Raw genomic sequence first — 56,676 nt, forward strand, 5'->3', positions numbered from 1 at the left:
GCAGTAAGGAAGACGAGGTTACTAGTAAAAGATTACAGGAACTATGGCCACATTGTGACGGCAAGTGTAATTACTCGGCGTGCGCTTCCTTTTTCGAGCTGTTGTCCGATAGCACTTGATGTTTGCACCCAATTCACTTCATCAGGATAATTTGTAATCACTCCGTCACTTTTTGTTTTCCACAAAAATGAAGCGGGAAGCCGCTTGATTCCAGACCACGGTGATATTTTCATTCCGGCAGAATGGACTTGGTGGATAAGAGCAGGCGTTAGGATGTCATAAGACGGGTTAAAGTAAGTGGCAAAAGCGGCGAATTGCTGGATTGAATTTGGGCTTGCGTCTCGCTGTGAAGAAGTTAGTATCCCTATAGGAACGTTTGGGAGAAGCTCATGCATTTTTTTCATGGATGAAACGTTAAAAGACTGAATGATAACGTGATCGAGCTGTCGCTTGTTGATTTCAAAAGCTACTTTTTTTTCAATTCCAGGATAAAGTTCCGGCGCTTTTAACTCTATTAATATACCGATTTTTCCTTGAAATTCATCTAATACTTGCGAAAGAGTTGGAATTTTTTCATTCGTAAAAGAATCCCCTTTCCAGCTTCCTGCGTCCAAGCGCTGAAGCTCCGCGTACGTTAACTCTCGAATGTGTCCGCTTCCGTTTGTCGTTCGGTCTACGGTACGGTCATGCATAATAACGAGTACACCGTCTTTGCTTTGCTGCACGTCAAGTTCAATGTAATCCGCATTCATTTCTAACGCTTGGTGAAAAGCAGCCATTGTATTTTCAGGTGCGTAGGCAGAGGCTCCTCGGTGCGCGATATTTGTGAGTTTTTCTTCCGTGCGTGCAAAAGCAGAAGAGGCGATTGAACAGCATAATAAGGCGACGGCGCTTAAACCAGCTAAATATTTTTTCATCACATTTCTCTCCTATGCGTTGGTATAGAAATAGCGTAACGAAAAAATGTGATGCTGATATAGAGGAAGTGTGTAGAAAACGTTGACATTTCGTAAAGAAAAATAGGGATTTTTTCATGATGATGTTTACAAAAAATGCGTAAACGAATAGCGATTTTAATCAAACGTTAAGGAAACAGCGCTATAATAGAAGGTGTGAAAAAAAGAATAGGAATTTCTTAGAAAATAGTTGTATAATAGGTGAGTCAGTCAATGAAAGGAATGGAACATGGATATTCAGTACATACATGCGTTTACGATGCAAACGAAAGAGGAGTGCCGGACGCTTCAGCAAAAGCTAAAAGCACAAATTGATTTAACATCACGCGTCAAAATGACGCATATACATAACTGTGCTGGTGTTGATGTTGCGTACTGGGAAGAAAACGGCATATCTCACGGAGCGTGCAGCATTGTAGTGGTTGATTATCAGACGAAAAACGTTGTGGAAAAAGTGCACAGTGTAGGAGAAGTAACGGTTCCTTATCTTCCTGGGTTTCTAGCTTTTCGAGAGCTTCCTTTAATTCTTGAAGCGGTTAAAAAACTTCAGGTAGAGCCCGACGTGTTTTTATTTGATGGCAACGGATATTTGCACTATGAGCACATGGGAGTAGCCACACATGCTTCGTTTTTTCTCAATAAACCTACCGTTGGAATAGGGAAAAGCTATTTAAAGATCAAGGGACATGATTACATTATGCCTGAAGATACAGAGGGCGCTTATGAAGATATTGTGATTGATGGCGAAGTTTATGGTAGAGTAGTAAGGACAGCCAAAGGGGTAAAGCCTATTTTTCTGTCGTGCGGAAACTATATTGATTTGGACATGTCATATCAGCTTATGATGCATTTTATTTCAAAAGAAAGTAAGCTTCCGATTCCGGTCCGCCTAGCGGATCTGCATACGCATGAGCTGCGGAAAAGGTACCGGCAGTCAACGGGGAAGTAAGCTGTTCATAATGAGTTCATAGTTTCCTTTTATACTGATGGTTGGAATATAGTAGTAGTGTAAAATTATTAAAGAATGAGTAAGGTGATTAAAGGTGAGTTCATTTATTACGAGTATTTTGGATTTTTTAACGAGCCTTGGCTATTTAGGTATTGCGCTCGGCTTAATGATTGAAATCATTCCAAGTGAAATTGTACTAGCCTACGGGGGGTATATGATTTCTCAAGGCATGATTAGTTTTCCAGGAGCAGTCATTGCCGGAATTATTGGCGGAACGATTGCACAGTGGTTTTTATATTGGATTGGAGCCTACGGAGGACGTCCGTTTCTTCAAAAATACGGCAAGTACTTATTTATTCATGATAAGCATATCGACCTTGCGGAAAACTGGTTTAATAAATACGGCGCGGGCGTGGTTTTCTCCGCTCGTTTTGTCCCGGTTGTTCGACACGCGATTTCGATCCCTGCAGGTATTGCTAAAATGCCGTTTTGGAAGTTTACGTCTTTAACCGTGTTAGCGATGATTCCTTGGTCGATTTTATTTATTTACTTAGGCGGAAAGCTAGGCGAGAACTGGGCGAACATTGAAGACGTAGCAAGCAAATATACGCTTCCGTTTGTAGTTGCGGCATTTGTGATTATTGTTCTTTATTTCGTATTCAAACGCACGCGTACAAAGCGCGTATAAGATCGTTTTTGGACTACAAGCATGGCGAAAAGCCATGCTTTTTTTGCATGCGCAACCAGAAGCTCTTTTATTTGCTCATGACTTCTTCAAGTGCTATTATTTTTCATACGCACTAAAAAAGGAGACGATTTAACGTGGTACAAGAAATTGTATTAAATGATACGCCTATTCAAATTTACAGCTATGAACAAGAAATTGTAAAAGGCAAAACAAAAGTTTCAGTTGATTTTAAGGTAACAAGTGAGGAATATCATGATATTACTACACTTTTATATAAAGGTACTTTTCATGTAAATGTCCCAGAAGAAGATCTGGATTTCCAAGGAACGATTCATCAGTACTCTACGTCTTTTACAAATTTATATAAAAAAGGCCAGGTAGGGGATTTTTCATTAAGTTTAATTGAAGTGAACGAATAAGGAGCAGATGCGTGATGAAAGTAAGTATACTTGACCAATCGCCCGTTTCATCCCATCAGACCCCAGCGGAAGCGTTAGAAGCATCGATGCAGCTGGCCAAGGCTGGTGACAAGCTTGGCTATGAGCGCTACTGGATTGCAGAGCACCATGATTTGTCTGGACTTGCCTGTTCGGCTCCTGAAGTGATGCTTGGCTATATCGGCGCACAAACTAATAGAATTCGAATTGGATCCGGAGCGGTGCTGCTGCCTCACTACAAGCCGTATAAAGTAGCGGAAACGTATAACATGCTCGCAACGCTGTTTCCAGGGCGCGTTGATTTAGGGATTGGGCGCGCGCCGGGTGGATCGGCTGAAGCAACAAATGCGCTGTCGGATAACTTCTTGCAGCAAGTATTTAAAATGCCTGAACTTGTTGAAGAGCTTCTGCAGTTTTTAGACGATAAATTTCCGGCTGAACATGAATACGCCAAGCTTTCAGCTTCGCCGCTTCCGCCTGTCTCTCCAGAACCGTGGCTGCTTGGCACAAGTAAAAAAAGTGCCGAGCTCGCTGCTAGAAACGGAATGGCCTATACGTTTGGACAGTTTATGAGTGAACAAGACGGTTCAGCTATTATTGATCAGTACAAGCAGGCTTTTCAGCCAAGACAGAGCGGGAATCAGCCCTATGCGATTGTCACTGTATCGGTCATTTGCGCTGAAACAACCGAGCAAGCGCATCGCATCGCAACGAGCTCACTCGTATGGAAAATTCAACAGGATAAAATGGAAGCAAAAGGTGTGCCTTCTATTAAAGAAGCGGCCAGCTATCCGCTGACAGAAGAAGAAGAGAAAAAAATGAAGAAGATGAAAGAAGCTATGATTATCGGAAACCCGGAAGAAGTACACGTCCGTCTTCAAGAAGTTCAAGCACGCTACGGAGCGGATGAACTCATGCTTGTCACCATTACGCACGATCCGGCTGACCGATTAAAATCATATGAGCTTGTCGCAGAGAAATGCAAAAAATAAGAGCCAAATGTCGGCTCTTATTTTTTATGCCCGTAATAGTACTCAAAAAAGTGCTGAAATGCTTCTATAGCACGTAAAAAAGAAGCGGCGTCTTGGCGGTCTTCTATTAACCAGCACGTGGCTAATACAGAATGAGCGTATCCCCACAGTAAAATGCGTTTTTTATTTACGTTCAGTTCTTTTACAAATATATTGATTCGATGGTCAATTGTCTCTGCTACGTTTGTCTTAGGCAGATGATTTAAAAGAAAAGGGATAATTTCGTACTCTTTTTCTCCAATCAACCCTTTTGGATCAATTATTTTCCACGCTTCACCAGACTGTAAGATGTTATCATGATGCAAGTCTCCGTGAAGCAAAAAAAGCTGCTGAGAAGTCCGGTTTAATTCAGAGAAAACGGCTAGCGCGTGTTGAAGCGTTTCGGAAGAAAGAAAATCAATGCCGCTTGGATACATTTGTGTATACTCTCGAAGCTGCTTCTCTCTTTTAACGGCTGTTTCTTCGATAGTGGAGTCTGATTGAGGCATGCGCCACAGAGATTTCATGAGCCGAGCAGCGATTAACGCAGCCTCTTCTTTAGTTGATAAAGAGGAAAGCGGGCATCCGGGAGACAGCTTTTCAAGCAGTAGAATGCCTTTTTCAGCATCGCTGTCCACTATTTTTACCGTGTTCTCACCAGCTATTGCTGTCAGTGCTTCTTGCTCATGAAGCAGCTCTGAAGGCTCTACAAAGAGTTTTACAACTAGTTCGCTTCCATCTGCTTTGCGCGCAGGAGCAACAAAGTGGTAAGAAAGAGGGAAGTGACTGTGAATGGTGATATGCCATCGCTGTTCGCAGTAGCGAATCAGCTGAGGAAAGTCAGTTAGCCACTTTTGGCCTTTATGAGAGTGAAGGTAAGTAATTGTATCACAAAATGTTTGAGGCAACGTATGCATGCGTTTATCTCCTTTGTCGTTTCCAATTTTTTCTGATAAACTCATCATATACAGCCTACATAGAATCTGTAAAGAAGGAGGAGATCCTATATATGAAGACAAAGAAGGTGAAATCCCCTTGGGCTCTCGTTGGGTTTCCGGTTTATATCATTGGATTTTCACTTTTACTTGCTGAAGGTGCACCGGAATGGGTAGAAACAGTGAGTAAAATCATGATTGCTCTTGGAATCATTTTGCTTATTATTGCAGGAATTGATCTTAAAAAACGAAAAAAATCAGCACAAGCCTAAAAAACTGCCGTTTGGCAGTTTTTTTATTTGGAGAAAGGGTAACAAGATAACTAGATAAAAATGTTGAATTATTATTCTTTTTGATGTATAAATATAATATAGAAAGCAACGGTATTGAGAGGAGAATGAACGTGTCTTACGTAATAAAAAAAGAGGTTCCGTTATTTGAGCAGTTTGCTGCTTTGCATGAAGCGAGCGGATTACATAAAAGTAAAAAAGGCAATTATACAAAAGAACAGCTGTTTGAAGCGGCAGCCAACAGCTGGTTTAGAGTCGGTATTTATGATAATGAACAATTGATTGCATTCGGTCGTATGATTTCAGACGGAATTTACCAAGCGCTTATTTGCGACGTGATGGTTGATCCCTCGTACCAAAACAAAGGACTTGGAAAGCAAATTATTCAAGAGCTGTTGACGAAATGCCAAGAAAGCGGAATTGAATCGATTCAGCTGTTTGCAGCAAAAGGAAAGCATCATTTTTATAAAAAATTAGGATTTCAAGAAAGAGAAGAAGACGCGCCAGGCATGTCGCTTGTTATGTAAAAAAGCTCAGTGATCAATCATACTCACTGAGCTTTTTGTATTATGCCGTTTTTAAAACCGTACTTTTTTGGACTAAATTCCAAGCAACTTTTACTAAATAAACAACAAGCAAGACGTTTAGCATCGACGTAGCAAACATAGAAAACGGGTATGACGTGCTGTTTTGCATATTACTGTCGCCGTATAAAACAAAAAAAGTGTTCATAAAAATACTGATGCTAAATCCAAGGGATAAGTAAAGCAAGTTTTTGTCTTTTAAATAAATATAAGCCACTAAAGCAAGCGCTGCTGCTGGAAATAAGTAGCGTTCATGCATGCTTGAAGAAAACGTAAATACCCCTGAAATTTGAATAAGCGCTGCAAGAGCGGCGTATTTAAAGCTCCGTCCTTTTATATAAATAAGCCAAGAAAAAATAGTTGTCGCGACGATAAAAATAAGTCCCCACGTATGATAGCTGAAAAACAGCAGCGTTGCAGAGCTGTCTTTATAGTTTGCGCCTATTAAACTATAAAAGTTGTAGGCGTTAACAGAAGCATACGGGTACTCTCCAATGGTGGATGAAAATAAATCAATAATCCACGTTGGACTTTTTCCGACTGAAAAAGGCAATAAAATCACCCCAGCAGTGAAAGCCGCCGTTAAAGCAATGCCGAAGAAATGCTTCACTTGCTTCAGGCGAATGAGCTCGAAAAACAAAATAGGCAGGATAATAATCGCCTGCGGCTTCATTAAGACCGCTGCTGTAAAAATAACGGCCGACGCGTAAATTCGTTTTTCCGTAATCATTACAATGGCTAGGACAATAAGTAAAGTGAAAAATGAATCCACTTGTCCCCAAAACGTTGAATTAACTAAAATGGCCGGATTAAATAAATACCCAATTGCTAACAGGTATGCAAAAGAAGGTGCCAAGTATTTACGAGCTAAACGATAGAGTAAATAAGATGTGACAACATCTGCTAAAATAGGCGGAATTTTAATCAACAGCGAAAAATACTGCTGAAAATCCGGTAAACTGCCAACTTTCCCAACGATAAACAAGATATAAATATAAAACGGCGGATAATCGCTTCCGCTTTTAGCGTAGAAATTTGAAAAATGATTAGCCGCAACCGATGCCCAGTTTTTGAAAAGCGACGCATCCATATGAGAGCCTACCCACGGAATCAGTGCAATCCGAATAAATAAACCAGTGCCAAGTAATGACCATAAAATAACGCGAGAATGCCCTATCGAATGATGCCATTTCTTTTTCTTTACTAATCCGTAAACGAAAGCTGCTGCTATAAAAAAGCCCACCGTATAAAGAGCTAGCGGCGTTTCATAGTCTTTATTAGCTCCTTGACTTCCGGCACCGTTATCCATAGATAGATTATGAAAAGGCGTTACGTGTTCTCCGGAATTGCTGGGTGAAGCAGGACCGTTTCCTGAAGGAAGACGATGATCTCTTGAGTTATTATCAAGAGCAGATATACCATTCGTAATCTTTTTTAACTGATGACTTTCTTGAATTGAAAATAAATGTTCTTCTCCTTTATAGTGTGATAGTGAAACGATACTGAAAACAAATGCTAAAAGAAAAGCTGCCGTTACGATAAAAGCCGTTCTTTTTTGTAGTATGTTCATATAAAATCCTCCGATGACAATGTATCGAATAAGTAGTAGTGTGTCTCCATACTATAAGGGGAGTTGGTGAAAATAAAGTGAAACTTCTTTAATAAAGAGCGGAAGAGAGAGCATAAAAAAACAAGGCCTTAGAAGACCTTGTTTTTTATATTGCTTATAGTACAGCATCAAACTTATTTACTTTCCACTGTGAACCAGATTTATAAAATGTAACGGTGCGTTTTACACTTCCTCCGTCAACTGTTGGAACCGTAAATTGATAAGAGCGAACATCGGCGCGCTGATAAGTTAGTTTTGCTTTTGCTTTGTTCCACTCTAGCATGCTGAATCCGTCACCGACAGGACGAGCAAGCTTTCCGTTATATGTGATGTAGCGATAATTTGTTAATCCTTTTTGAATAGCACTGTTTGTAAACGTTTCAGATAAGTAGCTTACTAGTTTGCTTTTTGTATTAAAATCTTGACAAAGATATGAGTACTGAGTGCCTTTATAATTAAATGTTTTTTGAGTACATAAATTACCTTTAGATCCATGAAGTGCATTCCAGAAATGGTTGCTTGCGTTTGCTGCAATTTTTACCGCATTAGTCGTTGATAGATTTTGTGATGTTGCTTGAGCTGTAACTCCTGTGCTTAGTGAAAAGAAAAGAGCAAGTGATGCTAAGATTATTCCAAATTTTTTCATTTCCATTTCCCTCCTACTCATTCATTGAAATATATGTAACATTCATGCTGTTAATATTACAATTGTTACATTTATATTACAATACTTCTTTAAAGAAATAAAGAGTATTTCTTATATATGTTTGAATTATTCCCGTATTTTCTTAAATAAAACGTAGAATTAAAAGAAAACATATAAACAGTATGTCAATTATGTGTCACATATTTCGTCGCTTTACAAGTTCGTATATAATAGGAATAAATCGATCAATATGCTGATTTAGATAAATAAGTCAGGCACAAAAGGAGAACGTAAACTAATGGGTGTTTCAGAAGTGACATCAGGAATTATTATTACCACTGCCGTAATTGCTATTGTGATTATTACAGTTGGTGTTTTGGCTACAATGATTGCGATTGCGAAGAAAGCAAATAAAAAGTAAGTGTGTAGAGGAGAGTTAGTATAATAACTAATTCTCTTTTTTTTGAAAAAAACCTATCGCTATTTTTATAATAAAAATGCATAAATAACGCGTGCATTATTCATAGAAAAAAGCAGGAAATTTACGTTTTGAAGCTAATAGATACATAAGGCAAGCTGCGCACTTTCATTACAAAAACAATGGAAGGGGTTCTAACAGACTTCAAGTGATATCGCCTATTTTATGTCATAATGAATGATATTCATTAACACAGCATCTTAGACGCACTTTATAACCAAATAATGAGGAGAGTGGTTGAGTTGCAACGACAAAAAGTAGCAGTGAATGGAGAAAGGTTAAAAAATACGCTTGAACGATTTGCCGATTATGGACGAACACCTAATAACGGTGTAACCCGCTTAGCGCTGTCAGAAGAAGACCGCTTAGCACGAGACTATTTTTGTTCATGTTGCCGTGACCTTGGAATGGATATTAAAATCGACGATCTTGGATGTATTTACGCTACGCTTGAAGGACTAGAAGATAAGCCGCCTGTTGTGATTGGCTCACACATGGACAGCGTAAAAAAAGGCGGAAGGTTTGATGGAATCCTCGGTGTAGTTGCAGGATTAGAGTTAGTAAGAACGCTGGTTGAACATAATATTAAGCCGAAGGTGCCGATTACCATTGTTAACTTTACGAATGAAGAAGGAGCGCGTTTTGAGCCTTCTATGATGGCTTCAGGTATTTTATCGGGCAAATTTCAAAAAGACGTTATGATGAAGAAGACAGATGTTGACGGCGTGACGTTTAAGCAAGCCCTTCAATCATGCGGATATGAAGGCGATACGAGTAGCCGTCTTACTGAAGCGTCGGCATTTGTAGAATTACATATTGAGCAAGGGCCTATTCTAGAACGAGAAGCCAAATCAATCGGTGTAGTCGAGTGCGTGCTAGGAATGGTATGCTATGAAATTGAAGTTACCGGGGAGTCAGATCACGCCGGGACGACGCCGATGGATATGCGGAAAGATGCGCTATTTGCAACTAATAACCTGATTGCTGAAGCTCGTCATGAGCTCGGCAGATTGGATTCAAATTTAGTCTATACAATGGGTCGTATGAACGTACTGCCTAATATTCATACCGTTATTCCAAATAAAGTTATTTTTTCACTTGAAGCGAGACATACCGATGAAGACGTCATTGCATCCGTGGAAAAGATCATTCAGTCACTGCCTGATCAAGCGGAGCTGTTAGAAGGCTGCGAAGTGCGGGTGACCAAGCTTTGGGGACGCGATACCGTGTGGTTTGATAAAACCGTTTGCGATGAAGTGGAAGAATCTGTTCGTTCGCTTGGGTATTCCTACAAGCGAATGGTCAGCGGAGCTGGACATGACGCACAGTTTTTAGCTAGCTATATTCCGACGGCTATGATTTTTATTCCGAGCGTAAACGGAAAAAGTCACTGTGAAGAAGAGTTCACTCCTTGGGAAGAATGCGAAAAAGGTGTAAATGTACTGTTAGAGACGGTGATGAAGTTAGCTCAGAAGTAACAGGACCAAAGAGTAAACCTTAGAGGTTTGCTCTTTTTTAGTGCTTAGAAAGACTGCGAACTATCACATTGAACTTTTGGTTTATTATGGATACAATAAATGAGAAGCATCCGGATGGGTGTGAAAAAAGGATGTGAAAAAAAGTGAGATGTTCTCACTTAAAGAAATGAAAATTACTATTATTATTGCAGATGATAATTCGTTTATTCGAGAAGGAATGAAAATTATATTAAATACATACGAGGAATTCGACGTTGTCGCTACTTTAAAAGATGGTCAGGAAGCTGTTCAATATTGCAAGAATCATTCCGTCGATATTGCGTTGTTAGATGTAAGGATGCCTGTTATGGACGGTGTAGAGGCTACAAAGCTTATTTCAGAGTCAACGAAAGCAAAGCCGCTTATTTTAACTACGTTTGATGACGATGAATATATTATTGATGCCGTAAAAAACGGAGCTAAAGGCTACTTGTTAAAAAATACAGAACCAGAGCGCATTCGAGACGCAATCAAAAGTGTGTTCAACGGACATACGGTGCTGCAAGATGTTGTGCTTGATAAAATTAAATCAAGTTTAAACGCTGCAACTGAGCGCGAGTCAAAAGCGGATATGACACAGTTTACAGAGCGTGAAACAAGCATTATGAAGCTGATTGCCAAGGGGCTTTCAAATAAAGAAATTTCTAAAACACTTTTTATTTCAGAAGGTACCGTAGCAAACTATATTAGTTCGATTTTAAGTAAAACGGGACTTGAGCATCGTACTCAAATTGCTATTTACTATTTAACCGGTAAAGGAAAGTAGAGCTATGGAAGTTGGATTAATGATGACTAAGCTCATCCTCATGCTATTTTTGGCTATTACGTACATTCAGTTTAATTATGTACACTCGATTTCAGCTATTGTGTTGGCACTGCTTCTTTACAGCTGTGTTAATATTGCAGCGTCCATTGTGAAAAAGAGCGCGTTCAAGCGCATGCTTATTACTTTTTCAATAGTCCTTATTCTATATTGTGCGTATAAACTTCATCCTTTGTTTTTTCTTCTTTTGCCGCTAAATCTTTGTGAACTTATTGGAGAATCAGTCGCAAAAAAATGGGTGGTGCTGCTGCTTGTGTTGCTTCCAGTGCTGCTTGTTCCCTCTGACATTAGCGCACTGTATGCGTTAGTCGCTGCGTTTACTTTCTTTATTTATACAGGAGCAGCTCTCTATCAAAAACGAACGATTAATTATGAGCAAAAGCTCGATGAAATGAGAGTAAGTATGCAAAAACTGCAAAAGCATGTCAATGAAAATAAAGAGTATGTAAGACAGTCTCAATATGCTTCAAAATTAGAAGAGCGAAATCGATTATCACAGGAAATTCACGATAAGATTGGTCATTCAATGACAGGAGCGCTTATTCAAATGGAGGCAGCAAAGCGCGTAATGAAGCAAGACGAGGAAAAAGCGCTGTCTCTTCTTCAAAATGCGATTACGATTTCCAAAGAAGGTATTGAAGAAATTAGGCTAACGTTAAAAAGTATAAAGCCTCCTGCTGAGCAAATAGGAATCAGCCGACTTAAATTATTTATTGGTGAGTTTGAGGCTAAGCATAGTATCGCAATGCCTCTTGTATACAAAGGTAATTTAGATCTTATCACGCCTCTTCAGTGGAAAATTATCCATGAAAATATAACAGAAGCTATTACAAACGCTTTAAAATATGCAGAAGCAACGATGATTTCTATTGAGCTTCACGTACTAAATAAAATGGTGAAAGTAGAAGTCAAAGACAATGGAAAAGGCGCTCACTTGTTTCAAAAAGGCCTTGGCATAGCAGGAATGGAAGAACGAGCTGCTTCCATTAACGGAACGGTGATTGTTGACGGAGCAAACGGATTTTCTGTTACCACACTCCTGCCGATAGGTGAGAAACTTCATACATAAATAATGAGATTTCTCATGTGAAAAAGGTGAACTTATGCACTGACGTAAGTTTGCCTTTTTTTCATAAAATAAGGATATACCAACACACTAGAGGTGAAATGATGAACGTATTATCAATTCAAAAACTAACAAAAAAATTTGGAGATTTTATTGCAGTAGATAATTTATCTTTGCAAGTAGAAGAAGGAGATATATTTGGCTTTTTAGGAACAAACGGAGCAGGAAAAAGCACAACGATTCATATGGTTGCTAGCCTGCTTCAAAGCAACAGCGGCGATATTGAAGTGCTGGGGAAAAATATAAAGAAGCACCGAAATTTTGCAAAGATGAACATCGGAATTGTTCCGCAAGACTTAGCGATTTATGAAGATTTGACAGCCTATGAAAATGTGAAGTTTTTTGCAGGACTTTACGGATTAAGAGGCTCACTGCTTAACGAACGAGTCGAAGAAGCTTTAGCATTTGTAGGGCTTTTGGATAAACAAAAGGCGTATCCGAAAAGTTTTTCAGGAGGAATGAAAAGAAGGCTAAATATCGCATGCGCAATTGCTCATCGCCCAAAGCTTATTATAATGGATGAACCGACGGTGGGCATTGATCCTCAGTCACGAAATTATATTTTAACATCTGTAAAAAAGCTAAATGAAATGGGAAGTACAATTATTTATACAAGTCACTACATGGAAGAAGTAGAAGAGGTATGTACAAAAATTGCGATTATTGATCACGGCAAAATTATTGCTGAAGGAACAAAAGAGCAGCTAAAAGCGATTATCACCGATACAAAAGATATTTGGATTGAAGTAAAAGCAGCGGATGATATAGATTGCAGCGGTCTAAAAGACATTCCGGGAGTAACAGCCGTTACGTATGAAGATGGAATCATTAAAATTAATTCAAGCGCCGAAGTGAATAACTTAAACAAGGTCATTCATTATTTAATGACGCATCATATCGAAATTAAAGCAGTTAAAGAACAAGCACCAAATTTAGAGACGGTCTTTCTGACGCTCACAGGACGCAGTCTAAGAGATTTATAAAAGAAAGGAGGAATAACGAATGAATATTATTGCAATTGCTTTGAAAGAAATGAAAAGTGATCTGCGAGATAAGCGTGCATTTATCTTTATGATTCTTTTTCCGCTAGCTCTTGTCCTTATTTTAGGAACAGCTTTGTCCCAAGCCTTTAATAACGACATGACGATAGACGATAGCTATGTTCTCTATAAAATCGATACGAGTAATGAACAATCTGCCGCATTTAAGCAGTTTGCTGCACATGCAGAAAAATCGGGCATTTACTTTAAAGCGTTGAAAAAAGATCAAGATGGAAAAAAAGAAGTAAAAGAGCAGCATTATACAGCTTATGTAGAAGTGAAAGACGGAGGCATTAATCTCTACGGAAATGAAGAAAACAGCATTGAATTTAACGTGGTGCAAGGTATGTTAAGTACATTTGTTGATAAGTATAACGTGGCTATGGAAGTGGCCAAAGTAAATCCTCAGCAAGTCGAGAACCTGCTGCGTGCGTCTAAGCATGACTATATTCAAGAAACATCCCTTCATTCTCAAAAACAGCCAAATTCAATAGACTACTACGCTATTTCAATGACAACCATGATTGTTTTGTACGGATCTATCTCAGCGAGTTATTTAATTAGAGGAGAGCGTATGCGAAATACGGCCAATCGATTAGTAGCCGCACCGATTAAAACCGCTGAAATTTTTGTCGGGAAAATTTTAGGCACTGTTTTGGTTCACGCTATTTGTGTATTAGTGGTCATTATGTCGACTAAATATTTTTTTGATGCGAATTGGGGAGATCATTTACTCTTAGTACTCGTAATGTTAGTATCTCAGATTCTTTTTGCCATTAGCTTTGGATTAGGAGTTAGCTACCTTACGAAGACGGAAGCGGCGTCAAGAGCAATTATTATGGTTGTGATTCAAGTGTCGTGTATTGTGGGAGGAACCTATTTTCAAAATGGATCTGGAGAAGGCTTCGTCAATGTATCACCTTTAACCTGGATGAATAATGGACTTATTAAATTGATTTATACAAATGATATCGGCGCTTCTCTTTCAGTTATCGGGTTGAATGTAGGCTTCTCTATTTTATTCTTGGGCACAGCCATTGTGCTTTTGAGAAAAAGAGAGGGGTTATAACATGAAAAATATCATGTGGCTTGTCACAAATATGCTGAGAAATATGCTGCTTAGAAACAAAAGGACGCTTGTACTTGTTATTGGTTTGCCTATTGCAGGTATTTTGATGTCCGTTCTTATTTATGGAAATACAGCAGGGACTTCGGTGAATATCGGAGTTGTCAATCACGACTCAACGGATATCTCAAAAGACACCGTTCAGTTTTTAAAAGGGCTGCATAAAACAAATGTTAAAATGCTCACTGACAAAGAAGTGGATCATGAGATTACGTCAAAGAAAGTTGATGCTGTTATTACTTTTGAAAAAGGGTTTTTTGAAAGCGTCAAAGCGAACAAACCAGATCATATTACGATTACTTCGATAAAAGGAGCAGAAGTAACGAGCTTTATTAAGTCTTATTTGTATCAATATATTGATAATATTTCTGCACTGAATCAAGCTGCTGAAGGCGACGATGCTGCGTTTAAACAAATGTATGAGAATTATCAAAAAGCGCCATTCCACGTCTCTACGCACGCCCTTGAAGACAAAGGAACCGATCAAAATATTGTCAAGCAGACAATTGGGTATTTAATTATGTTTATGCTTTTTTCTGCCGTAAATCTATCGGCTCTTATCACAAAAGAAAAAGAGCAGCGCACGTATTTTAGACTGCTAGCTTCGCCAGTTAGCGCAAGGCAATACGTGATATCTAATGTTATTACAAATATGATTTTATTAACTTTGCAAGTAATGATTACACTTGTTTGTATTACAACTCTTTTTCACGTAGATATGAACATTCCCGTGTGGCAGCTGTTTTTCATTTTAGTTTTGTTTGGTCTAGTAGCCATCGGCTTGTCTCTTGTAATTATCGCTTTTACAGAAAGTTCAAAAGCAGCGAATGGTCTTCAGACGCTTATCATCACGCCAACTTGTTTACTGTCCGGCTGCTTTTTCCCGCCTGAATTTATGCCGGATGTGATGCAGAAAATAGCCGACTTTCTTCCTCAAACGTGGGTATTAAGTACGTTAAAAAGTGTTCAACAAGGAGCTGATTTAAGCAGCCTATGGTTAAATATTAGCATTTTACTAGCTTTTGCACTTGTTTTTTTCCTGCTATCGATTTATAAATTAAATCGAAATAATACTGTTCAAAAGTTTATTTAAATGGTAAAGTCAGAGAATACCTCTGGCTTTTTTTGTAATTTTTAAAAAGTTACAAAAAAAGATTGAAAAATATAAGATGAAATTTTAGAATGAAAGAGGAAAGGGGTATACAAAAAGAGAATAAATAGGGGAGAAAAACGAAGTTCATGTTGGTTTTTTGCACAAATAAATGAAATCGCTTACATAAGTCAGCATGAAAAGACGGAAGGAGAGATTGTCAGCGAGATAACAAAGGGGGAAAAAACAGTGGCAATTTATGAATTACTTGTACCACGCACGGTTTTATATGGAGAAGGATCATTTTCTAAAATTGGAGAACAGGCTGCACTGCTTGGGACAAAGGCATTGCTTATAAGTGATGACGTTATGGCGAAAGCAGGCAATGTAGAAGCTTGCCGTCGTTACTTAGCAGAAGCTGGCATGGACTGTGCCGTGTATACAGGCGTAAATTCAGAGCCAACGGATATTCATCTAGATGAAGCGCTTGCCGTATGCAAAATGGAGCAGTGCGATGTGGTTATTGCTTTAGGGGGAGGCAGCTGTATCGATACTGGGAAAGCGGTTGCCGTGATGATGACTAATGAAGGGCATTTACGAACGTATTTTCAAAATCAACAAGATTTTCAAGGTAGCCCTCTTCCTTTGGTTGCCGTGCCTACGACTGCCGGAACGGGCTCAGAAGTGACGAAAGCGACGGTTATTACAGACACGGCGTACGATGTAAAAATGATGCTCGCAAGGCCTCAATTATTGCCTGATACAGCCATTGTTGATCCGTTATTAACTCTATCATGTCCAAAACACGTAACGGCAGCTACAGGAATTGATGCACTCAGTCATGCGGTCGAAGCGTATTTATCTAAAAAAGCGCATCCTTTTACGGATTCACTTGCGCTTCAAGCAATTGAGTTAATCATGAAAAATATTCGTCTAGTGTACAGAAATGGAGAAAACGTTCAAGCAAGAAACGAAATGGCCTATGCTTCTATGCTTGCGGGGATGGCGTTTTCAAATTCATCCGTTGCGCTAGTGCACGGTATGTCAAGACCTATTGGCGCGTTATTCCATGTGCCGCACGGTATTTCTAACGCGATGCTCCTGCCTGCGGTTTTGGACTATACAAAAGAGGCTTCAATCGATCGTTTAGGTGAAATAGGACAAGCTCTTTTTCCGAACGTATCATATACAAAAAAAGAAGGAGCAGATGTGTTAATTGAAGCCATCAAGCAGCTTTGTATCGACTTAGAGATTCCTAATCTTCAATCGTGGGGCATTGATCGCCAGCTATTTTACGCGGCGGTTGAGAAAATGGCAGCGGATGCGATTCAAAGCGGAAGTCCTGCTAATCATCCGATCGTACCGACGGCAGAAGAAGTTATTCAGCTTTATTACACGTGCTATGAATATGAGTTTGAGTCTGCACTTTATAAAAAATAAGACAAATTGAATAAGGGATGAAAGGGGAAACGTTATGGATTTGCTGATTATTTTGCTGTCTCTGGGGCTTTTGATGCTGGTTGCTTACCGCGGATTTTCAGTTATTTTGTTTGCTCCACTTTGTGCGCTGCTAGCCGTTATTTTAACGGAACCAAGCTATGCACTCCCATTTTTCTCAAACGTTTTTATGGAGAAAATGGTTGGATTTATTAAAAACTACTTCCCTGTCTTTCTATTAGGAGCAGTCTTCGGGAAGATGGTTGAAATGTCTGGAGTCGCTGAATCGATTGCGAAAACAATTGTTAAAGTCGTGGGGGCTAAACGTGCGATCTTGGCGATTGTTTTAATGGGAGCAATCTTAACCTACAGCGGCGTAAGTTTATTCGTTGTTGCGTTTGCAGTTTATCCGTTTGCGGCTAACTTATTCCGCGAAGCGAATATTCCAAAACGATTAGTACCGGGAACGATTGCATTAGGAGCTATTTCGTTTACCATGGATGCACTTCCGGGTACACCGCAAATTCAAAATGTTATTCCAACGACTTTTTTTAAAACAGACATCTATGCTGCTCCGACACTGGGGATTATCGGATCAGTTATTGTTTTTAGCTTAGGTCTTTGGTATTTAGAAAGCCGAAGTAAAAAAGCAAGAAAAGCTGGAGAAGGCTACTACGGATTTAATAATGAACTAGCAGCTGCTGCAGAGCTAGAAAAAGAGTCTGTACCTTCTACAGAACCTAAATATGAACCTAGCGTAGCAAGACAGATTTTAGCGTTTGTTCCGCTCGTGCTTGTAGGGGTTGCAAACAAATTTTTTACTGTTTCTATTCCAAAGTGGTACCCAGACGGTTTTGATTTTGCCAAAATTGGCCTTGAAGCGTTCGGAAAAGTAGATTTAACCGCAGTTGTTGGTATTTGGTCAGTGGAGTTAGCACTTGTTATTGGAATTATTACGACGATTGCGTATGACTGGAAGAGAGTGACCACCGGTTTCCAAGCGGGTCTTAACGCAAGTATTGGCGGAGCGCTTCTCGCTGCGATGAACACGGGAGCTGAGTATGGCTTTGGAGGCGTTATTTCATCTCTTCCTGGCTTTGCAACCGTTCGCGATGGTATTTCACATACCTTTACAAATCCGCTTGTCAATGGAGCCGTTACGACAAACATTTTAGCCGGTATTACAGGATCCGCTTCTGGAGGTATGGGAATTGCGCTTAGTGCGATGGGAGATAAGTATGTAGAAGCTATTAATCAATACAATATTCCTCCTGAAGTTATGCACAGAGTTGTAGCGATGGCATCAGGCGGTATGGATACGCTTCCTCATAACGGAGCCGTTATTACCCTGCTTGCTATTACCGGGTTAACCCACAAGCAGTCTTACCGAGATATTTTTGCCATCACTGTTATAAAAACGCTTGCATGTTTCTTAATCATTGGAATCTACAGCTTAACTGGACTCGTATAACAAATAAAGAGGCTGAGTGTAGTTGAAGAAAGATCCGAACGATAAATCGTTCGGATTTTTTTATTGTTGCAGTGATTTTGTATATCGAGCCTTTTGCTCTAAAACAGATTCTTTGACTTTCTAAACTGTAAGTATTATGATTACACTACTTTCTAGAATACTATATGCCGTTACATTAATTCTTAGCATGTTTATGAAGAAAGGAGAATGACTGTGAAGCTATTTGAAGGAAATTTAAAAGTAGGCGACTGGGTCAAAGGAAAGTCTCGCGACGGTGAACTTATATACGGATATATAAAAACGATTAATCCATCTAAAAAAGCCGCACTAATCAATGTAGTGAAAAGTGATGATGAAAAAATGGTCGGCACAACCATTGGCATGATGGATGAAAAAATAGAGAAGCTGCCCCTTCAAAAAACGGCGCACGAAGAGCAGATTCTTTCATTGATTGATCTTGCGCTGCTAACAAAAGACGAAGCTTGGTTTATTGAATTAACAGCTGAATTAAAAAGAGTACAAGATAAAAAGCAAGGCTGACATTCCTAGTAAAGGAATGAAGGCCCTGCTTTTTTTATTATTCCTAGGGGAAAAGCAGGAATGGAAAGCAGCTTGCGAGAAGAAGTAAATGACGACATTAAAAGAAAAGGTGATAAAAGATGAGTAAACGTGTCTTGATTTTAACAGGAGATGCCGTGGAGGCTTTAGAAGTTTTTTATCCGTATTATCGCTGTTTAGAAGAAGATATTCAGTGTACCATTGCCTCTCCCGTGAAAAAGAAGCTCCAAACGGTTGTTCATGATTTTCTTCCAGAAATGGAAACATTCACAGAAAAAACGGGATATAAAATTGATTCTCATGCTTCTGTAGATGAAGTGGATCCCGCTGATTTTTACGGACTTATTATTCCTGGAGGACGAGCGCCTGAATATATTCGAATGAACACAAAAGTTCAGGAAATTGCCGCTCATTTTTTAAAAGAAAACAAACCTTTAGGCGTTATTTGTCATGGTCAGCTCGTGTTAACGACGGTTAGAGAGTATTTGCAAGACAGAGAAGTGACAGCGTATCCTGCTTGCCGTCCGGAAGTAGAAGCGGCGGGTGCTGTATTTGTTGAACAGACGCTCCACGTAGACAGAAACTTAGTAACCGGACAAGCTTGGCCGGATTTACCTAAATTTATGAAAGAGTTTTTTAACGTGCTAAAAAAAGCTGAAAAAGTGAACGCATAATAAAAAAAGCGGGCTGAGAGAAAACCATTCTTTCAGCTCTTTTAATTGATGATAGGTGAGGTGTAAACAACGTGCAGCTAGTGTCTGAACTGTCGAAGAAAATTATAAAAGAAGTACAGCTGGTGATGAAAGAACATGTAATTGTAACGGATACACGCGGAATTATTATTGCGTCTACAGAAGAAAAGCGGGTTGGTTTTTTTCATGAAGGCGCGTGGAACGTGATGCAAAAAAAGCAAAAACTATATATTTCCAAAAAAGAAGCAGCAGATTTAAAAGGAGTTAAGCCAGGAATTAATTTGCCTATCAGTTATCAAGGAGACATTATTGGCGTTATTGGCATTACAGGTACCCCAGAAGCTGTTGAGCCTTTTGCAGATATTATTCGAAGATTAACAGAGTTAATTATTCGCGAAGCATACTACATAGAAACAAAGGAATGGGAAAATAAAGGAGTAGAAGCTTTTTTTCGTGAATGGATTTATAGCCAGCAGGTAGATGCAGAATTTATTGAACGAGGTCATATTTTAGGAGTACAAGTAGACAGTCCTTATTGCTGCACGCTGTTTCAAATTGACTCATCTCTTTCGAAAAAGAAGCAGCAGCAGGTACAAGAAACAATTCGCTACTGGTTTGAAAGTCATAAAGGTGAAGGAGATTATATCGCAAATTGGGGATACGATCGCTTGCTTTTACTGAAAGAAGCTGTAGATGAAAAGGCAAGACAAGGATTTAAAGAAGAACTAAAAAAATGTCAGCAGTACATTCAAGCAAATAATCAAGTTATGATTACTATTGGCGTAGGGAAGCCAGCGGAGCAATTTGATTTGCATGCTTCATATGAAGAAGCAAAAAAAGCGCTTAAAGTAGCTTCAAAACGTCAAGCCGTTGTTTTTTATGAGGAACTGCTGATGGACATGATTTTAGAAGACGTTTCTGAACCTGTAAAAAAGGAATTCTTAAGTCGAGTGCTTTCCGCTCTTTTAAAAGAAAAAGAGCTTCTCGAAACGCTGAAATGCTATTTAGCCAATGATCAATCGTTAAAAAAAACGGCGTTTGATTTACATATTCATATCAATACGCTTCATTACCGCTTGAAGCAAATGAAAGAACTAACAGACATTGATCCTAAAAGTGTAAAGGGTCTCACGCTTTTTTACCTTGCGCTGTCTCTACTAGAATAAAGTGCGCTATTCATTAGATAAACATACAAAAAATGAGTTTTTAAAGCGCTTTTTTTTAGTTTTTTATCTATAGTCCCTCGTTGCTTCTGCAACTATAATAAGATTAAGAGATATATAAGGAGGAACGTTATGCTTAATGAACGAACAAAAGCAAAGCTCATTGAAGTTGTAGGATCGGCCAACTTTCAAGATAGCAGTGAAGCAAGACTCGTATATTCTTATGACGCAACCCCTAACTTTCAGTCGCTTCCTGATGCAGTTATTATGCCTGAAAATAAAGAACAAGTGAAAAGAATTTTAACGATATGCAATGAAGATCACGTTCCTATTGTGCCAAGAGGTTCTGGCACAAATTTAAGCGCAGGAACGTGTCCCACGCAAGGCGGAATTGTTCTTACCTTTAACCGGATGAATAAAATTTTGGAAATTGATGAAGAAAATTTAACCGCTACCGTGCAGCCAGGTGTTATCACGTTAGACTTAATTAATGCCGTAGAGGCAAAAGGTTTATTTTATCCTCCTGATCCAAGCTCTATGAAAATATCAACTATTGGAGGAAACATCAATGAATGCTCAGGAGGATTACGAGGCTTAAAATACGGAGTAACAAAAGATTACGTTCTTGGTCTTGAAGTAATTCTTGCAAACGGCGATTGTATTAAGACAGGAGGCAAGTTAGCTAAAGATGTAGCTGGCTACGATTTAACGAACTTGTTTGTCGGTTCTGAAGGAACGCTGGGCGTCGTGACAGAAGCGATTTTAAAGCTCATTCCAATACCTGAAACAAAACAAACTCTGCTTGCGCTGTTTGAAGACATGGACGCAGCTGCTAAGACGGTTTCAGCAATTATCGCCAATAAGATTATTCCGGCTACGCTTGAATTTTTAGATCAGCCGACGTGTGAAGTAGTAGAAGATTTTGCCCAAGTTGGGCTTCCAACTGATGTAAACGCTGTCTTATTGATTGAACAAGATGGCCCGCCAGAAGTGGTGAAACGCGATATTGAAATGATTTCACGCATCTGCAGTGAAGGAAAGGCTGTATCGGTGAAAGTAGCGGCTTCGCAAGCAGAAGCAGAAGCGTTAAGTACAGCAAGAAGATCAGCTCTTTCTGCTTTAGCACGAATGAAGCCAACGACGATTTTAGAAGACGCAACCGTCCCGCGGTCTAAAATTAGTGAAATGGTCAAAGCGATTAATGAAATTGCTGTAAAATACAACGTTAAAATCTGTACGTTTGGTCATGCGGGAGACGGAAATCTGCATCCGACTTGTTTAACAGATGCGCGTGACGAAGAGGAGCTTCACCGAGTCGAACAAGCTTTTGAAGCGATTTTTCATAAAGCCATTGAGCTTGGAGGGACGATTACAGGTGAACACGGAGTCGGAGAAATGAAAGCACCGTATTTAGCATTGAAGATGGGCGGAGAAGGAGTAGCTGCGATGAAAGCAATTAAGTATGCTTTGGACCCGCAAGGAATTATGAATCCAGGGAAAATTTTTGCTAAAGACACGAGAAAAAGAGTGGTGGTTCGTTCATGACGGCAACAAAAGACATTCAGCAAGCGTTTAAAGAACGGTTAGATTATGACGAGTTAATGAATTGTATGAGATGCGGTTTTTGTTTGCCGAGCTGTCCGACGTATGGCCAAACCAATCAATATGAAGCAGCGTCACCGCGCGGAAGAATTGCTTTGATGAAAGGAGTTGTAGATGGGCTTATTGAACCGGATGAATCCGTTGAAAAACAATTGAACCTTTGCCTTGGCTGCCGAGCGTGTGAGCCTGTTTGTCCTTCGGGTGTGAAGTACGGACACTTATTAGAAGAAGCGCGTGATATTATTCAGCAGAAAAAACGACATAAATGGCCGGTAAAAGCGCTCAGGCATATGGTGTTTGAACAGCTTTTTCCGCATAAAGAACGATTAAAAAATGTACATTCTCTGCTTGCTTTCTATCAAAGAAGCGGCTTGCAAAAAGCTGTTCAAAAAACAAATATATTAAACGTCCTGCCCGGTAATTTAGCACAAATGGAAAAAACGCTTCCGCCTGTGCCAACAAAAAAAGAAATGAAGAAACGTCCTTTTTTATTTGAAGCAGAAGGAACAAGAGAGCGTACGGTTGCTTTTTTTACAGGGTGTTTAATGGACACGATGTTTATGGAAACAAACAACGCGACGATTGCACTTTTACAAAAAGCGGGGTGTAAGGTCGTTATACCAGAAGTGCAGACGTGCTGTGGCGCCCTGCATGCGCACGGCGGAGAAAAAGATCAGGCAAAAAAGTTAGCAAAACAAAATATTATGGCGTTTGAATCCATTCAAGCGGATGATATTGTTCTTAATGCAGGCGGCTGCGGTGCGCTGTTGGTGGAATACGATCATCTATTAAAAGATGAGCCGGAATGGAAAGAAAGAGCAGCGGTCTTTTCTGCAAAAGTCAAAGATTTTTCAGAGATTTTATTGCAGCAGCAGTTTGTGGAAAAACAAAAGTTATCGCTTCCAAGTCAAATTATTACGTATCAAGACTCGTGTCATTTAAGAAACGTGATGAAAACGTCCAGCGCACCGAGAAAACTGATCCAAGCAATTAACGGCACGGTGTTTAATGAAATGGAAAATGCGGATCATTGCTGCGGCTCAGCTGGTATTTATAACTTAACGGAACAAGAGATGTCTATGCAAATTTTAGATTATAAAATGGAAAAAGTGAAAGAAGCCCATGCCCATACAATTGTAACAGCAAACCCGGGCTGTCTCATTCAAATGAAGCTAGGCGTAGTCAGAGAAGGAGTAGAAGAAAGTGTAAGGGCCGTTCATCTTGCAGATTTACTTCTTGAAGCAGTAGAAAGCAAATAAAAAGGCCGGACGTGTCCGGCCTTTTTATTATTTGAACAGCTGAGAAACAATTTCGTACGAACGAAGGCGAGCTTTGTGATCGTAAATTTGAGCGTTAATCATCAGTTCATCTGCTTCTGTTTCTTCAATAAACTGTTCAAGCTTGACTTTAATCGTCTCAGGACTTCCGACAATAGAAGAGCCCAGCTGCTGTTGAAGAGAAGCTTTTTCAAAGTCAGTCCATAGTTCATCCATATTATCCACGGGAGCTTTTAGTTTACCCGGTGTGTTTCGAATTAAATTTAGAAACTGCTGTTGCATAGAAGTAGCCAAGCGTTCAGCTTCTCTATCTGTATCAGCAGCGATTACGTTTACACCTAACATTGCATATGGTTTCTCTAACACGTCGGACGGCTTAAAATAACGACGGTACATGTTAAGAGCTGTCATTGTATTATTAGGCGAAAAGTGACTTGCAAATGAAAATGGCAAGCCTAGCTGTGCAGAAAGCTGTGCGCTAAAACCGCTTGAGCCAAGGAGCCAAATCGGAATATTTAAACCTTGACCGGGAACAGCTTTAACACGCATCTGACTTTCTGAAGCAGGTTTAAAGTATTCTTGCAGTTCGGCCAGCTGTTCTGGGAAGTCACTGCCGTCGCTTCTGCGGTCGCGTCGCAGCGCCTGCGCTGTCAGCTGATCTGTCCCTGGCGCTCTTCCTAAGCCTAAATCAATACGTCCTGGAAATAGTGATTCAAGCGTACCAAAATGCTCAGCAATAACAAGCGGAGAATGGTTAGGAAGCATAATGCCGCCAGAGCCTACGCGAATGCGTGACGTGCCTCCGGCGACATGACCAATTACAACAGATGTAGCGGAGCTTGCGATACCTGTCATATTATGATGTTCAGCTAGCCAATAGCGGTTATACCCCCATTTTTCAGCGTGCTGAGCTAAATCTAATGTATTTCTAAGTGAGTCAGATACAGTTCCTCCTTCAACTACAGGAGAAAGATCTAACACGGAAATCGGAATATCTTTTAATGCTTTACTCATCAATTTCATCTTCTTTCTTTAAAGACTTCATAGGCCTTGTTATTTCAATGGAATACAAGTATTTTAACAAGAATCTTTCGAGTTCCAAAATATTTTGCTTCGGTTGTTTTTTTAATTCCTTACTCTTTTATTACACAAGCTCCTAAAACGCAAAAAGCTTGTACGGTATAAGGCAGAAGCCGCCTCTTTCTATAAAAGACTGTCATATTTTATAGAAGAAGGGAGGATGAATATGGTTACTTTAAATGAACTAAAAAGCAAGCAGTACGATATGATATACAGTTTAGGCTATAACTGTTTTCCAGGGATATATATAAAAAAATATTCTTTGCGAAAACAAGCCGGGGTGATTGATTGGTGTATTAGCATTTCTCTTTCTCATGTCAATCAGCTGTTGAAAAATCGCTGTAAAGACTTATTTGTATATGAACACTTAACCTATATCAGTTCTTTCGGAGATGGTTCCACGCTTAGACTGCGTGATAAGGTGTATCAAATTGATTCTGCTCATGATTTTCCGTCGTCTATTAATACGGAGACTAACTGGCTTTCATATAATGAAGTCAAAGAAAAATATGAACGGAGAACGGAGCGATTTTTAACGTCAATGGAGACCAGTTCTTGTATATTGTTTATTCGTATGGGCGGAACGTATGAAGAAGCGAAAGAATTAGAGCATGTTTTAAAGGGAATGGTCAAAAACGATTTCTATATACTGCTGCTGACAAACAGTGAAAAAGAACTTTTATCCGAAGCTAACTGGGACTTGCCTTATACATGTGTTTTACATGCACCTATTTTTTCAATGGACGTGCTGCGCGATGATAAAGTATGGGAAGAGCTCTTAAGCGGGCTTGTTATAAAATAAAAAAACACTTTTTGTATAATACGGGAATGAAAAAGCTCGTTTTTTTCATAGACTTTGTTATATCTGTGTATCAAAGGAGATGAAAAGATGGAGTCCAATGTGCGGAAGGCGATAAAAGAAATTGTATGGCTGCTGCTAGAACAAGATCAGCGCTGGAATGAGTATCTAGTACAGCTGGAGGATTTGAAAATACAAGTGGATTTGAATAGTTCCGCATATGAAGTCCTGAGAAAGATGACGGGTAATTACGAAGTGCTGCTTGAACATATGGATCTCATTCAGCAGTTTGAAAATCATTCTAAAAGTGAAACGGCGCTGAATGACTTAGTTACTATCGTTATGAAGCATTACTCATTAAAAAATTCATAAGCCTGCTTTGTGCAGGTTTATGGAGTTTAAGCTCTCAATGGAATTCGGTAGAGATAATCGTTTATAATAAGTACATATGGTGATGAAAGGGTGATCGATATGGAAGAGAAACAAGAAATTGTACCCGTTCGTACAGAGGAAACAGCCAAATATTATTCGGAAGAAAAATTTTGGGACAAGCTTAAAAAGTTTGGTAAAAAAGCGGGAGCAAACGTTGTTTATGCCGTACTGCTTTTATACTACACGCTGCAAAAGCCTGATATTCCTCCAAAAGCAAAAGCAGTGATTATAGGAGCGTTAGGTTATTTTATTCTTCCTTTAGATTTAATTCCGGACTTTGCAGCAGGAGTTGGATTTACAGATGATTTAGGAGCTCTGGGGCTTGCATTGATTCAAGTTGCCATGTACATTGATGAAGATGTTAAACTGAAAGCAAAAGAAAAAATCAAAACGTGGTTTTCAGAAGAACACAATTTTTCCATTATTGATGCTAAAATAAAGTAACATTATGATCTACATGTAATTATTAAATAAAGTAAGCAAAAGAAGGTGATAGATGAATCATCTTCTTTTTAACCGATAATATATAGGTCTTTATGACTATTTTAATCCGTTTTATGTAAAAAAAACAGGATTAAAATATTTTTTTCATTAAAATTTTAAGCAATGTAATTGAATAATTCCCCTACAAATGTTAAGTTAAAACATGTTCATAAATTCGTCACAGAAAGCAATATACAAATAAGTAAGATAGTTTGTAAAAACTTTGTGAAATTATGGAACTTTTTAACTGAGAGTTTCAAACTCTTAGAGATTCTTCCTCATCAATCAGAAGTCGCTTTCTTTCGTCACAAGATTAAGCATCTTTCATTTGAAGGTGTTTTTTTTCAGCTTAAGTAAGCCAACAACATGATTGTATGACAAGTTTTTGCTAAGGTTGTAGAGTTACTGTATTGTATGACAAGTTTTGTGTGATTTGATTTAACTAAATGAACAGCTTCGAAGTAAATAAATGATTGTAGAAAAACAAAGTCCATGCGTTTTCATGAACCATTATACGTTACTTCATATTTGTAGAGATGTTTAGCAAAAAGGGAGATGAATGGCCTGACGTAAACAATATCCATAGACAAGCCTTAGAAGATAATTATCTTTCTAAGAAAGCAAATTTATATGATTGATTCTAATCTAAACAATGGAGTGTTCAAAAATGGAAATTAGTCAAATCTTTATTATTTTAACCCCAATCTTTTTCGTTATTTTGCTAGGTTATTTAGCAGGGTATTTTAAAAAGTTTGATGCAACAACATCTAAAGGGTTAAATACGCTTGTAACAAAATTTGCGTTACCTGCACATTTATTCGTTGGTATTACAACAACATCAAAACAAACGCTTATTGAAAAATGGCCGTTTTTATTAGCATTAGTTCTTGGTATTATTGGATTTTATGTTCTTTTCTTACTCGTTGCAAAATATGTATTCAAATACTCACTAACAGGCGCGTCTATGTTCTCTTTAAACTCTACGCAGCCAACGTTTGCGTTTATGGGTATTCCCGTTTTAGGTAGCTTGTTTGGCGCGGATGTAGTAGCAATTCCAATCGCTATTACGGGTATCGTAGTAAATGCGATGCTTGATCCTTTAGCAACTATTATTGGTACGGTTGGACAGCGCGAAAGAAGTGAAGGAGATTCTGAAGAAAGCTTATTTAAAGTAACGATTAAATCAATCTTACACGGTCTTTCTGAACCGTTAGCGTGTGTTCCCTTAATCGCAGTAGTATTAGTACTATGTGGGTTCCAATCTCCAGATTTATTGTCAAGCAGTTTAAATCAAATTGGCTCAATTACGTCAGGTGCAGCGCTATTCGCAGTTGGGGTAACAATTGGTATTCGTAAAATTCAATTTAGCCCATCAGCATTTGGTATTGCGATTTTAAAAGTGGCTATTCAGCCGCTTGTAATGTTAGGAATTGCAACAGCAATGGGTCTATCATCAGCTGACATCGTAAAATTAGTGTTATTAGTAGCGTTCCCAGGTTCAGCTGTAGCAGCGATGATTTCAGTGCGCTTTGATAGCCTAGCTGGTGAAACAGCTTCAGCATTCGTACTTAGTGCCATTATGTCACTTGTTACATTACCGCTATTAATTTCTTGGTTAATGTAGTCACATATATCAATATAAAATAAAAAAGGCTTTGCTATTTTAGCAAAGCCTTCTTTGTGCATCTATACTTAAAAAAGCTTTAAAAATTCTTGAGCGATTTTGGGGAGATAACTATCGGTACGCCACGTAACTAAAGGCTCAATTACAAATGGATTATCTTCTATGCTTAAAATTTTAATATGTTCTAGTGAAAAAGAAGATAGCATCGAATAAGGAACAATAGCAGCACCAAGGCCACGACATACTAAATTAAGAAGCATCGCTGAGTCATGGCATTCGCATAAAATGTTAGGTGTTATATCCATCTTTTTAAATTCCTTTATAATGCGATTGTATATGCTTATTTCCCGATTTGAACGAAGAAGAATAAGAGGGAGAGAAGCGATTTCAGCGACTGAAATCTTTTTTGTTGCATAACTACTTTCTTTGGGAACTGCTACAACAAAGACATCTGGTGCAAGTGTTTTTGTTTTTACCTGTTGATAAGGTAAGTCTGTAGTGGTGACTGCTACATCAATCTTTCCATCCGTCAACAACTCGTTTAAATGAGCTGGTTCGTTTTCATAGATATTAAAAGTACTGTTTGGATACTGCTTTTGAATAAGAGCTAGCTTATCGAGAACCGTTGATGCACAGTAGATTGTACATCCGACTTCAAGCTTTTCATTTGTTACGCTTTTACATTCCTGTACTTCCAATACTGATTTTTCGACCCTTTGCACAATTTCTTTCGCTCGTTTTAAAAAAAGCTCTCCTTCTGCCGTTAACAATAAGCGCTTGTTATTGTTTCGTTCAAAAAGCAAAAGGCCCAGCTCATTTTCGAGCTGCTTTAGCTGTCTGCTTAAAGGAGGCTGAGCCATGTGCAGACGCTTGGCTGCTTTAGTTACATTTAATTCTTCAGCTATGACAATAAAATAATGCAGCTGTCTTAATTCCACTATATTCAACTCCATACTTTAAAGGTATTATTATATACTTTATCAATATTTTAATTGTATGGAAAATAAGTGTAAAGTTAAATGTGTAACCAAAGCAGAGAGGAGGAAAAGAAATGAAAATAGCTGTAGGAATAACAGGAGCCACAGGAGCTATTCTAGGTATTCGAATTTTAGAGCTTTTGAAGAAGGCTTCTGTTGAAACGCATTTAGTCATGTCGTCTTGGGCTCATGCCACAATTAAGCTGGAAACACCGTATAGCGTTAGGCAAGTAGAAGAGCTAGCAGATTATTGTTATTCATATCAAGACCAAGCAGCAAAAATTTCGAGCGGTTCATTTCGTATAGACGGAATGATTGTAAGTCCTTGCAGCATGAAAACATTAGCATCTATTCGAATGGGACTAGCAGATAACTTAATAGCAAGAACGGCAGATGTGATGTTAAAAGAAAGAAAGCCACTGGTGCTACTTCCTCGAGAAACACCTTTGAATACGATTCATTTAGAAAACATGCTGGATCTCTCAAAAATGGGAGCTATCCTCGTGCCTCCTATGCCAGCTTTTTATAACAAACCTGAGACAATTGATGATATTGTCACACATATTGCTGTTCGAACGTTAGATCAATTAGGAATTGAGCTTCCTGAGGCAAAAAGATGGAATGGAATTAAACATTTATCATAAGGAGGAAAATAAACATGGCTTATAAAGACTTTAGAGATTTCCTTGATACGCTACATAAAGAAGGGCAGCTGCTGACGATTACAGATGAAGTGCAGCCAGATCCGGATTTAGGTTCAGCAGGTCAAGCCATCAGTAATTTAGGAGATCAAACGCCGGGATTATTATTTACAAATATTTATGGATATAACAACGCAAAGGTAGCCCTAAACGTAATGGGTTCCTGGTCAAATCACGCGTTAATGATGGGACTGCCTAAATCAACTCCTGTAAAAGAACAGTTCTTTGAGTTTGCTCGGAGATATGAAAAATTTCCTGTTAAAGTGAAAAGAGAAGAAACAGCGCCATTTCATGAGTGTGAAATTAAAGATGATATTAACTTATTCGACCTTTTGCCATTGTTTCGCTTGAATCAAGGAGACGGAGGCTACTATCTAGATAAAGCGTGCGTTATTTCTCGTGATCAGCATGATAAGGCGCATTTCGGCAAACAAAACGTAGGTATATATCGTATGCAGGTCAAAGGGAAAGACCGTCTAGGCATTCAGCCCGTGCCACAGCATGATATTGCCATTCACTTAAAACAAGCCGAAGAAAAAGGTGAAAACCTCCCTGTATCAATTGCTTTAGGATGTGAACCCGCGATTGTCACAGCAGCTGCTACGCCGCTTCATTACGATCAATCAGAGTATGAAATGGCAGGAGCTATTCAAGGTGAGCCGTACAGAATTGTGAAGTCTCAGCTTTCTGATTTAGATGTACCTTGGGGAGCAGAAGTGATTTTAGAGGGAGAAATCTTAGCTGGTGAACGTGAGTATGAGGGTCCTTTTGGTGAATTTACAGGTCATTACTCCGGTGGCAGAAGCATGCCTGTTATCAAAATCAATCGCGTATACCATCGCAAAGATCCTATTTTTGAAAGTCTATATATCGGTATGCCTTGGACAGAAACAGATTATTTAATTGGAATCAATACAAGCGTTCCTTTATATCAGCAGCTAAAAGAAGCATATCCTGAAGAGATTGAAGCGGTGAACGCGATGTATACTCATGGTCTCGTTGCTATCATTTCAACGAAAAGCCGATACGGAGGATTTGCTAAGGCGGTTGGTATGAGGGCATTGACTACGCCGCATGGATTAGGATATTGCAAGCTAGTTATTTTAGTAGACGAAGATGTGGATCCGTTTAATTTACCGCAAGTCATGTGGGCGCTATCGACAAAAATGCACCCAAAACATGATGTTATAACAGTGCCTAATCTCTCAGTTCTGCCACTTGATCCAGGATCTGATCCGGCTGGTATTACAGATAAAATGATTTTGGATGCTACAACACCGGTTGCACCAGAAACAAGAGGCCACTACTCGCAGCCTTTAGATACACCACTTGAAACTGAAAAATGGGAAAAAATCTTAACGAATATGATGCAAAAATAAACAAGGAGGAATCGACATGCATACTTGTCCAAGATGTGAAGCCAAACAAGCGAACTTAGTATCTAAATCACCAGTTGAAGGAGCCTGGGAGATTTACTTATGCAACGTGTGTTTGTTTACCTGGCGTTCTTCTGAACCTGAGACGATCACCAATCCTGAAAAATACCCTCGACCATTTAAAATCAATCCAAAAGACGTACCGCTGGCAACGCATGTGCCTCCTGTGCCACCCCGATCTTAATCAGCAAAGGTGGTAAGTAAAATGAATAAAGCAGAGCTGCCAAAAGCCGTGCGCGTATTTTTAAATGGAAAAGATCTAGAAAGGAAACAGCATGCTGCGATGCTGCTATCTACAGTGACATCCGAGGGGTTTCCTCATGTAGCAATGATTAGCGCAGGAGAGCTGGTAGCTATTAGCTCTTCGCGCGTCAAGCTGTTAGTATGGAAAGATACCACGTCTTCAAAAAACATGATACAGAATCATAAGGCAACCGTTACATTAGTTGTTGAAGGCAAAGCTTATTACATTAAATTTTGGCTAAAAAAAGAAGCTCCTGTGTTATCAGGCTATGAGCTATTTACGGGAGAAGTAGCCGCTGTTAAAGAAGATTACGCAAAATATGCAGTTTTAACATCGGGCATTCAATTTCAGCTTCATGATTCCAAAGAGGTACGGAGCCGCTGGGAGCAATCAATTAAGGCTGTTCTTTCTACTGAAAAAACCGATTCTTAAAAATAAGAATCGGTTTTTTAGCTGTAGTGAAATTTTTTCAAATAGCACGCTAGCTGCACTTTTAATAGATGTTCACTATTTGTAAATGATATGTTCATTTTATCTTCGATTTTCTTCAACCGCTGATAGAGTGTATTAACGTGAATATGAAGCTGCTTAGCTGTAAGTGAAGCAGAACGGTTGTTATCAAAATACGCTTCTAGCGTTTGCTCTAAAGGTTCATCATTCAAATGATTGTTTTTAAGAGGGACAAATACTTCATCAATAAAGGTTTTTACTTCTTCTTTCGATTGATTAATAAATAAGCGGTTAATTCCTATTTCCTCATACAACATGCATCCATCTTGCTGCTGAGACAGAAGGTAAGAGACAGCTTTTTCAGCTTCACTATAACTTTTTTCTATTTGGGTAAAGTGAGAATAACGACTTCCAATCCCTATTTTTACATGACATTCATTGTAGTAACGCCATTTTGAGAGTGAATCTTCTAATTGTTTGATAATAGCATGATGGTCTTCATAAGAATCAAGCGTGAATACAATGGTTACTTTCGTGTCGAATCCGTATACGACCGGCGCTTTTGAACTAAAAACCGATTTGATGTCAGATACAAGGCGATGAAGATGTAAGTTTAAGAGCTGCAGGTCCGCCTGTGAACGAATGGTAATAAGAGCGACTAGAATATGCTTTTTTGTATCAATGTTTAGCTCATTTGCTTTTTGATACAGTAAAGTGGTGTCATAACATGATAAGTATTCACTAAATAGTTCATGCGTTCGCTTGTAAAATAAATCGACTAACGTTTGTTTTTTCAGCATTTCTAGTGCAATAACAGAGCTGCTTTGTTCGAGTGCCACTTGATCTAGAGAGGAAAGATCTTCTTGATTTGTCTGCAGAATAACTAACCCTAAGAGCGTATCAATGCCGTGTATCGGTTGAATGTAGACGCTGTGCTTCTGGTTGTGTGACTCAATAGTATAGAAGCAAGCTTTTGTATGTAAAACAAAATGCGTGTGAAATTCAGCTGTTTTTGTGTCTATATCAAAGGATTTCAAGAAGCCATAGGTCTTATTATCAACAAAATCTACAATGGTGACAGGAGATGTAACCATTCGGCGTAATTCGTTAAGTATCGGTTCAATTCCTTTACTTTGAAGGGAAACATTCATGAAGGTGCGATGAATTTGATCGCGGCGTATTAAAAGTTCATTTTGTTTTTTTACATCTTCAAAAAGCGCTGAGTTTAAGAGAGCAATCGATACTTGATCGGAAAAGCTTTCTAACAATTCTTTATCCTCTTCATTTAAAAGAGGGGTTGTACCATTTTGATAAATAATGAGTACGCATACCGTCTGTTCTTCCATACAAATGGGGACAGAAATAATAGATTGAATGTTTGTAAATGTATAGGACTGATTAAGATAGTGAATATTATCGTCAGTCATAGTAGAAGAATCGTGTATTATATCCTCTAAGTTCGTATACGTATAGCTTTTATTATGCTGAAATGTCTTTCCGATAATTCCTTCGCCAACTTTCATTTTCATGTTTTGAATTTCATTGTTTGGCCCCCCGGACCAGGCGCGAGGCAAAAGAAATTCAGTGGAAGAATCAAACATCCACAGCACGCCCATATCCGCAACAGAAATAACTGAAAGAGCATTTTCTAGAATTCTTGTTAATAGATAGTCAGAGTCTTGTAAAAGCGAGATTTCCTTAATGCTTTTCATAAGTACGTTCAAAATGTGCTCATGCCGCTCTAGCTTTTTTTGCAGCACATAAGGAGAAAAGTTAGCGGATAGCTTCTTTATTTGTTGTGGTGTCCATTCGTGCTTAGCAAATATGCGAACAACAAACGCATACCGGTTTGGAAAGGATAAGTAAATTTCTTCGAACTCTTCATATGCGATATGCTTTTGAAAGGAATCACTGCCGTTATGTAGGCTAGTGGGAGGCGTGTAAGTCAGGGATGAGCATGAAGAACTGGAAAAAATCATGTTAAAATTTGCAGAATCAATACTTGTCCAAATTTGATAAGAACTGTTTTTAATAATAGATGTAAGATAACCTTTCATATTAGCTAATAAATCACTCATATTAACAACCCCTTATAGACTACTTAATGTAAAAAAATACATAGTTATAGTTCTTATTATATAGAAATGCACATTGAAAAAATAGTCAGAATTTTTTAATATTTATGTAACGAATCGATTTGTTACAAAACATTACATTAAATGGAATAAAAAGGAGTTGAGTGCATTTATGCTAGCAAGGTCGAACTGGAAATACATCATTTTATTTTTATTATTTTTAGGCTGGTCGCTTGGAAACTTAGATCGTTTTATTATTAATTACGCTATTTTAGATATCTCGAAAGATCTACACCTTAATGCTTCTTCTACAGGTATCATCTTAAGCAGTTTTTTTGCAGGATACGCACTGATGCAAATACCTGGTGGGTGGCTGGCAGACCGCTTTGGGTTTAAAAAAGTCATTACAATTGCCGTGCTTTTATGGTCTTTGTTTACAGTTTTTACCGGAATGGCCTGGTCTTTTGCTTCTATTATTATCATTCGCTTTTTATTTGGATTAGGGGAAGGGAGCTATTTTCCATCTGCGTCAAAAGGAATCGCAGGGTGGTTTCCTCAGCAAGAACGCAGTAGAGCCATGTCCTTTTTGTTATCGTCAGGTACGATCATGGGCGTGGTGACACCGATTCTAGCGACGCAGCTGATGCAAACGATAAGCTGGAGAAGTATCTTTTATATCATAGGAGCCATCGGGCTTGTTATTACAGTTCTGTTTGTTTTTTTACTAAAAGAAAAGCAGCAGGGGGAAAAAAGAGAGGCTTCTGCTATTCCTGCTAAGCAGATGACATTAAAAGAAATTATCAAAACCCCGATGATTTGGAATTTATTTATTGCCTATTTCAGTATTTACGCTATTAACTGGGGGCTCATGTCGTGGATGCCTACATATTTAGCCGAAGTAAGACATTTGAATTTAACAGACATCGGTTTTCTTTCCGCTATCCCAGCATTTGTAGGCATTATAGGAATGTTTGTTAGCGGCTTTATTTTAGATAAGCTTCCAGATGGAAAAGACAAGATGATAGCGGCGGTTTTTGGTTTACTGATGGGCGTTTTTCTTTGCTTAATGGCTATTTCACCTAGCGTAGGCATGTTTATCGTTTTTCAAAGCGCAGTAACTTTACTGTTTTCATTTAATGTGATTTTAATCGCTTCAGCTCCTTTAAAAATGTTGCCTGAATCAGTGGTCGGTTCAGCAAATGGTTTTATTAATACAGGGGCTCAAGCAGCCGGCGTATTAACACCAATGCTTATTGGTTTTTTAGTACAATCGTTTGGCGGGTCGTATAATGCAGCGTTTGCTTTATTAATTATCTGCGCTCTTGTCTGTGCTATTTCGTTGTTTTCGATTCGACCTGCAAAAGTGGTAGTGAACGCACAAAATGCTGTTAAATAATGAGGGAAAAAGGAGAGTGTCTCATGGGTATTGTCAAAAAAGTCGAACAACTTATTGAACAAAAGCGACACGAGCTAACTCAAATCAGTGATCAAATATGGGAATATGCAGAAACGAGGTTTGAAGAGTATAAGTCGGCACAGCTAATTTGCGACATGTTAGAAAAAGAAGAGTTTACGCTTCGTACACATATTGCTAACCTTGAAACAGGTTTTATTGGAAGTTACGGGCACGGTTATCCGATTATCGCTATTCTTGGTGAATATGATGCGCTTACCGGGCTGAGTCAAAAAGATAAGTGTGCAGTAGCAGATCCAGTCAAAAAAAATGGAAATGGCCATGGGTGTGGACATAACCTACTTGGCGTAGGCTCACTAGCAGCTGCGCTTGCAGTCAAAGAATACTTAAAAGAAAAAAATGTTCCGGGAACCGTTCAATACTATGGATGTCCAGCTGAAGAAAGTGGCTACGGAAAGACGTATATGGTACGAGAAGGATTTTTCCAAGATGTAGACATCGCGTTTTCGTGGCATCCGGCTACCGTTAATGGTGTCATGCATACGTCATCGAATGCGGTTATGCAAGCAACTTTTAAATTTAAAGGAAGAAGCAGTCATGCAGCTGCTAGTCCTCACCTTGGCAGAAGCGCTTTAGACGCTGTAGAGTTGATGAATATTGGTGTGAATTATATGCGTGAACATATGATAGATGAAGCGCGCGTACACTATGCCATTACAAACAGCGGAGGCATTTCTCCTAATGTTGTTCAAGCAGAAGCGGAAGTCATGTACTTAATTCGTGCTCCGAAGCCATCTCAAGTAAAAGAACTTTATGAACGGGTTGTGAAAATTGCAAAGGGAGCGGCTTTAATGACTGAAACACAAGTGGAACAGGAAATTCAAGGAGCCTGCGCTAATCTAATTCCAAATCAAACAATGGAGCAGCTGATGCATAAGCAAATGATGCAGATAAATTTGGCTGAAGTGAAACAAGAAGACATGGCTTTCGCCAAAGCTATTTACGAGTCTACATCCGCTGAAGACAAAGAAGCAGCAAAAAAACAAGTCGGTTCACTGCTAGACAGAGCTTTAGCAAATCATCCAGTCTTCAACCAAATTGCTCCTATGTCTAAAAATGTTTCCTTCATGACGGGATCAACCGATGTCGCAGACGTTAGCTGGAATGTTCCAACTGCACAGTGCGTGACCGCAACGTGGGCTTATGCTACGCCGTTTCATACATGGCAAGCTGTTGCTCAAGGGAAAACAGAGTATGCTCACGATGCGATGTTGTTAGCTGGAAAAGCCATTGCGGCTACGGCGATTGAAATGATAGAAAATCAAGAGCTGATTAGTCAAGCGAAACAAGAGCTAGAGGATAGGCTAGAAGGGGAAAGCTATGAATGTCTTGTGCCTTCCCATATACAGCCGCCTAATTACTCAGAAAGTGAGCACGAAGACTATAGCATGGTGTAAAAAACGTATTTTCGTGTAAGGAAGATCCGAACGATGAATCGTTCGGATTTTTTTATTGTTAGGTTGAACGTAGATTTCATTTATACCGTTTGGTCGTCTTTAGATTGGATTGATGTAGTTATGGCTCAATCTCTTTTTTGTTTTCATTAAAAATAAATGGTTAAAAATATATCTCTTTGCTGAACCTAACCCTATCTAATTGTTCAAGAAAAGAGGTAAAAACATGAGAGCGTATAAAGTAGAAAGAGATGGGTCAATTTCAACTTCACTAAAAGGAAAATCAGTTTTATCCACTTCTTATTTAAATAAAGGTTCTGCTTTTACTGAAGAAGAAAGAAAAGAGCTTCATCTGCAGGGACTTCTTCCTCCAACGGTCTTAACGTTAGAAGAGCAGGCAAAAAGAGCATATGAGCAGTTCAAAAAAGCACCGAATGATCTTCAAAAAAATAATTCGTTAAATGATCTGCATAACCGGAACGTTGTGTTGTTTTATCGTTTATTAACCGATCATTTAAGTGAAATGCTTCCCATTATTTACACGCCTACTGTAGGTCAATCTATTCAAGAATACAGCCATGAATACCATCGTCCTGACGGCTTATATTTATCCGTAAATGAAGCGGACAGATTAAGTGAGGCGATTGAAAACTTAGGGCTCGACAGCGAAGATATTGATTTGCTTGTAGTCACGGATTCAGAAAGTATTTTAGGAATTGGGGACTGGGGAGTAGGAGGGATCAATATCGCAGTTGGAAAGTTAGCGGTCTACACAGCTGCAGCAGGAATTGACCCAAGCCGCGTACTGCCTGTTGTTCTTGACATGGGGACCAATAATAAAAAGCTTCTTGAAGATCCTTTGTATTTAGGAAATCGTCATGAACGAGTAAAAGGAGAAGACTATAATCGTTTTATCGCTCAATTTGTAAAAGAAATAACGGCCAAGTTTCCTAAAGCGCTTCTTCATTGGGAGGATCTTGGGAATATTAATGCGCGTCACATTATGAAAGAATACGGAGATAAAATTTTAACATTTAATGATGATATTCAAGGAACGGGAGTAATTACTCTTGCAGCCGTTTTAACAGCCGTCCGTATTACAGGTACGCCTTTAAAAGATCAGCGGGTTGTTGTATTTGGACCGGGATCTGCTGGAATTGGGAATGCTGATCGTATTCATAGTGCGATGATGCTTGAAGGGTTATCTGAAGAAGAAGCATATGATCGTTTTTGGGCATATGATTACAGAGGTCTGTTAACGGAAGATATGGAAGATTTAGCTCCTTTTCAACAGCCGTATGTTCGCCAAAATGAAGAGATTAAAGAATGGGAAAAGGGCGATGAAAATAAAATTTCACTGTTGGAGCTTGTCAAGCAAGTGAAGCCAACGATTTTAATTGGAACATCAGGCGTCACGGATGCTTTTACCGAAGAAATTATTAAAGAAATGGCAAAGCATGTAGAGCGCCCGGTGATTATGCCGCTTTCAAACCCAACTAAACTTGCTGAAGCTGTTCCGGAAAATATTATAAAATGGACGGAAGGAAAAGCCCTTATTGCAACGGGAAGTCCATTTGAACCCGTTGAATATAACGGGCACACTTACGAAATCGGACAGGCTAATAATGCATTTGTGTTTCCAGGTCTTGGTTTAGGTGCAATTGTGGTTCGCGCTCAAAAGTTTACTGAATCTATGTTTGCAGAAGCAGCCAATGCAGTAGCGCGTATAGCAGAAACAGATACAAAAGGAGATACGCTTCTTCCAAATATTAAAGATCTTCAAAAAGTATCAAAGGCGGTTGCTGTGGCAGTTGCCGATGCTGCTGTAAAAGATAACGTAGCAACTGTTACCGAAAAAAATGTAGCTGAACTTGTAGAAGAAGCGGTATGGCAGCCTGTTTATAAACCTGTTAAGGCAAGAAATGAATGAGGTGAATGATAAATGAGCATAGGTCAAATTTTTCTCATTCTCGCGCCTATCTTTTTTGTCATTTTGCTTGGTTATTTAGCAGGGCATTTTAAAAAATTTGACAAGCAAACGTCTAAGGGGCTTAACACATTAGTAACGAAGTTTGCGCTTCCTGCACACTTATTTGTAGGTGTGACGACAACGCCAAGAAAAACACTCATAGATGAATGGCCGTTTTTAGTTGCGCTGATTTTAGGCATCGTCGGGTTTTATCTCATTATATTGCTCATCGTGAAGTATGCAGGGAAGCATACGCTAACTTCTTCTTCTATGTTTGCTCTAAACTCAGCTCAGCCAACGTTTGCTTTTATGGGCATTCCGGTACTTGGAGGCTTGTTTGGTGCAGGTGCAGTAGCGATTCCAATTGCCATCACAGGAATCGTGGTGAACGCGATTTTAGATCCGTTGGCAACGATTTTGGGAACCGTTGGCCAAAGGGGACGAAAAGAAGGGGAAGAGAAAACAAGTTTATTCAAAGTAACGGTTCATTCTATTTTGCATGGTCTATCTGAGCCTTTGGCATGCGTCCCGTTAATTGGAGTGATTTTAACGCTTTGCGGCTTTCAGTCACCTAAACTGTTACAGGATATGCTTGATCAAATTGGAAGTATCACATCCGGAGCAGCTTTGTTTGCGGTAGGAGTAACGATTGGAATTGGAAAAATTAACTTCAGTAAAGGCGCGCTCGGGATCGCTGTCTTAAAAGTAGCAGTTCAACCGATCGTTATGCTTGGAATTGCAGTATGGATAGGGTTGTCTTCAGATGAAGTGACAAAAGCTATTTTACTGGTAGCTTTTCCTGGATCTGCTGTAGCTGCGATGATTGCTTTGCGGTTTGAAAGCATGGAAAACGAAACGGCCTCTGCTTTTGTTATTAGTGCTATTTTATCGCTGGTTACGCTGCCGCTTCTTATTTCTTGGCTTATGTAAATAAAAAAAAACGAAAGAGGAATTTCCCTCTTTCGTTTTAAGACGGATTAATAAGCTAATGCGAATAATCCTTTGATATGAGATAAGTAACGAACGTTACTTGCTTCTTTCATAAGTGATGCTGGTAAACCTTTTAATTGCGTTTTGTTTCCGCCGATTGTACCAATTGCATCTTTGCGTCCAAGACTTCCTAGTGTACCAGAGAAGACAGGAACGAATGATTCCATTGCTCCGCCGCGAATAGCTACTGCTAAGTTCACGCCTACAACTTCACCCATTTGCCAAGCTAATTGAGCAGTAGGTGGGTAAGGGCGACCTTCTGGACCCATTACAACCGCTGAGTCACCAGCAAGGAATACATCTTTATGAGATGTAGATTGTAAGAATTCATTTACAAGTGCACGACCGCGGTTTACTTCGATACCTGAGTTAGCAACTACAGAGTTACCTTGAACTCCGCCAGTCCATACCATTGTTTTTGTTTCAATTTTGCTGCCGTCTTTAAGTTCAACAGTTGTAGCATCCATTTTTGTTACAGGTGTACCAGTAACAAATGTAACGCCACGTTTTGTTAAGCTTGATTGAGCACGCTCTACTAATTCAGCAGGGAAGCCTGGAAGAACTGTAGGAGCTGCTTCTACACAGTATAGAGAAATTTCTTTTGGATCCACACCGTGTTTTAGGCATAGGCTTGGCATTAAGTCAGCGTATTCACCAACAAGTTCGATACCTGTTAATCCGCCACCGCCAACTACGATTGTACCGTCAGCTTTATTTTTTGTTTTGCTGTATTCAGCGATACAAGCTTCTACGTGTGCACGTAAACGGTTTGCATCATTTACTGATTTAAGAACGAAGCTGTGCTCTTCTAAACCAGGGATACCGAAGTAAGCAGTTTCACTACCTAAAGCTGTAACAAGGTAGTCGTAGCTTAATTTTGTACCATCTTCAAGAGATACTTCACGTTGATCTGGTGAAATTTCTTTTACCGTTGCAATTTTTAAATCAACGTTGTAGTTTTTAAGTAATTTATCAAGTGGTAAAGCTACCGCTTGTTCAGAAACGCCGCCTACAGCTAGACGGTGTAATTCTGTAATGATTTGGTGAGTAGCAAAACGGTTCACTACTGTAATTTTTGCTTCATCCGCACTTAGGTGTTGGCGAGCTGTCATTGCAGTTAATAAACCACCGTAACCGCCGCCTAAAATTAAAATATGTTTTGACATAGTCGATCCTCCGTCCACACTTTTTAATGAAAATTATTTTTGTTTTTCGTTTGTAATGTCTAAATACGCTTGTGCAAAGCGGAATAGTTTTTGAGCTTGTGGATCTTTAAGCATGCGTAATAAACCGAATAAACCGATTGAATTAGAAGCATTTGCTTCTGCACGATCGTTTGCTTCGATTGCAGTAGCTGCAAGACCTTTTACTGTTCCTTCTACTGGCTCGATAAATTCTTTTACTCCACCAAGTAGATCTTCTTTTAATACGTCGTCAGTTAATAATGATTGCGCAACGTCGTAAGTTTTTGTAAGCACCGTTACCATTTCAGATAATTTTGGTAAATTATCTACAAGAACAGTAAGAGCTTCTTGTACTTCAGGCTTTAACAATTGATCTAACACATCCGCTTGACCTTTGTTAACCGCCGCTTCTGTTTGTACAGCAGCATTTTCCTCTGCAGCTGATTTTTGAATAGTTGATTGAGACATGAAAAGTCCTCCTTTGCTGGATACTGTTGCATATGTAGTTCCTAGTTATCTGCTAGACTTTCAAACTACATTGTGAAGTTGTGAAATCTTGCACATAATTCTATTTTAATTTTAATACGAGATAAAATCAACTCATTTCGTTGAAAAAATAAGTGAAGAACCTCGTAACCCTTTGTTTAATAAAAGTTTATAAAAAATAAAGCGAATAATTGCCTAGGTAAATAAAATTAAAATAGGGAACTAACATAATTCCTCTTCCTACGATAAAACAAATAACGTCATATTTCAACACATACGAACTTAATATTCTATAAGTAGTAAAAAGATAGGGCGCATTTACTATTTAAAGAGTTTTCAAAAAATTACATTGACTTACTATAGTGTTCTACATATAATCTAAATATAACATCTTATGTAAGGAGATATAACATGGTTATAGTGGATGAACTTTATCATAATGTGGTCATTACATTGCCTCAATTAAAATTAATTGAATTTATAATGAAGTTAAAAGAAGCTAAAGCACAAGAAATAGAAGATATAAAAGCGAAAATTAGTAAATACGAAGAGAAGAAACGTGCTGAAGAAGCTTGGTACCAATCACTATCACCGTTTCGTAAATTTTTTACCGGGCGTCCTTTAAGTCAGCATCAAGCGGTCGAGTATATGGTATACGTAAAGGAACGCTTTAAAAAAATTGATCACCTTAAAGCACAAATGCGAGAACTTCATGAAGTTCTTGAATTAATAAAAGCGGAAAATGAAGAAACAAGTGAAATTACGCTTTCGCCTGCTATTGTACAAGAAATAAAACGACTAAAAAGCAGTGGAGGCGTTGGGATATGAGTGTTAATGAACTAAGTTTAGGTATAAATACGACGTGGGTTGTATTAACAGCGGCGATGATTTTGCTAATGGAAGGCGGCTTTGCCTTGCTAGAGGCAGGTTTTGTCCGATATAAAAATAGCGTCAATATTATTATGAAAGTATTCGCTGATATTACAATAGGAACGCTTTGTTTCTATTTAATTGGGTTTGGATTAATGTACGGAGATGATTTAGGCGGAATCGTCGGTAAAAGCGGTTTTGCGCTCTCAGGTAATTTATCGCACCTTGACATTCCAATTGGGCTTGAAACATTTTGGCTGTTTCAATGTGCGTTTGTTATTGCGGTCATTTCTATCGTTTCTGGAGCGGTGGCAGAACGAATTAATTTCCGCGCATACCTTTTATATGCGATTTTAATGACTACATTTATTTATCCTATAGCCGGCCACTGGATTTGGGGAGGCGGATGGATTAGTAAGCTAGGAATGCTTGATTTTGCCGGTTCGGCAGTTATCCATGCTCTTGGCGGTTTTTCAGCTTTAGCAGCTGCAATAATGATTGGACCGAGAAAAGGGAAGTTCACGAAAAATGGAATTAGTTCTGTTTCTCTTCCAAGCAATTTGCCGCTTGCATCAGTTGGTGCTTTTTTATTATGGTTTGGATGGTTCGGGTTTAATGCAGGAAGTACGCTAAGTGCCACTGACGTTAGAATTGGTCACATTGCTATTGTCACAATGTTATCAGCAGCAGCAGGCGGAGCAGCTACTTTATTTTATACTTTATTTCGCTACAACCGTTCAGATGCACCTTCTGTAATAAATGGATCGCTTGCCGGACTGGTTGGCATTACGGCCGGGTGCGCTTTTGTTAACACACCATCTGCTATTTTTATTGGAGCTGTATCTGGCTTATTAATGATGGCAGCTACAAACTGGCTCGAAGCACGTCAAATCGACGATCCTGTAGGAGCTTTTCCTGTACACGCTGCTTCGGGAATATGGGGCACGTTGGCTGTGGGCTTGTTTTCTACAGACGGCGGTGTGTTTACAGGAGGGGGCTGGACGTTATTAGGTGTTCAACTTCTCGGATTAATTGCTCTATGCGCTTGGGGATTTGTTACGACGTGGATAGGGTTAAAGGTTATTTCCTTGGTGGTTCCGCTTCGATCTACGGAAGAAGAAGAAGAAGTGGGCTTAGACATCAGTTACCACGGTATCATGGCAGCTCATCAAGCTCCTGAATTTATTGAATATGAAAACTACTATGCGGAAGTAAAAGAAAAAGCCGCAGATTCGTAATAAAAGGCCGCGCCTTATAACAAAAGGGCGGCCTTTTTATGTGGAAAAAAATAGATGTAAAATACTTGGTTTAAATGATTGAAAAGTCAGAATATTTGTGTTATATTATAAAAAAGCCAAGGAGTTGATTTCTTATGAAAAAGAATTTACTTAATTCACCGCAAAAATCCAACGGAAAGGTGCTTGATGCATTATTCGCTGAGATGATTTTAGACAAGGCGATTGCAGAATTTCGTAAAGCACAGCTAAAAGAAGAAATCGACCGCACGCTATTGATGAAAAATAAAGAAGAGTTTTTAAAACTCTCATCAGAACTTAAACAAATTTCTTAATTACTTACTATACTTCACACACCATCTATTTTAGATGGTGTGTTTTATTTTTGAGACCTACTAAAAGGGATTAATTAGTAATAATTATGGACTTCCATGTACGCTTAATGGGTTTACAGGATCTCGAAACGGGGAAACCGTTCCAGAGTTCAAATTTGATAACTATTATCCACCAGCAAACGGAGCGGAACTATATCAAGTGGTAAATGAGGAAGAAGTACTTTTAGCTACCTACGTGGCAGAAGAAAAACGATTTGTACCAGCGGTTGCTAAACCAATGTAAAGGAATGTTTTTTATGATTCGAAAAGGTTTGTATGCAGCATATAATGAACGAGACTACGAATGTTATGAAACGGAAAACGGGTGTGTAAAGCTGATTAGCTATGATAAAGGCGATGTAGCAAATGGATTCATTCCATACAATGACACGACTTTTACAAAAGAAGTTCCTCGTGATGCTGTTGAAGAAGTGTTTTTTGTAGCTCCGTATGCTACTTATCAAAATGAAACGTTTGGTGTGTCAGCTGCTTCTGATGGTCAAGTGCTTTTGACCACATCTGAAAAAGAAAAAGCTGATAAATATCATTTTCAACGAACGGATAAATATCTATATGAAAAACGTGTGTTAAAGGAAGAAGTGAAGTTAACGGAGAAAAAAACTCCTTATTCATAAGACGCCAAAATAAAAAGAGGATGCACTCGCATCCTCTTTTTATTTAATCAATTTTCTTGAAGTGTTTCTGTTCGTATTATCATTTGTACGAAGGAAGGTAATGCCAAGACCGATTAATCCTCCTACAATAGCAGGAACTACCCAGCCGAGACCCACTCCATACATAGGTAGAATCGATGTAAACAGATCGTTTACTGCGGCAATTTTGAATCCAGCAGCATTTAAGCCATCAAATAAACTAACGATAAACGTGAACAGAAGGCTTACTTGGTAAACTTCAGAACGTCCTTTAAATAAAGGATGTAAGAATGTTAAAGCAATTAACACAATAGCTAACGGATAAATAGCTGTTAAGACTGGAACCGAAATAGCGATTAATTCCGTTAGGCCAAAATTTGCTACAACGGCACTGAAAGCTGATAAAATGACAGCAATCAACTTATAAGAGACCTTTGGAAACAGCTTATGGAAAAAAGATGAACAAGATGTTACAAGACCTACACTTGTTGTTAAACAAGCAACGGTAATCATCAGACCTAAAAGAATTCCTCCGTAAGAGCCAAAGTAGTAATTTGATACTTCAGCCAAAACCGTACCTCCGTTATCAAGACGTCCAAGCTCTGATACGCTTGAAGCACCCATATAGGACAATGCGCTATAAATAAGAGCTAAAATAACGGCAGCGATAGCCGTAGCTTTTGCACAAATTGTAATAATTTGTCGGTTGGTTTTTGCCCCTTTTTCTTTAATTGCATTAATAATAATAATTCCAAAAACAAATGATGCTAATGTATCCATTGTTAAGTAGCCTTCTTGGAAGCCTTTGAAAAATGAGTGTGTTGTATAAGCTTCGCTTGGTGCTTCGAACTTTCCAATTGGGTTCACAACGGCTACAACTACCAATATTCCAATAAACGTTAATTTAATAGGTGTTAAAACTTTTCCTACTAAATCGACAATTTTCGCAGGATTTAGCGAAAAAAAGCACGTAATCGTAAAGAAAATTACCGTGAAAATGATAAGGGGAAGGTGACCTGAATTTTCTGATAAAAAAGGCTTAACGCCAATTTCAAACGAAACACTTCCCGTTCTTGGCATTGCAAAAAGCGGTCCGATTGCCAAGTATAAAATCGTAGTAAAGATAATACCGAAAGCTGGGTGTACGCGACTAGCTAAAGACTGCAGATCCTCTTTTCCGGAAAAACCAAATGCGAGAACGCCTAGCAGAGGCAGACCTACACCCGTTACTAAAAATCCAGCATTTGCTGACCAAATATTGCTTCCAGCAGACTGACCTAACATTGCAGGGAAAATTAAATTACCTGCGCCGAAGAATAGGGCAAAAAGCATAAAGCCAATAACCACTATAAATGAAAAAGGAACTTTGTTTGACACATTAAAACCTCCAAAATTATAAATGCTTTTTATTATCGTGTTGAATAATTAAAATTTTCAGAATTTTATATTCGAATAATAAAAATAAACATGTATCGTATTATACTAACCTAAAATGCATATTTCAATATAAAATTTTATTTTTTTTATTTATTCGCTGAAATAGCAAAAATAGAAAAATACTTAGCAAAAAAATCTCAGTGTACAACAATTATTTGATATGATAAAACAGAACCGTGGCTTTTAAAAATTTGCATGTGCGGCCTTACATCCTTATTAGTAAAGAACTGTTTACATAAGGTGCTGTAAGGATGTATATTTATACACGGTTCGTTGAACCGCATATGCTCGATGGGTGAAAGTCAACTGTGCGAAAGGAGCAAGAAAGTGAAAAGGTTAGGTCTAGCAACTCAGATTCTAATTGGACTGATCTTAGGCGTAGCTGTAGGTGCTATCTTTTACGGAAGCGATACGGCCATTTCTATTTTACAGCCAATTGGAGACATATTTATTCATTTAATTAAGATGATTGTCGTACCGATCGTGATTTCAGCATTAATCGTAGCGGTCGCAGGAGTAGGCGATATCAAAAAATTAGGTAAGCTTGGCGGAAAAACAATTCTTTATTTTGAAATTGTTACAACCATTGCGATTGTAGTGGGGATTATTGCCGCGAACTTATTCCACCCTGGTGCAGGGGTTGATATGGGACATATTGAAAAAAGCGATATTTCTCAATATGAGGCAACGGCAAAAACGTCTGAAAGTACAGGGATTGCTCAGGAGCTTCTTCATATTGTTCCGACAAACGTCTTTCAGTCGGTAGCAGAAGGCGATCTTTTACCAATCATTTTATTTTCCGTACTGTTTGGTGTAGGCGTAGCTTCGATTGGACAGAGAGGAAAACCTGTTTTAGCCTTTTTTGAAGGCGTCTTGGATGCAATGTTTTGGGTAACTAATTTGGTGATGAAATTTGCTCCACTAGGTGTATTTGCACTTATTGGTGTTAATATTATAAAGTTTGGTGTCGGATCACTTATTCCATTAGGGAAATTAGTGTTCGCCGTTTACTTCACCATGATTTTCTTTGTGCTTGTGGTTCTTGGAATTATTGCTAAAATGGCTGGAACAAGCATGTTTACGCTCATAAAAGTGTTAAAAGACGAGCTGCTTCTTGCTTTTACAACAGCAAGTTCAGAAGCCGTTTTACCATCTCTTATCAAAAAGATGGAAGACTTCGGTTGTTCTAAATCGGTTACATCGTTTGTTATTCCAACAGGCTACACGTTTAATTTAGATGGTTCAACCATTTATCAGGCGCTGGCATCGCTGTTTATTGCTCAAATGTACGGCATTGACCTTTCCATTATGGATCAAATTCAGCTCCTTCTTGTGCTAATGTTAACCTCAAAAGGGATGGCTGGTGTACCAGGGGCATCGTTTGTAGTTGTACTTGCTACGCTTGAATCTATGGGCTTCCCTCTTGAAGGCATGGCATTTATTGCAGGAATTGACCGCATTCTTGATATGATGCGTACCACAGTTAACGTAGTAGGAAATGCTTTAGCTGCAATTGTAATGTCCAAGTCTGAAGGCGAGTTTGATAAGCAAAAATCATTAAATTACACAAATGAATTAAAGAAATCAAACATAGCTTAAAACAAAAAAGCCGGGCAGCTGCCTGGCTTTTTTGTTTGGAGCTGCCTGTTATCTTTTTTGAAACATATGGTAAAATAAAAGAAATGAGAGACAAAGGAAGTGTCATAATGACGGAAACTGTTCAGTTAATTAAAAAGCTTGTTTCGATTCCCAGTCCTTCTGGAAATACAGAAAAGGTGATTTCATTTGTCGAAGACTATGTAAAAGAGCTAAATATTCAAACGTATCGCAATCGAAAAGGAGGCTTAGTCGCTACTATTCCCGGTAAAGATACGGATCATCACCGCATGCTGACGGCTCATGTCGATACATTAGGTGCTATGGTAAAAGAAATCAAACCGAGTGGACGTCTGAAAATCGACTTGATTGGAGGGTTCCGCTACAATTCCATTGAAGGAGAATATTGTGAAATCGAAACGTCAGCAGGAGAAGTATTTACAGGGACCATCCTTATGCATCAAACATCTGTTCATGTGTATAAAGATGCAGGTAAAGCTGAGCGAAATCAAGATAATATAGAAATTCGATTGGATGAAAAAGTACATAGCGCAGAAGATGTTCGCAGTCTTGGAATTGAAGTCGGCGACTTTGTTTCGTTTGATCCTCGTGTAGAAATAACAAAAAGCGGTTTTATTAAATCTCGTCATCTCGATGATAAAGCAAGCGTAGCTTTATTGCTTCAGCTCATGAAAACAATTCAAGAAGAGCAGATCGAACTGCCATACACTACGCACTTTCTTATTTCAAATAATGAAGAAATTGGATACGGAGGAAATTCTAATATTACGCCTCAAACGGTAGAATACTTAGCGGTTGATATGGGTGCCATGGGAGATGGACAATCTACTGATGAATACACCGTGTCTATTTGTGTAAAAGATTCAAGCGGCCCATATCATTACGGTTTGAGAAAGCATTTGGTGGAGCTAGCTAAGCAGCATGATATTCAGTACAAATTAGATATTTATCCGTTTTACGGATCAGATGCTTCTGCTGCTATTCGTGCCGGGCATGACATCGTACACGGCTTAATTGGTCCAGGAATTGATTCTTCTCATGCGTTTGAGAGAACGCATCAAGATTCATTAAACCATACGTACAAGCTTCTTTACCACTATGTGCAATCGAACATGGTTCTGCTTTAAGAAAGGAATATTTAATTAGTGTATTTTTATGCAAAACAAAGAGCAGGACGGGACTGTGATGTCTGTACTTTCCTTTCCTAAAAAAGAAGCCGGCTGTCCGGCTTCTTTTTTTAATAAATACTATATATTTTTTTACTGGTGAAGCAACAGTTGGTAAAAAAAGCACCTTTTTTAAAGAGGTATAATACGGCTTAAACCTTTTGTACATTTTGTTCATTTACAGAAGTTAAAATGTTTTTAAATTTTTAAAAGTTTCTTGTGACAAGTTTTGTAGAATGGGTTTTCAAAAGGATATGGTTTCGTCATAATGTGGATATAGCGATCACTACAATAATCGGAGGCGAATCTTTTCATGTGGGTACTGACGGTATATGCTGGAAAAGAAATGAAAATGTTTGAATTTGAAACTGAAACGCAGGCGAGAGAAGCTTTTGCAAAAACAAATGGCTGTAAAGTTCTTTCAGAAGTCGTGTATTATAATGATCCTCATTTAACATTAGTAGCTATATAATGAAAAAACAAGAGCTGACTTTATGCTCTTGTTTTTTCATAGCTTCTTGTATCTTACGAAAAGAATAGAGTTGAAATAAAAAAAAATGTACGCTATGATATGGTAGTTACTTCTATTATTCTGATAGTTTAAAAGGTTCATATATATCAAACAGCAACAGTAAAGATGCCAAGAAGGCTTAATAGGGAAACTGGTGAAAGACCAGTACTGCCCCCGCAACTGTAAGTGTGGACGAACGAGTATAACCACTGTGGAAAAATCACGGGAAGGTTCTCAAGTAGAATGATACACAAGTCAGGAGACCTGTCTTTATTGTGAAGTTTCTATTTCTCCGGGGAGCGGGAAGGGAAACGTTGGCTTAAAGTGGCATTCGTGTACACTTTTATTCTGACGTTTTACCCGCTCGCATATTAGCGAAGCGGGTTTTTCTCGTAGCACAAAACTACATATCGTGCAAAAAAGGTGCGCAATGTTCACATTGCGTTAAATGGGAAGTCTGGTGTGAAGCCAGCGCGGTACCCGCCACTGTGAAGAGGAGCTGATTGCATATGCCACTGTATTCGGGAAGGCGCAATCAAGTGATGAATCGAAGTCAGGAAACCAGCCTTTTTCTAATGCGAAGCTTACCCTACGGGATATAGGTGGAAGTGCAAAAACTTAGTTTGAATTTTTCTGCGCCTCTATCATTGATAGAGGCGTTTTTTTAGTAAAGGAGCGAATAAGTGTGACGACGTGGAACTTAAATGGAACAAAACATCACGTATTGATTTGTAATGGAAGCAGCTGTATGAGAAAAGGTGGAGAAGAAGCCACGCAAGCTATTCGAAATAAAGTGACTGAACTGAATCTAGATGAAGCGGTTCACACAACCCGTACGCGCTGTAACGGAAGATGCAAAGATGCTCCTGTAGCTATCGTGTACCCTTCAGGAGATTGGTACAAGCAGGTCACTGAAAACGTAGCTCATCGAATTGTTGAAGAACATTTAGCAGGAGGCTGCAGTATAAAGGAATCACTTATTTATGAATATGATCAAAACGGTTTTGTTTCTCCGGAAAAGAGTGACTCCATAGAAGGAATTGACAAAGTAAAAAGTAACGCATAAAGGAGGAGCTAGCATGAAAGGTAAACTGTTAGTTATTGGATTCGGCCCAGGAAGCTTTGAACATATTACACAGCGAGCAAGAGAAGCCATTCAAGAAAGTGATATGATCATTGGTTATAAAACCTATGTGGAATTAATTCAAGGACTATTAACGAATCAGCAAATTATTAGTACAGGAATGACCGAAGAAGTAAGCCGTGCACAAGAAGCCGTAAAGCAAGCTGAAGCGGGAAAAACCGTGGCGGTCATTTCAAGCGGAGATGCAGGAGTATACGGAATGGCCGGCCTTGTGTATGAAGTGTTGATTGAAAAAGGATGGAAAAAAGAAACGGGCGTAGAGCTGGAAGTGATTCCTGGCATTTCGGCTATTAATTCATGCGCATCCCTCCTTGGGGCGCCCGTGATGCATGATGCCTGTACGATTAGTTTAAGTGACCACCTTACGCCTTGGGAGTTAATCGAAAAACGAATCGAAGCAGCTGCACAAGCAGATTTTGTAGTAGCTTTTTATAATCCGAAAAGCGGAAGACGCACAAGACAAATTGTGGAAGCGCAAAGGATTTTATTAAAATACCGTTCCCCCGATACGCCTGTTGGTCTTGTGAAAAGCGCTTATCGTGACCGTGAAGAAGTGGTAATGACCAATTTAAAAGACATGTTAAATCATGAAATAGGCATGCTGACTACCGTTGTTGTCGGAAATTCATCTACGTTCTTTTACGATGACTTAATGATTACACCGCGCGGGTATCAGCGTAAATATACCCTCAACCAAACAGAGCAGCCGCTAAGACCGCATCAGCGACTTCGAAAAGAAGCAGAACCATGGGCTCTTGATCAAGAGGAGACTGTAAAGCAAACGGCTTCAGCTATTGAAGATGTTCAGAACACAAAAGAAGAAAAAGCAGCTTCACGAGCTCTGGCAGAAGAAGCGCTTCAAGCAATTTTAGGTGAAACTACTTCACCGGTCGTACACCAGCCAATTGAGTCTATTTTTGAAGTGGCAGTTAGTCCAGGGCTTGCAAATAAGAAGTTTACGCCCGTTCAAATGACAACACTAGCAGAAGTTGTTGGTGAAAAAGGTACGATGGAGTATACGCCTGACCATCAAATCAAACTGCAAATTCCAACGGCTCAGCCAGATGTGATTATTAAAAAGCTCCAATCAGCTTCCTTTTTACTATCTCCAGTCGGAGACGTGTTTACAATTAAAGCGTGTGATTTTTGTGATGGAGAAAAAAGTGACGCCATCCCGCATACGGAACAATTACAAAAGCGTCTCGGTGGAATGGACATGCCAAAAGAGCTGAAGCTTGGTATTAATGGATGCGGTATGGCCTGTTACGGTGCTGTTCAAGAAGATATCGGCATTGTCTACAGAAAAGGTGCGTTTGACTTATTTTTAGGGGCTAAAACGGTTGGACGAAACGCCCATTCAGGTCAAATTGTGGCGGAAGGCATAGCGCCCGATGACATTGTTGAAATAGTGGAGAACATTGTCCATGAATATAAAGAAAAAGGTCATCCAAATGAGCGGTTTCATAAATTCTTTAAGCGTGTGAAGAATGTTTATGGATTCGACTATCAAGATATAACACCAAAAATAAAAGTAGAACCAGCTCCGTGTGGAGATTAAAAATGGGAGGGCATTATATGAAATCAGTTTTATTTGTCGGTCATGGAAGTAGAGATCCTGAAGGGAACGATCAAATTCGCGAGTTTATCTCGACTATGAAGCATGATTGGGACCCATCTATTTTAGTAGAAACGTGTTTTCTAGAGTTTGAACGTCCGAATGTAAGTCAAGGCATTGATACATGTGTGGCAAAAGGAGCGACAGATGTAGTTGTAGTTCCAATTATGCTCTTGCCAGCTGGCCACTCAAAAATACATATTCCGGCGGCTATAGATGAAGCTAAGGAAAAATATCCACACGTAAACTTCGTGTACGGACGTCCCATTGGCGTTCATGAAGAAGCCCTTGAAATTTTAAAAACGAGATTACAAGAATCAGGAGAAAATTTAGAAACTCCAGCTGAAGACACGGCTGTTATTGTCTTAGGGCGAGGAGGAAGCGATCCTGATGCAAACAGTGATTTATATAAAATTACGCGCCTTCTTTGGGAAAAAACAAACTACAAAATCGTCGAAACTTCTTTTATGGGCGTGACCGCTCCATTGATTGATGAAGGAGTGGAACGATGTTTAAAACTGGGCGCTAAAAAAGTGGTTATTCTCCCGTATTTCTTATTTACAGGAGTACTAATTAAGCGTTTGGAAGAAATGGTGAAGCAGTATAAAATGCAGCATGAAAACATTGAGTTTAAGCTAGCCGGCTATTTCGGTTTTCATCCAAAACTGCAGACAATTTTAAAAGAACGTGCTGAAGAAGGATTAGAAGGCGAAGTGAAAATGAACTGCGATACATGTCAATATCGCCTCGGCATTATGGAGCATATTGATCACCATCATCATCACGATCATGATCACGGGCACCATCACCACGATCACCATCACCACGATCACCATCATGACCATCACCACCATGAAGATAAGGTCGGCGAGTTAAAATGATTTTATTGTTAGCGGGAACTAGCGATGCACGTGCATTAGCTGTTCAAGTGAAAAAAGAAGGTTACGACGTTACGGCGACGGTTGTAACCGACAATGCAGCAATCGAATTACAGCGAGCAGAAGTGAAAGTGAAAATTGGACGTCTCACACAAGAAGATATGATGACTTTTATAAACGAACATGGTGTAAAAGCTATTGTGGATGCAAGTCACCCCTTTGCCGAAGAAGCATCTAAAAACGCCATCGGTGCGGCTGCTGAAACATCGATTCCTTACATACGCTATGAGCGGGCTTCGCAGGCTTTTACCTACGACAATATGACGATGGTTTCTACGTATGAAGAAGCAGCTGAAGTAGCAGCTGAGAAAAAAGGAGTTATTATGCTGACAACAGGCAGCAAGACGCTGCAGGTTTTTACAGAAAAGCTCCTTCCTCTTTCAGATGTACGGCTTGTTGCTCGTATGCTTCCAAGGCTGGATAATATGGAAAAGTGTCAGCAGTTAGGATTGCCGCAAAAAAATATTATTGCTATTCAAGGTCCGTTTACAAAAGAGTTTGATCAAGCACTGTATAAGCAATACGGAGTGACGGTCATGGTCACAAAAGAAAGCGGAAAAGTTGGATCTGTGGATGAAAAAGTGGAAGCAGCTAAAGAGTTAGGCTTAGATATCATTATGATTGGGCGACCGAAAATTGAGTATGGGACCGTGTATTCCACGTTTGAAGAAGTGGTTCATGCTTTAGTAAACCAAACTAGGAGTTGATTGAGATGGATTTTCGTACAGAATTTAAACCGTTAACTGTTCAGCCTCAGCAAATTGAAGGAAAAAGTTTTGAAATGATTACAGAAGAGCTTGGACCTCATCCGTTTACAGATGAACAGTACCCAATTGTTCAGCGGGTAATTCACGCGTCTGCAGACTTTGAGCTTGGACGCAGCATGCTGTTTCATCCAGATGCGATTCAAGCAGGAATTAAAGCCATTCGCAGCGGCAAGCAAGTGGTTGCAGATGTACAAATGGTGCAAGTAGGAACAAACAAGCAGCGAATTGAAAAACACGGCGGTGAAATCAAAGTTTATATTTCAGATCCGGACGTAATGGAAGAAGCAAAGCGCTTAAATACAACGCGTGCAATTATTTCTATGCGAAAAGCAATTAAAGAAGCAGACGGCGGGATTTTTGCAATTGGGAACGCACCGACAGCGTTACTTGAGTTAATTCGTTTGATTAAAGAAGGAGAAGCGAAGCCTGGACTTGTTATTGGTCTGCCGGTAGGGTTTGTTTCAGCGGCTGAATCGAAAGAAGAACTTGCCAAACTTGACGTGCCGTTTATTACAAACATCGGGCGAAAAGGCGGCAGTACGGTAACGGTTGCTGCATTAAATGCAATTTCAATTCTTGCAGATCAGGTGTAACACATGAAGGAAGTACCAAAAGAACCTAAGAAACTCAGAGAAGGCTATACGACGGGCGCTTGTGCAACGGCAGCTACGAGAGCAGCTCTGCTTACGCTAATTTCAGGAGAAGTGCAAGAGGAGTCAACGATTTACTTACCTGTTGGTCGCTTTGCTACGTTTCATCTTGAAGAATGCGAGTATCGCACAAGCAGCGCTGTAGCCAGCATCATTAAAGATGCTGGAGATGATCCCGATGCCACGCACGGAGCGCTGATTATTTCTGAAGTTTCGTGGTGTAATGGTGCAGACATTATCATTGATGGAGGAGTGGGAGTAGGGCGTGTGACAAAGCCCGGTCTCCCAGTTCCTGTCGGTGAAGCAGCCATTAACCCTGTGCCAAGAAAGATGCTGAAAGAAACGGCTGAACAGCTTCTAGCCCAATACAACATACAAAAAGGCGTTAAGATTGTCATCTCGGTTCCTGAAGGAGAAGAAATGGCGAAAAAGACATTAAATGCGCGTCTAGGTATTTTAGGAGGCATTTCGATACTGGGGACGCGGGGAATTGTTGTTCCGTTCTCAACAGCTGCTTATAAAGCAAGTATCGTGCAGGCCATTAGCGTTGCTAAAGCGAGTAATTGTGAGCACGTTGTCATTACGACAGGGGGACGAAGCGAAAAATATGGAATGAAACAGTTCCCAGAACTTCCGGAAGAAGCATTTATCGAAATGGGAGATTTTGTTGGATTTACGTTAAAACAATGTAAAAAGCAAGGAATGAAAAAAGTGTCGCTCGTAGGCATGATGGGAAAGTTTTCAAAAGTCGCGCAAGGCGTTATGATGGTTCATTCAAAAAGTGCACCTATTGATTTTAATTTTTTAGCAAAAGCAGCTTCTGAGTCAGGCGCTTCTGCTGAACTGGTAGAGGAAATAAAAGGCGCAAACACAGCTTCTCAAGTGGGAGATTTAATGACGCAAAGCGGTCATCATCAGTTTTTCGAAAAACTGTGCGAGTACTGCTGTTTATCAGCATTAAAGGAAGTAGGGGACGGAATCGATGTCGATACGTCTCTTTACACATTAAAAGGAGATTTTTTAGGACAGGCGGTGCAACATGGCAATTAAAATTATTGGAATTGGTGACGACGGGAAGTTAAGTCTACTTCCTATGTATGAACAGTGGGTGTATGAAAGTGATGTGCTAATTGGAGGAAAGCGTCACCTTGACTTTTTTCAAGATTTCGAAGGAGAAAAAGTAGCCATTGAAGGAGGTCTTTCTTCCCTTGTTGAACGTTTAAAAAACGAAGAAGGAAATGCGGTTGTGTTAGCCTCAGGCGATCCGTTATTTTACGGAATTGGAAGCTATCTTTCTGCGAAGCTAGACGTTGAAATATATCCTTATTTAAGTTCTATTCAGCTTGCATTCTCACGTCTAAAAGAGCGATGGCAAGACGCTTATTTTACAAGCGTGCACGGCAGAAGTATAAAAGGGCTGGCTCAGCGCATTGACGGTTATAAAAAAGTGGCGATTTTAACCGATGAGCAAAATTCTCCTAGTGCTCTGGCAAACTACTTGTTATCATTCGGCATGACAGAATACAAGATGTTTGTGGCAGAGAATCTAGGTGGAGAGGCGGAGCGCTGTCAGCTGCTTTCGCTGGAAGAGGCGGCGAATCAACTCTTTTCTCCGCTTAATGTCGTGATATTAAAACAGGTAGAAAAAAGTCCAGTCTGGCCTCTCGGAATAGAGGACGATGAATTTATTCAACGCAAGCCGGACAAGGGACTTATTACTAAAAAAGAAGTTCGTACACTTAGTATTAGTGCCCTGCAGCTAAAGAGAGACAGCGTCGTATGGGATATCGGAACATGTACAGGTTCAGTCGCGATTGAAGCAGCTAAAATTGCGCGTGAAGGACAAATTTTTGCTGTGGAAAAAAACGAAGCAGACTTGGAAAACTGCAGGGGAAATCTAGCGAAATTTCGAGTAGATGCCCATACTGTGCACGGAAAAGCACCGGAAGGGTTAGGTGAGTTTGCTGATCCTGATGCGGTGTTTATTGGAGGGACAGCAGGAGGCATGGAAACCATTTTAGACGTGTGCTGCAGCCGATTAAATTCAGGAGGGCGCATCGTATTAAATGCCGTAACGATTGAAAATTTGGCAGAAGCGATGAAAGCTTTTAAAGAGCGAGGATTTGAGACTGCTGTTACCCTTGCACAAGTTTCAAGAAGCAAGCCCATTTTACACTTAACACGATTTGACGCTTTAAACCCCATTTATATTATTACAGCCAAAAGAGGAGAATGAACATGATTGGAACATTGTACGGACTTGGAGTTGGACCAGGAGATCCAGAATTGATTACAGTAAAAGCATTTCGTAAATTAAAAGAATCACCCGTTATTGCGTACCCAAAAAAGCAAAAAGGAAGCAAAAGCTATGCCCAAAAAATTATTGATGTCTATTTC

The 56,676-nt window shown here is 39.3% G+C and carries 58 protein-coding genes and 2 riboswitches (2 of these 60 running past the window's edge); of the genes, 48 read left to right on the plus strand and 10 right to left on the minus strand.

What is annotated here, in order from left to right:
- Positions 1-7 carry the 3' portion of a hypothetical protein gene (locus ACRPLY_RS00325; RefSeq protein ID WP_033579200.1) on the plus strand. It extends 506 nt beyond the left edge of the window, so only the last 7 of its 513 coding nucleotides appear in the window; the start codon falls outside the window, past its left edge; it ends in the stop codon at positions 5-7.
- A gap of 34 nt (positions 8-41) precedes the next feature.
- Here ACRPLY_RS00325 and ACRPLY_RS00330 read toward each other — a convergent pair whose 3' ends face one another.
- On the minus strand, positions 42-917 hold the full coding sequence (locus ACRPLY_RS00330; RefSeq protein ID WP_165635264.1) for a glycerophosphodiester phosphodiesterase: 876 nt from the start codon (positions 915-917) through the stop codon (positions 42-44).
- 268 nt (positions 918-1,185) lie between these two features.
- On the opposite strand from ACRPLY_RS00330, the gene ACRPLY_RS00335 reads away from it, so the two are divergent.
- From ACRPLY_RS00335 to ACRPLY_RS00350, 4 genes are all read left to right on the plus strand, one after another.
- Positions 1,186-1,905 (plus strand): endonuclease V, encoded by a 720-nt coding sequence (locus ACRPLY_RS00335; RefSeq protein ID WP_155008048.1) that lies wholly within the window; start codon positions 1,186-1,188, stop codon positions 1,903-1,905.
- 94 nt (positions 1,906-1,999) lie between these two features.
- Entirely contained in the window at positions 2,000-2,593 is a 594-nt protein-coding gene (locus tag ACRPLY_RS00340; RefSeq protein ID WP_014459791.1) for a DedA family protein, read from the plus strand.
- Between the two features lie 134 nt (positions 2,594-2,727).
- Positions 2,728-3,012, plus strand: coding sequence for a DUF3219 family protein (locus ACRPLY_RS00345; protein ID WP_251568259.1), 285 nt, complete (start codon positions 2,728-2,730; stop codon positions 3,010-3,012).
- A gap of 14 nt (positions 3,013-3,026) precedes the next feature.
- Positions 3,027-4,022: an LLM class flavin-dependent oxidoreductase gene (locus ACRPLY_RS00350; protein ID WP_033579198.1), complete on the plus strand. Its 996-nt coding sequence runs from the start codon at positions 3,027-3,029 to the stop codon at positions 4,020-4,022.
- A gap of 17 nt (positions 4,023-4,039) precedes the next feature.
- Here the strand turns inward: ACRPLY_RS00350 and ACRPLY_RS00355 are convergent, their stop codons facing one another.
- Positions 4,040-4,957 carry an aminoglycoside phosphotransferase family protein gene (locus ACRPLY_RS00355; RefSeq protein WP_325077910.1) on the minus strand — a complete coding sequence of 306 codons (918 nt, stop codon included), beginning with the start codon at positions 4,955-4,957 and terminating at the stop codon, positions 4,040-4,042.
- 92 nt (positions 4,958-5,049) lie between these two features.
- Between ACRPLY_RS00355 and ACRPLY_RS00360 the strand changes: the two genes are divergently transcribed.
- Both ACRPLY_RS00360 and ACRPLY_RS00365 read left to right on the plus strand, forming a co-directional pair.
- Entirely contained in the window at positions 5,050-5,247 is a 198-nt protein-coding gene (locus tag ACRPLY_RS00360) for a hypothetical protein (protein ID WP_034269118.1), read from the plus strand.
- Between the two features lie 125 nt (positions 5,248-5,372).
- Complete coding sequence (locus ACRPLY_RS00365) at positions 5,373-5,792, plus strand: GNAT family N-acetyltransferase (protein WP_205826977.1); 420 nt, start codon at positions 5,373-5,375, stop codon at positions 5,790-5,792.
- Between the two features lie 40 nt (positions 5,793-5,832).
- On the opposite strand, the gene ACRPLY_RS00370 is transcribed toward ACRPLY_RS00365, so the two are convergent.
- Both ACRPLY_RS00370 and ACRPLY_RS00375 read right to left on the minus strand, forming a co-directional pair.
- Positions 5,833-7,419 (minus strand): glycosyltransferase family 39 protein, encoded by a 1,587-nt coding sequence (locus ACRPLY_RS00370; protein ID WP_028413088.1) that lies wholly within the window; start codon positions 7,417-7,419, stop codon positions 5,833-5,835.
- Between the two features lie 154 nt (positions 7,420-7,573).
- A complete protein-coding gene (locus ACRPLY_RS00375) occupies positions 7,574-8,110 on the minus strand; it encodes an IseA DL-endopeptidase inhibitor family protein (protein ID WP_108674760.1) in 537 nt (178 codons plus the stop codon).
- A 292-nt stretch (positions 8,111-8,402) separates the two neighbouring features.
- Between ACRPLY_RS00375 and ACRPLY_RS00380 the strand changes: the two genes are divergently transcribed.
- From ACRPLY_RS00380 to ACRPLY_RS00445, 14 genes are all read left to right on the plus strand, one after another.
- On the plus strand, positions 8,403-8,525 hold the full coding sequence (locus ACRPLY_RS00380; protein ID WP_013057357.1) for a hypothetical protein: 123 nt from the start codon (positions 8,403-8,405) through the stop codon (positions 8,523-8,525).
- A gap of 299 nt (positions 8,526-8,824) precedes the next feature.
- Entirely contained in the window at positions 8,825-10,060 is a 1,236-nt protein-coding gene (locus ACRPLY_RS00385) for a Zn-dependent hydrolase (protein ID WP_014459799.1), read from the plus strand.
- A gap of 166 nt (positions 10,061-10,226) precedes the next feature.
- Positions 10,227-10,865, plus strand: a complete 639-nt coding sequence (locus ACRPLY_RS00390; RefSeq protein ID WP_042992506.1) for a response regulator — start codon at positions 10,227-10,229, stop codon at positions 10,863-10,865.
- 4 nt (positions 10,866-10,869) lie between these two features.
- Complete coding sequence (locus ACRPLY_RS00395) at positions 10,870-11,991, plus strand: sensor histidine kinase (protein WP_328170678.1); 1,122 nt, start codon at positions 10,870-10,872, stop codon at positions 11,989-11,991.
- Positions 11,992-12,092: 101 nt separating this feature from the next.
- Positions 12,093-13,031, plus strand: a complete 939-nt coding sequence (locus ACRPLY_RS00400) for an ABC transporter ATP-binding protein (RefSeq protein ID WP_209369350.1) — start codon at positions 12,093-12,095, stop codon at positions 13,029-13,031.
- Between the two features lie 19 nt (positions 13,032-13,050).
- Positions 13,051-14,157, plus strand: coding sequence for an ABC transporter permease (locus tag ACRPLY_RS00405; protein ID WP_028413091.1), 1,107 nt, complete (start codon positions 13,051-13,053; stop codon positions 14,155-14,157).
- A gap of 1 nt (position 14,158) precedes the next feature.
- Positions 14,159-15,307 carry an ABC transporter permease gene (locus tag ACRPLY_RS00410; protein WP_028413092.1) on the plus strand — a complete coding sequence of 383 codons (1,149 nt, stop codon included), beginning with the start codon at positions 14,159-14,161 and terminating at the stop codon, positions 15,305-15,307.
- Between the two features lie 246 nt (positions 15,308-15,553).
- Positions 15,554-16,744, plus strand: a complete 1,191-nt coding sequence (locus ACRPLY_RS00415; protein WP_034327713.1) for an iron-containing alcohol dehydrogenase — start codon at positions 15,554-15,556, stop codon at positions 16,742-16,744.
- Between the two features lie 34 nt (positions 16,745-16,778).
- Positions 16,779-18,212 (plus strand): GntP family permease, encoded by a 1,434-nt coding sequence (locus ACRPLY_RS00420; RefSeq protein ID WP_013083445.1) that lies wholly within the window; start codon positions 16,779-16,781, stop codon positions 18,210-18,212.
- A 207-nt stretch (positions 18,213-18,419) separates the two neighbouring features.
- Complete coding sequence (locus tag ACRPLY_RS00425) at positions 18,420-18,752, plus strand: IDEAL domain-containing protein (protein ID WP_205689613.1); 333 nt, start codon at positions 18,420-18,422, stop codon at positions 18,750-18,752.
- Between the two features lie 119 nt (positions 18,753-18,871).
- Complete coding sequence (locus tag ACRPLY_RS00430) at positions 18,872-19,444, plus strand: DJ-1/PfpI family protein (RefSeq protein ID WP_432231456.1); 573 nt, start codon at positions 18,872-18,874, stop codon at positions 19,442-19,444.
- Positions 19,445-19,515: 71 nt separating this feature from the next.
- Complete coding sequence (locus tag ACRPLY_RS00435; protein ID WP_098113060.1) at positions 19,516-20,628, plus strand: CdaR family transcriptional regulator; 1,113 nt, start codon at positions 19,516-19,518, stop codon at positions 20,626-20,628.
- A gap of 129 nt (positions 20,629-20,757) precedes the next feature.
- On the plus strand, positions 20,758-22,170 hold the full coding sequence (glcD, locus tag ACRPLY_RS00440) for a glycolate oxidase subunit GlcD (protein ID WP_154973001.1): 1,413 nt from the start codon (positions 20,758-20,760) through the stop codon (positions 22,168-22,170).
- Positions 22,167-23,486 carry a (Fe-S)-binding protein gene (locus ACRPLY_RS00445; RefSeq protein WP_028413098.1) on the plus strand — a complete coding sequence of 440 codons (1,320 nt, stop codon included), beginning with the start codon at positions 22,167-22,169 and terminating at the stop codon, positions 23,484-23,486. Before glcD ends, ACRPLY_RS00445 begins: the two co-directional genes overlap by 4 nt.
- Positions 23,487-23,513: 27 nt before the next feature.
- Here the strand turns inward: ACRPLY_RS00445 and ACRPLY_RS00450 are convergent, their stop codons facing one another.
- On the minus strand, positions 23,514-24,518 hold the full coding sequence (locus ACRPLY_RS00450; protein ID WP_028413099.1) for an LLM class flavin-dependent oxidoreductase: 1,005 nt from the start codon (positions 24,516-24,518) through the stop codon (positions 23,514-23,516).
- 232 nt (positions 24,519-24,750) lie between these two features.
- On the opposite strand from ACRPLY_RS00450, the gene ACRPLY_RS00455 reads away from it, so the two are divergent.
- The 4 genes from ACRPLY_RS00455 (at position 24,751) to ACRPLY_RS00470 (ending at position 27,922) form a co-directional block, all read left to right on the plus strand.
- Entirely contained in the window at positions 24,751-25,386 is a 636-nt protein-coding gene (locus tag ACRPLY_RS00455; RefSeq protein WP_432231457.1) for a DUF1796 family putative cysteine peptidase, read from the plus strand.
- A gap of 87 nt (positions 25,387-25,473) precedes the next feature.
- Positions 25,474-25,755 carry a hypothetical protein gene (locus ACRPLY_RS00460; protein ID WP_013083437.1) on the plus strand — a complete coding sequence of 94 codons (282 nt, stop codon included), beginning with the start codon at positions 25,474-25,476 and terminating at the stop codon, positions 25,753-25,755.
- A 99-nt stretch (positions 25,756-25,854) separates the two neighbouring features.
- Entirely contained in the window at positions 25,855-26,259 is a 405-nt protein-coding gene (locus ACRPLY_RS00465) for a YkvA family protein (protein ID WP_028413100.1), read from the plus strand.
- Positions 26,260-26,965: 706 nt separating this feature from the next.
- Positions 26,966-27,922 (plus strand): AEC family transporter, encoded by a 957-nt coding sequence (locus tag ACRPLY_RS00470; RefSeq protein WP_025751675.1) that lies wholly within the window; start codon positions 26,966-26,968, stop codon positions 27,920-27,922.
- Between the two features lie 68 nt (positions 27,923-27,990).
- Here the strand turns inward: ACRPLY_RS00470 and ACRPLY_RS00475 are convergent, their stop codons facing one another.
- Positions 27,991-28,860, minus strand: a complete 870-nt coding sequence (locus ACRPLY_RS00475) for a LysR family transcriptional regulator (protein ID WP_165635257.1) — start codon at positions 28,858-28,860, stop codon at positions 27,991-27,993.
- 113 nt (positions 28,861-28,973) lie between these two features.
- On the opposite strand from ACRPLY_RS00475, the gene ACRPLY_RS00480 reads away from it, so the two are divergent.
- Genes ACRPLY_RS00480 through ACRPLY_RS00495 form a run of 4 tightly spaced genes read left to right on the plus strand, consistent with a single transcriptional unit; the run spans position 28,974 to position 31,712 of the window.
- Positions 28,974-29,543: a non-oxidative hydroxyarylic acid decarboxylases subunit B gene (locus tag ACRPLY_RS00480; protein WP_154972998.1), complete on the plus strand. Its 570-nt coding sequence runs from the start codon at positions 28,974-28,976 to the stop codon at positions 29,541-29,543.
- Between the two features lie 14 nt (positions 29,544-29,557).
- Positions 29,558-30,979 (plus strand): non-oxidative hydroxyarylic acid decarboxylases subunit C, encoded by a 1,422-nt coding sequence (locus tag ACRPLY_RS00485; RefSeq protein WP_028413103.1) that lies wholly within the window; start codon positions 29,558-29,560, stop codon positions 30,977-30,979.
- 16 nt (positions 30,980-30,995) lie between these two features.
- Positions 30,996-31,220, plus strand: coding sequence for a non-oxidative hydroxyarylic acid decarboxylases subunit D (locus ACRPLY_RS00490; RefSeq protein WP_028413104.1), 225 nt, complete (start codon positions 30,996-30,998; stop codon positions 31,218-31,220).
- A 21-nt stretch (positions 31,221-31,241) separates the two neighbouring features.
- Complete coding sequence (locus ACRPLY_RS00495) at positions 31,242-31,712, plus strand: hypothetical protein (RefSeq protein ID WP_328170677.1); 471 nt, start codon at positions 31,242-31,244, stop codon at positions 31,710-31,712.
- Between the two features lie 17 nt (positions 31,713-31,729).
- Here ACRPLY_RS00495 and ACRPLY_RS00500 read toward each other — a convergent pair whose 3' ends face one another.
- Positions 31,730-33,808, minus strand: a complete 2,079-nt coding sequence (locus ACRPLY_RS00500; RefSeq protein WP_328170676.1) for a helix-turn-helix domain-containing protein — start codon at positions 33,806-33,808, stop codon at positions 31,730-31,732.
- Between the two features lie 169 nt (positions 33,809-33,977).
- Here ACRPLY_RS00500 and ACRPLY_RS00505 point away from each other — a divergent pair, with 169 nt between their 5' ends.
- From ACRPLY_RS00505 to ACRPLY_RS00520, 4 genes are all read left to right on the plus strand, one after another.
- Positions 33,978-35,201, plus strand: a complete 1,224-nt coding sequence (locus ACRPLY_RS00505; protein WP_028413107.1) for an MFS transporter — start codon at positions 33,978-33,980, stop codon at positions 35,199-35,201.
- A 23-nt stretch (positions 35,202-35,224) separates the two neighbouring features.
- The gene (locus tag ACRPLY_RS00510; protein ID WP_028413108.1) at positions 35,225-36,676 is read left to right on the plus strand and encodes a M20 family metallopeptidase; all 1,452 of its coding nucleotides are present in this window, start codon (positions 35,225-35,227) and stop codon (positions 36,674-36,676) included.
- Positions 36,677-36,899: 223 nt separating this feature from the next.
- Positions 36,900-38,603, plus strand: a complete 1,704-nt coding sequence (locus ACRPLY_RS00515; protein ID WP_028413109.1) for an NAD-dependent malic enzyme — start codon at positions 36,900-36,902, stop codon at positions 38,601-38,603.
- A gap of 12 nt (positions 38,604-38,615) precedes the next feature.
- Positions 38,616-39,572 carry an AEC family transporter gene (locus tag ACRPLY_RS00520; protein ID WP_028413110.1) on the plus strand — a complete coding sequence of 319 codons (957 nt, stop codon included), beginning with the start codon at positions 38,616-38,618 and terminating at the stop codon, positions 39,570-39,572.
- A gap of 47 nt (positions 39,573-39,619) precedes the next feature.
- Here ACRPLY_RS00520 and ACRPLY_RS00525 read toward each other — a convergent pair whose 3' ends face one another.
- A complete protein-coding gene (locus ACRPLY_RS00525) occupies positions 39,620-40,798 on the minus strand; it encodes an NAD(P)/FAD-dependent oxidoreductase (protein WP_013057328.1) in 1,179 nt (392 codons plus the stop codon).
- A gap of 33 nt (positions 40,799-40,831) precedes the next feature.
- Positions 40,832-41,284, minus strand: a complete 453-nt coding sequence (locus ACRPLY_RS00530) for a DUF1641 domain-containing protein (protein WP_013057327.1) — start codon at positions 41,282-41,284, stop codon at positions 40,832-40,834.
- Positions 41,285-41,713: 429 nt separating this feature from the next.
- Here ACRPLY_RS00530 and ACRPLY_RS00535 point away from each other — a divergent pair, with 429 nt between their 5' ends.
- From ACRPLY_RS00535 to ACRPLY_RS00550, 4 genes are all read left to right on the plus strand, one after another.
- Positions 41,714-42,130 carry a hypothetical protein gene (locus tag ACRPLY_RS00535; RefSeq protein WP_028413111.1) on the plus strand — a complete coding sequence of 139 codons (417 nt, stop codon included), beginning with the start codon at positions 41,714-41,716 and terminating at the stop codon, positions 42,128-42,130.
- Positions 42,127-43,410 (plus strand): ammonium transporter, encoded by a 1,284-nt coding sequence (locus tag ACRPLY_RS00540; protein ID WP_098999400.1) that lies wholly within the window; start codon positions 42,127-42,129, stop codon positions 43,408-43,410. Before ACRPLY_RS00535 ends, ACRPLY_RS00540 begins: the two co-directional genes overlap by 4 nt.
- Before the next feature lie 134 nt (positions 43,411-43,544).
- A complete protein-coding gene (locus ACRPLY_RS00545; protein WP_013057324.1) occupies positions 43,545-43,742 on the plus strand; it encodes an IDEAL domain-containing protein in 198 nt (65 codons plus the stop codon).
- A gap of 296 nt (positions 43,743-44,038) precedes the next feature.
- On the plus strand, positions 44,039-44,416 hold the full coding sequence (locus ACRPLY_RS00550) for a hypothetical protein (RefSeq protein WP_034269163.1): 378 nt from the start codon (positions 44,039-44,041) through the stop codon (positions 44,414-44,416).
- A 39-nt stretch (positions 44,417-44,455) separates the two neighbouring features.
- Here the strand turns inward: ACRPLY_RS00550 and brnQ are convergent, their stop codons facing one another.
- Positions 44,456-45,811 carry a branched-chain amino acid transport system II carrier protein gene (gene brnQ, locus ACRPLY_RS00555; protein WP_049164898.1) on the minus strand — a complete coding sequence of 452 codons (1,356 nt, stop codon included), beginning with the start codon at positions 45,809-45,811 and terminating at the stop codon, positions 44,456-44,458.
- Between the two features lie 387 nt (positions 45,812-46,198).
- On the opposite strand from brnQ, the gene ACRPLY_RS00560 reads away from it, so the two are divergent.
- The 11 genes from ACRPLY_RS00560 to cobI all read left to right on the plus strand — a co-directional run.
- Positions 46,199-47,470 (plus strand): cation:dicarboxylate symporter family transporter, encoded by a 1,272-nt coding sequence (locus tag ACRPLY_RS00560; protein WP_325077901.1) that lies wholly within the window; start codon positions 46,199-46,201, stop codon positions 47,468-47,470.
- A gap of 107 nt (positions 47,471-47,577) precedes the next feature.
- Positions 47,578-48,615, plus strand: coding sequence for a M42 family metallopeptidase (locus ACRPLY_RS00565; protein WP_047750842.1), 1,038 nt, complete (start codon positions 47,578-47,580; stop codon positions 48,613-48,615).
- Positions 48,616-48,967: 352 nt separating this feature from the next.
- A complete protein-coding gene (locus ACRPLY_RS00570; RefSeq protein ID WP_014459832.1) occupies positions 48,968-49,126 on the plus strand; it encodes a hypothetical protein in 159 nt (52 codons plus the stop codon).
- Between the two features lie 146 nt (positions 49,127-49,272).
- Positions 49,273-49,451: riboswitch (cobalamin riboswitch) on the plus strand.
- A gap of 118 nt (positions 49,452-49,569) precedes the next feature.
- Positions 49,570-49,749, plus strand: a riboswitch (cobalamin riboswitch).
- A 101-nt stretch (positions 49,750-49,850) separates the two neighbouring features.
- Positions 49,851-50,231: a (2Fe-2S) ferredoxin domain-containing protein gene (locus ACRPLY_RS00575; protein WP_033579174.1), complete on the plus strand. Its 381-nt coding sequence runs from the start codon at positions 49,851-49,853 to the stop codon at positions 50,229-50,231.
- Positions 50,232-50,244: 13 nt separating this feature from the next.
- The gene (gene cobJ, locus ACRPLY_RS00580) at positions 50,245-51,867 is read left to right on the plus strand and encodes a precorrin-3B C(17)-methyltransferase (RefSeq protein WP_034269175.1); all 1,623 of its coding nucleotides are present in this window, start codon (positions 50,245-50,247) and stop codon (positions 51,865-51,867) included.
- A 17-nt stretch (positions 51,868-51,884) separates the two neighbouring features.
- On the plus strand, positions 51,885-52,805 hold the full coding sequence (locus ACRPLY_RS00585; protein ID WP_098999417.1) for a sirohydrochlorin chelatase: 921 nt from the start codon (positions 51,885-51,887) through the stop codon (positions 52,803-52,805).
- Positions 52,802-53,569, plus strand: a complete 768-nt coding sequence (cobK, locus tag ACRPLY_RS00590) for a precorrin-6A reductase (protein ID WP_033579172.1) — start codon at positions 52,802-52,804, stop codon at positions 53,567-53,569. The genes ACRPLY_RS00585 and cobK overlap by 4 nt, the downstream gene beginning before the upstream one ends.
- A gap of 5 nt (positions 53,570-53,574) precedes the next feature.
- The gene (locus ACRPLY_RS00595; protein ID WP_013083415.1) at positions 53,575-54,222 is read left to right on the plus strand and encodes a precorrin-8X methylmutase; all 648 of its coding nucleotides are present in this window, start codon (positions 53,575-53,577) and stop codon (positions 54,220-54,222) included.
- A gap of 3 nt (positions 54,223-54,225) precedes the next feature.
- Positions 54,226-55,329, plus strand: a complete 1,104-nt coding sequence (locus tag ACRPLY_RS00600) for a cobalt-precorrin-5B (C(1))-methyltransferase (RefSeq protein WP_033579170.1) — start codon at positions 54,226-54,228, stop codon at positions 55,327-55,329.
- Positions 55,319-56,515 carry a bifunctional cobalt-precorrin-7 (C(5))-methyltransferase/cobalt-precorrin-6B (C(15))-methyltransferase gene (locus ACRPLY_RS00605; protein ID WP_033579169.1) on the plus strand — a complete coding sequence of 399 codons (1,197 nt, stop codon included), beginning with the start codon at positions 55,319-55,321 and terminating at the stop codon, positions 56,513-56,515. The genes ACRPLY_RS00600 and ACRPLY_RS00605 overlap by 11 nt, the downstream gene beginning before the upstream one ends.
- Before the next feature lie 2 nt (positions 56,516-56,517).
- On the plus strand, positions 56,518-56,676 hold the 5' end (the start) of the coding sequence (gene cobI / locus ACRPLY_RS00610) for a precorrin-2 C(20)-methyltransferase (RefSeq protein ID WP_033579168.1). 543 nt of this gene lie beyond the right edge of the window; only the first 159 of its 702 coding nucleotides appear in the window; its start codon is at positions 56,518-56,520; the stop codon falls past the right edge of the window.

This window comes from Priestia sp. TGN 0903 (assembly GCF_050846855.1).
Classification (GTDB): Bacteria; Bacillota; Bacilli; order Bacillales; family Bacillaceae_H; genus Priestia; species Priestia zanthoxyli.

What these genes read in the sequence shown, in the direction of transcription:
- ACRPLY_RS00330 (WP_165635264.1), bottom strand. Translation starts at nt 917, where the DNA reads ATGAAAAAATATTTAGCTGGTTTAAGCGCCGTCGCCTTATTATGCTGT.
- ACRPLY_RS00335 (WP_155008048.1), top strand. Translation starts at nt 1,186, where the DNA reads ATGGATATTCAGTACATACATGCGTTTACGATGCAAACGAAAGAGGAG.
- ACRPLY_RS00350 (WP_033579198.1), top strand. Translation starts at nt 3,027, where the DNA reads ATGAAAGTAAGTATACTTGACCAATCGCCCGTTTCATCCCATCAGACC.
- ACRPLY_RS00355 (WP_325077910.1), bottom strand. Translation starts at nt 4,957, where the DNA reads ATGCATACGTTGCCTCAAACATTTTGTGATACAATTACTTACCTTCAC.
- ACRPLY_RS00360 (WP_034269118.1), top strand. Translation starts at nt 5,050, where the DNA reads ATGAAGACAAAGAAGGTGAAATCCCCTTGGGCTCTCGTTGGGTTTCCG.
- ACRPLY_RS00365 (WP_205826977.1), top strand. Translation starts at nt 5,373, where the DNA reads ATGAACGTGTCTTACGTAATAAAAAAAGAGGTTCCGTTATTTGAGCAG.
- ACRPLY_RS00370 (WP_028413088.1), bottom strand. Translation starts at nt 7,419, where the DNA reads ATGAACATACTACAAAAAAGAACGGCTTTTATCGTAACGGCAGCTTTT.
- ACRPLY_RS00375 (WP_108674760.1), bottom strand. Translation starts at nt 8,110, where the DNA reads ATGGAAATGAAAAAATTTGGAATAATCTTAGCATCACTTGCTCTTTTC.
- ACRPLY_RS00380 (WP_013057357.1), top strand. Translation starts at nt 8,403, where the DNA reads ATGGGTGTTTCAGAAGTGACATCAGGAATTATTATTACCACTGCCGTA.
- ACRPLY_RS00390 (WP_042992506.1), top strand. Translation starts at nt 10,227, where the DNA reads ATGAAAATTACTATTATTATTGCAGATGATAATTCGTTTATTCGAGAA.
- ACRPLY_RS00395 (WP_328170678.1), top strand. Translation starts at nt 10,870, where the DNA reads ATGGAAGTTGGATTAATGATGACTAAGCTCATCCTCATGCTATTTTTG.
- ACRPLY_RS00400 (WP_209369350.1), top strand. Translation starts at nt 12,093, where the DNA reads ATGAACGTATTATCAATTCAAAAACTAACAAAAAAATTTGGAGATTTT.
- ACRPLY_RS00405 (WP_028413091.1), top strand. Translation starts at nt 13,051, where the DNA reads ATGAATATTATTGCAATTGCTTTGAAAGAAATGAAAAGTGATCTGCGA.
- ACRPLY_RS00410 (WP_028413092.1), top strand. Translation starts at nt 14,159, where the DNA reads ATGAAAAATATCATGTGGCTTGTCACAAATATGCTGAGAAATATGCTG.
- ACRPLY_RS00420 (WP_013083445.1), top strand. Translation starts at nt 16,779, where the DNA reads ATGGATTTGCTGATTATTTTGCTGTCTCTGGGGCTTTTGATGCTGGTT.
- ACRPLY_RS00425 (WP_205689613.1), top strand. Translation starts at nt 18,420, where the DNA reads ATGACTGTGAAGCTATTTGAAGGAAATTTAAAAGTAGGCGACTGGGTC.
- ACRPLY_RS00430 (WP_432231456.1), top strand. Translation starts at nt 18,872, where the DNA reads ATGAGTAAACGTGTCTTGATTTTAACAGGAGATGCCGTGGAGGCTTTA.
- glcD (WP_154973001.1), top strand. Translation starts at nt 20,758, where the DNA reads ATGCTTAATGAACGAACAAAAGCAAAGCTCATTGAAGTTGTAGGATCG.
- ACRPLY_RS00445 (WP_028413098.1), top strand. Translation starts at nt 22,167, where the DNA reads ATGACGGCAACAAAAGACATTCAGCAAGCGTTTAAAGAACGGTTAGAT.
- ACRPLY_RS00450 (WP_028413099.1), bottom strand. Translation starts at nt 24,518, where the DNA reads ATGAGTAAAGCATTAAAAGATATTCCGATTTCCGTGTTAGATCTTTCT.
- ACRPLY_RS00455 (WP_432231457.1), top strand. Translation starts at nt 24,751, where the DNA reads ATGGTTACTTTAAATGAACTAAAAAGCAAGCAGTACGATATGATATAC.
- ACRPLY_RS00460 (WP_013083437.1), top strand. Translation starts at nt 25,474, where the DNA reads ATGGAGTCCAATGTGCGGAAGGCGATAAAAGAAATTGTATGGCTGCTG.
- ACRPLY_RS00465 (WP_028413100.1), top strand. Translation starts at nt 25,855, where the DNA reads ATGGAAGAGAAACAAGAAATTGTACCCGTTCGTACAGAGGAAACAGCC.
- ACRPLY_RS00470 (WP_025751675.1), top strand. Translation starts at nt 26,966, where the DNA reads ATGGAAATTAGTCAAATCTTTATTATTTTAACCCCAATCTTTTTCGTT.
- ACRPLY_RS00480 (WP_154972998.1), top strand. Translation starts at nt 28,974, where the DNA reads ATGAAAATAGCTGTAGGAATAACAGGAGCCACAGGAGCTATTCTAGGT.
- ACRPLY_RS00485 (WP_028413103.1), top strand. Translation starts at nt 29,558, where the DNA reads ATGGCTTATAAAGACTTTAGAGATTTCCTTGATACGCTACATAAAGAA.
- ACRPLY_RS00490 (WP_028413104.1), top strand. Translation starts at nt 30,996, where the DNA reads ATGCATACTTGTCCAAGATGTGAAGCCAAACAAGCGAACTTAGTATCT.
- ACRPLY_RS00495 (WP_328170677.1), top strand. Translation starts at nt 31,242, where the DNA reads ATGAATAAAGCAGAGCTGCCAAAAGCCGTGCGCGTATTTTTAAATGGA.
- ACRPLY_RS00500 (WP_328170676.1), bottom strand. Translation starts at nt 33,808, where the DNA reads ATGAGTGATTTATTAGCTAATATGAAAGGTTATCTTACATCTATTATT.
- ACRPLY_RS00505 (WP_028413107.1), top strand. Translation starts at nt 33,978, where the DNA reads ATGCTAGCAAGGTCGAACTGGAAATACATCATTTTATTTTTATTATTT.
- ACRPLY_RS00510 (WP_028413108.1), top strand. Translation starts at nt 35,225, where the DNA reads ATGGGTATTGTCAAAAAAGTCGAACAACTTATTGAACAAAAGCGACAC.
- ACRPLY_RS00515 (WP_028413109.1), top strand. Translation starts at nt 36,900, where the DNA reads ATGAGAGCGTATAAAGTAGAAAGAGATGGGTCAATTTCAACTTCACTA.
- ACRPLY_RS00520 (WP_028413110.1), top strand. Translation starts at nt 38,616, where the DNA reads ATGAGCATAGGTCAAATTTTTCTCATTCTCGCGCCTATCTTTTTTGTC.
- ACRPLY_RS00525 (WP_013057328.1), bottom strand. Translation starts at nt 40,798, where the DNA reads ATGTCAAAACATATTTTAATTTTAGGCGGCGGTTACGGTGGTTTATTA.
- ACRPLY_RS00530 (WP_013057327.1), bottom strand. Translation starts at nt 41,284, where the DNA reads ATGTCTCAATCAACTATTCAAAAATCAGCTGCAGAGGAAAATGCTGCT.
- ACRPLY_RS00535 (WP_028413111.1), top strand. Translation starts at nt 41,714, where the DNA reads ATGGTTATAGTGGATGAACTTTATCATAATGTGGTCATTACATTGCCT.
- ACRPLY_RS00540 (WP_098999400.1), top strand. Translation starts at nt 42,127, where the DNA reads ATGAGTGTTAATGAACTAAGTTTAGGTATAAATACGACGTGGGTTGTA.
- ACRPLY_RS00545 (WP_013057324.1), top strand. Translation starts at nt 43,545, where the DNA reads ATGAAAAAGAATTTACTTAATTCACCGCAAAAATCCAACGGAAAGGTG.
- ACRPLY_RS00550 (WP_034269163.1), top strand. Translation starts at nt 44,039, where the DNA reads ATGATTCGAAAAGGTTTGTATGCAGCATATAATGAACGAGACTACGAA.
- ACRPLY_RS00565 (WP_047750842.1), top strand. Translation starts at nt 47,578, where the DNA reads ATGACGGAAACTGTTCAGTTAATTAAAAAGCTTGTTTCGATTCCCAGT.
- ACRPLY_RS00570 (WP_014459832.1), top strand. Translation starts at nt 48,968, where the DNA reads ATGTGGGTACTGACGGTATATGCTGGAAAAGAAATGAAAATGTTTGAA.
- cobJ (WP_034269175.1), top strand. Translation starts at nt 50,245, where the DNA reads ATGAAAGGTAAACTGTTAGTTATTGGATTCGGCCCAGGAAGCTTTGAA.
- ACRPLY_RS00585 (WP_098999417.1), top strand. Translation starts at nt 51,885, where the DNA reads ATGAAATCAGTTTTATTTGTCGGTCATGGAAGTAGAGATCCTGAAGGG.
- cobK (WP_033579172.1), top strand. Translation starts at nt 52,802, where the DNA reads ATGATTTTATTGTTAGCGGGAACTAGCGATGCACGTGCATTAGCTGTT.
- ACRPLY_RS00595 (WP_013083415.1), top strand. Translation starts at nt 53,575, where the DNA reads ATGGATTTTCGTACAGAATTTAAACCGTTAACTGTTCAGCCTCAGCAA.
- ACRPLY_RS00600 (WP_033579170.1), top strand. Translation starts at nt 54,226, where the DNA reads ATGAAGGAAGTACCAAAAGAACCTAAGAAACTCAGAGAAGGCTATACG.
- ACRPLY_RS00605 (WP_033579169.1), top strand. Translation starts at nt 55,319, where the DNA reads ATGGCAATTAAAATTATTGGAATTGGTGACGACGGGAAGTTAAGTCTA.